Source organism: Paenibacillus sp. ACRRX, assembly GCF_022346885.1.
Lineage (GTDB): Bacteria > Bacillota > Bacilli > Paenibacillales > Paenibacillaceae > Paenibacillus_B.
In genome coordinates, this window is record NZ_JAKRNK010000005.1 from 173,015 (window position 1) to 230,685 (window position 57,671).

General features: G+C 46.3%; 54 protein-coding genes (2 of these 54 running past the window's edge). 10 read left to right on the top strand and 44 right to left on the bottom strand.

The window, feature by feature from the left end:
- The 5 genes from MH117_RS16410 to MH117_RS16430 form a co-directional block, all read right to left on the bottom strand.
- Positions 1–116, bottom strand: the 5' portion of a protein-coding gene (locus tag MH117_RS16410; protein ID WP_239330145.1) for a polysaccharide biosynthesis protein. 1,777 nt of this gene lie to the left of the window's left edge; the window shows 116 of its 1,893 coding nt (coding positions 1–116); its start codon is at positions 114–116; its stop codon lies off the left edge, out of view.
- A 360-nt stretch (positions 117–476) separates the two neighbouring features.
- Positions 477–1,172, bottom strand: a complete 696-nt coding sequence (locus MH117_RS16415) for a CpsD/CapB family tyrosine-protein kinase (protein WP_239330148.1) — start codon at positions 1,170–1,172, stop codon at positions 477–479.
- The gene (locus MH117_RS16420; RefSeq protein WP_239330151.1) at positions 1,153–1,920 is read right to left on the bottom strand and encodes a YveK family protein; all 768 of its coding nucleotides are present in this window, start codon (positions 1,918–1,920) and stop codon (positions 1,153–1,155) included. Before MH117_RS16420 ends, MH117_RS16415 begins: the two co-directional genes overlap by 20 nt.
- A gap of 50 nt (positions 1,921–1,970) precedes the next feature.
- Complete coding sequence (locus tag MH117_RS16425) at positions 1,971–2,693, bottom strand: tyrosine-protein phosphatase (RefSeq protein WP_239330154.1); 723 nt, start codon at positions 2,691–2,693, stop codon at positions 1,971–1,973.
- Positions 2,694–2,783: 90 nt separating this feature from the next.
- Positions 2,784–3,245: a hypothetical protein gene (locus MH117_RS16430; RefSeq protein ID WP_239330157.1), complete on the bottom strand. Its 462-nt coding sequence runs from the start codon at positions 3,243–3,245 to the stop codon at positions 2,784–2,786.
- Positions 3,246–3,573: 328 nt separating this feature from the next.
- On the opposite strand from MH117_RS16430, the gene MH117_RS16435 reads away from it, so the two are divergent.
- A complete protein-coding gene (locus MH117_RS16435; protein ID WP_239330160.1) occupies positions 3,574–3,942 on the top strand; it encodes a helix-turn-helix domain-containing protein in 369 nt (122 codons plus the stop codon).
- A gap of 144 nt (positions 3,943–4,086) precedes the next feature.
- Here the strand turns inward: MH117_RS16435 and MH117_RS16440 are convergent, their stop codons facing one another.
- From MH117_RS16440 to MH117_RS16455, 4 genes are all read right to left on the bottom strand, one after another.
- Positions 4,087–4,263 (bottom strand): hypothetical protein, encoded by a 177-nt coding sequence (locus MH117_RS16440; RefSeq protein ID WP_239330162.1) that lies wholly within the window; start codon positions 4,261–4,263, stop codon positions 4,087–4,089.
- 164 nt (positions 4,264–4,427) lie between these two features.
- Positions 4,428–5,729 carry an MFS transporter gene (locus tag MH117_RS16445; protein ID WP_239330197.1) on the bottom strand — a complete coding sequence of 434 codons (1,302 nt, stop codon included), beginning with the start codon at positions 5,727–5,729 and terminating at the stop codon, positions 4,428–4,430.
- Between the two features lie 227 nt (positions 5,730–5,956).
- Positions 5,957–10,555, bottom strand: coding sequence for a glutamate synthase large subunit (gltB, locus tag MH117_RS16450; protein ID WP_239330200.1), 4,599 nt, complete (start codon positions 10,553–10,555; stop codon positions 5,957–5,959).
- 543 nt (positions 10,556–11,098) lie between these two features.
- Positions 11,099–13,309, bottom strand: coding sequence for a bacterial surface protein (locus tag MH117_RS16455; RefSeq protein ID WP_239330202.1), 2,211 nt, complete (start codon positions 13,307–13,309; stop codon positions 11,099–11,101).
- 276 nt (positions 13,310–13,585) lie between these two features.
- Between MH117_RS16455 and MH117_RS16460 the strand changes: the two genes are divergently transcribed.
- Positions 13,586–14,236 carry a lipoprotein BA_5634 family protein gene (locus tag MH117_RS16460; RefSeq protein ID WP_239330204.1) on the top strand — a complete coding sequence of 217 codons (651 nt, stop codon included), beginning with the start codon at positions 13,586–13,588 and terminating at the stop codon, positions 14,234–14,236.
- Positions 14,237–14,368: 132 nt separating this feature from the next.
- On the opposite strand, the gene MH117_RS16465 is transcribed toward MH117_RS16460, so the two are convergent.
- The 3 genes from MH117_RS16465 to MH117_RS16475 form a co-directional block, all read right to left on the bottom strand.
- Complete coding sequence (locus MH117_RS16465) at positions 14,369–15,490, bottom strand: acyltransferase (RefSeq protein WP_239330206.1); 1,122 nt, start codon at positions 15,488–15,490, stop codon at positions 14,369–14,371.
- Between the two features lie 241 nt (positions 15,491–15,731).
- Complete coding sequence (locus MH117_RS16470; RefSeq protein WP_239330209.1) at positions 15,732–17,747, bottom strand: YhgE/Pip domain-containing protein; 2,016 nt, start codon at positions 17,745–17,747, stop codon at positions 15,732–15,734.
- A 199-nt stretch (positions 17,748–17,946) separates the two neighbouring features.
- Positions 17,947–18,522 carry a TetR/AcrR family transcriptional regulator gene (locus MH117_RS16475; protein ID WP_239330212.1) on the bottom strand — a complete coding sequence of 192 codons (576 nt, stop codon included), beginning with the start codon at positions 18,520–18,522 and terminating at the stop codon, positions 17,947–17,949.
- A gap of 232 nt (positions 18,523–18,754) precedes the next feature.
- Between MH117_RS16475 and MH117_RS16480 the strand changes: the two genes are divergently transcribed.
- Both MH117_RS16480 and MH117_RS16485 read left to right on the top strand, forming a co-directional pair.
- The gene (locus MH117_RS16480; RefSeq protein ID WP_239330215.1) at positions 18,755–19,876 is read left to right on the top strand and encodes an MGDG synthase family glycosyltransferase; all 1,122 of its coding nucleotides are present in this window, start codon (positions 18,755–18,757) and stop codon (positions 19,874–19,876) included.
- Between the two features lie 42 nt (positions 19,877–19,918).
- Positions 19,919–20,323, top strand: coding sequence for a permease (locus tag MH117_RS16485; RefSeq protein WP_239330218.1), 405 nt, complete (start codon positions 19,919–19,921; stop codon positions 20,321–20,323).
- A 142-nt stretch (positions 20,324–20,465) separates the two neighbouring features.
- On the opposite strand, the gene MH117_RS16490 is transcribed toward MH117_RS16485, so the two are convergent.
- The 4 genes from MH117_RS16490 to MH117_RS16505 all read right to left on the bottom strand — a co-directional run bounded on the left by MH117_RS16490 (position 20,466) and on the right by MH117_RS16505 (position 25,270).
- Positions 20,466–22,097 (bottom strand): extracellular solute-binding protein, encoded by a 1,632-nt coding sequence (locus tag MH117_RS16490; protein ID WP_239330221.1) that lies wholly within the window; start codon positions 22,095–22,097, stop codon positions 20,466–20,468.
- 87 nt (positions 22,098–22,184) lie between these two features.
- Positions 22,185–23,069 (bottom strand): carbohydrate ABC transporter permease, encoded by an 885-nt coding sequence (locus tag MH117_RS16495; protein WP_239330224.1) that lies wholly within the window; start codon positions 23,067–23,069, stop codon positions 22,185–22,187.
- A 12-nt stretch (positions 23,070–23,081) separates the two neighbouring features.
- A complete protein-coding gene (locus MH117_RS16500) occupies positions 23,082–24,047 on the bottom strand; it encodes an ABC transporter permease (RefSeq protein WP_239330227.1) in 966 nt (321 codons plus the stop codon).
- 47 nt (positions 24,048–24,094) lie between these two features.
- Positions 24,095–25,270: a Gfo/Idh/MocA family protein gene (locus MH117_RS16505; protein WP_239330230.1), complete on the bottom strand. Its 1,176-nt coding sequence runs from the start codon at positions 25,268–25,270 to the stop codon at positions 24,095–24,097.
- A gap of 695 nt (positions 25,271–25,965) precedes the next feature.
- Between MH117_RS16505 and MH117_RS16510 the strand changes: the two genes are divergently transcribed.
- The gene (locus tag MH117_RS16510; RefSeq protein ID WP_239330233.1) at positions 25,966–26,886 is read left to right on the top strand and encodes an NAD-dependent epimerase/dehydratase family protein; all 921 of its coding nucleotides are present in this window, start codon (positions 25,966–25,968) and stop codon (positions 26,884–26,886) included.
- Between the two features lie 386 nt (positions 26,887–27,272).
- Here MH117_RS16510 and MH117_RS16515 read toward each other — a convergent pair whose 3' ends face one another.
- Positions 27,273–28,451, bottom strand: coding sequence for a glycine C-acetyltransferase (locus MH117_RS16515; protein ID WP_239330236.1), 1,179 nt, complete (start codon positions 28,449–28,451; stop codon positions 27,273–27,275).
- Between the two features lie 349 nt (positions 28,452–28,800).
- Positions 28,801–29,859 (bottom strand): L-threonine 3-dehydrogenase, encoded by a 1,059-nt coding sequence (gene tdh / locus MH117_RS16520; RefSeq protein ID WP_239330239.1) that lies wholly within the window; start codon positions 29,857–29,859, stop codon positions 28,801–28,803.
- A gap of 186 nt (positions 29,860–30,045) precedes the next feature.
- Between tdh and MH117_RS16525 the strand changes: the two genes are divergently transcribed.
- Positions 30,046–30,615 carry a helix-turn-helix domain-containing protein gene (locus MH117_RS16525; protein WP_239330241.1) on the top strand — a complete coding sequence of 190 codons (570 nt, stop codon included), beginning with the start codon at positions 30,046–30,048 and terminating at the stop codon, positions 30,613–30,615.
- Positions 30,616–30,654: 39 nt separating this feature from the next.
- On the opposite strand, the gene MH117_RS16530 is transcribed toward MH117_RS16525, so the two are convergent.
- From MH117_RS16530 to MH117_RS16635, 23 genes are all read right to left on the bottom strand, one after another.
- Complete coding sequence (locus tag MH117_RS16530) at positions 30,655–31,704, bottom strand: LacI family DNA-binding transcriptional regulator (protein ID WP_239330243.1); 1,050 nt, start codon at positions 31,702–31,704, stop codon at positions 30,655–30,657.
- Between the two features lie 204 nt (positions 31,705–31,908).
- Positions 31,909–32,850, bottom strand: a complete 942-nt coding sequence (locus MH117_RS16535) for a C40 family peptidase (RefSeq protein ID WP_239330245.1) — start codon at positions 32,848–32,850, stop codon at positions 31,909–31,911.
- Positions 32,851–33,351: 501 nt separating this feature from the next.
- Entirely contained in the window at positions 33,352–34,251 is a 900-nt protein-coding gene (locus MH117_RS16540) for a cation diffusion facilitator family transporter (protein ID WP_343224464.1), read from the bottom strand.
- A gap of 626 nt (positions 34,252–34,877) precedes the next feature.
- Positions 34,878–35,573 (bottom strand): N-acetylmuramoyl-L-alanine amidase, encoded by a 696-nt coding sequence (locus MH117_RS16545; protein WP_275444686.1) that lies wholly within the window; start codon positions 35,571–35,573, stop codon positions 34,878–34,880.
- Entirely contained in the window at positions 35,563–35,805 is a 243-nt protein-coding gene (locus MH117_RS16550; RefSeq protein ID WP_239330247.1) for a hypothetical protein, read from the bottom strand. The genes MH117_RS16545 and MH117_RS16550 overlap by 11 nt, the downstream gene beginning before the upstream one ends.
- A gap of 3 nt (positions 35,806–35,808) precedes the next feature.
- A complete protein-coding gene (locus MH117_RS16555; protein WP_239330249.1) occupies positions 35,809–36,063 on the bottom strand; it encodes a hemolysin XhlA family protein in 255 nt (84 codons plus the stop codon).
- An 87-nt stretch (positions 36,064–36,150) separates the two neighbouring features.
- Positions 36,151–36,309 carry a hypothetical protein gene (locus tag MH117_RS16560; protein ID WP_239330251.1) on the bottom strand — a complete coding sequence of 53 codons (159 nt, stop codon included), beginning with the start codon at positions 36,307–36,309 and terminating at the stop codon, positions 36,151–36,153.
- Between the two features lie 29 nt (positions 36,310–36,338).
- On the bottom strand, positions 36,339–36,458 hold the full coding sequence (locus tag MH117_RS26560) for a CD1375 family protein (RefSeq protein WP_275444687.1): 120 nt from the start codon (positions 36,456–36,458) through the stop codon (positions 36,339–36,341).
- Between the two features lie 7 nt (positions 36,459–36,465).
- Complete coding sequence (locus MH117_RS16565) at positions 36,466–36,900, bottom strand: hypothetical protein (RefSeq protein ID WP_239330253.1); 435 nt, start codon at positions 36,898–36,900, stop codon at positions 36,466–36,468.
- A gap of 12 nt (positions 36,901–36,912) precedes the next feature.
- Entirely contained in the window at positions 36,913–37,935 is a 1,023-nt protein-coding gene (locus tag MH117_RS16570; protein ID WP_239330255.1) for a Kelch repeat-containing protein, read from the bottom strand.
- Complete coding sequence (locus tag MH117_RS16575) at positions 37,907–39,070, bottom strand: hypothetical protein (protein ID WP_239330258.1); 1,164 nt, start codon at positions 39,068–39,070, stop codon at positions 37,907–37,909. Before MH117_RS16575 ends, MH117_RS16570 begins: the two co-directional genes overlap by 29 nt.
- Positions 39,071–39,132: 62 nt before the next feature.
- Positions 39,133–39,774, bottom strand: a complete 642-nt coding sequence (locus tag MH117_RS16580) for a hypothetical protein (protein WP_239330260.1) — start codon at positions 39,772–39,774, stop codon at positions 39,133–39,135.
- Positions 39,767–40,951, bottom strand: coding sequence for a baseplate J/gp47 family protein (locus tag MH117_RS16585; RefSeq protein ID WP_239330262.1), 1,185 nt, complete (start codon positions 40,949–40,951; stop codon positions 39,767–39,769). The genes MH117_RS16580 and MH117_RS16585 overlap by 8 nt, the downstream gene beginning before the upstream one ends.
- Positions 40,914–41,291, bottom strand: coding sequence for a DUF2634 domain-containing protein (locus MH117_RS16590; protein ID WP_239330263.1), 378 nt, complete (start codon positions 41,289–41,291; stop codon positions 40,914–40,916). Before MH117_RS16590 ends, MH117_RS16585 begins: the two co-directional genes overlap by 38 nt.
- Positions 41,288–41,560 (bottom strand): hypothetical protein, encoded by a 273-nt coding sequence (locus MH117_RS16595; protein WP_239330265.1) that lies wholly within the window; start codon positions 41,558–41,560, stop codon positions 41,288–41,290. Before MH117_RS16595 ends, MH117_RS16590 begins: the two co-directional genes overlap by 4 nt.
- Before the next feature lie 53 nt (positions 41,561–41,613).
- Positions 41,614–42,411, bottom strand: a complete 798-nt coding sequence (locus tag MH117_RS16600) for a phage protein (protein ID WP_239330267.1) — start codon at positions 42,409–42,411, stop codon at positions 41,614–41,616.
- The gene (locus MH117_RS16605) at positions 42,395–42,715 is read right to left on the bottom strand and encodes a phage baseplate plug family protein (RefSeq protein WP_239330269.1); all 321 of its coding nucleotides are present in this window, start codon (positions 42,713–42,715) and stop codon (positions 42,395–42,397) included. The genes MH117_RS16600 and MH117_RS16605 overlap by 17 nt, the downstream gene beginning before the upstream one ends.
- Positions 42,716–42,768: 53 nt before the next feature.
- On the bottom strand, positions 42,769–43,521 hold the full coding sequence (locus MH117_RS26720) for a LysM peptidoglycan-binding domain-containing protein (RefSeq protein WP_343224467.1): 753 nt from the start codon (positions 43,519–43,521) through the stop codon (positions 42,769–42,771).
- An 85-nt stretch (positions 43,522–43,606) separates the two neighbouring features.
- Positions 43,607–45,475 carry a hypothetical protein gene (locus tag MH117_RS16615; RefSeq protein ID WP_239330273.1) on the bottom strand — a complete coding sequence of 623 codons (1,869 nt, stop codon included), beginning with the start codon at positions 45,473–45,475 and terminating at the stop codon, positions 43,607–43,609.
- 163 nt (positions 45,476–45,638) lie between these two features.
- Positions 45,639–45,923, bottom strand: coding sequence for a hypothetical protein (locus MH117_RS16620; RefSeq protein ID WP_028545746.1), 285 nt, complete (start codon positions 45,921–45,923; stop codon positions 45,639–45,641).
- Between the two features lie 33 nt (positions 45,924–45,956).
- Positions 45,957–46,358: a phage structural protein gene (locus MH117_RS16625; protein ID WP_239330276.1), complete on the bottom strand. Its 402-nt coding sequence runs from the start codon at positions 46,356–46,358 to the stop codon at positions 45,957–45,959.
- 64 nt (positions 46,359–46,422) lie between these two features.
- Positions 46,423–47,421, bottom strand: coding sequence for a DUF3383 family protein (locus MH117_RS16630; protein WP_239330279.1), 999 nt, complete (start codon positions 47,419–47,421; stop codon positions 46,423–46,425).
- Positions 47,421–47,894 carry a phage neck terminator protein gene (locus MH117_RS16635; RefSeq protein WP_239330282.1) on the bottom strand — a complete coding sequence of 158 codons (474 nt, stop codon included), beginning with the start codon at positions 47,892–47,894 and terminating at the stop codon, positions 47,421–47,423. The genes MH117_RS16630 and MH117_RS16635 overlap by 1 nt, the downstream gene beginning before the upstream one ends.
- A gap of 274 nt (positions 47,895–48,168) precedes the next feature.
- Here MH117_RS16635 and MH117_RS16640 point away from each other — a divergent pair, with 274 nt between their 5' ends.
- Positions 48,169–48,639 (top strand): ArpU family phage packaging/lysis transcriptional regulator, encoded by a 471-nt coding sequence (locus MH117_RS16640; RefSeq protein ID WP_239330285.1) that lies wholly within the window; start codon positions 48,169–48,171, stop codon positions 48,637–48,639.
- A gap of 192 nt (positions 48,640–48,831) precedes the next feature.
- Here MH117_RS16640 and MH117_RS16645 read toward each other — a convergent pair whose 3' ends face one another.
- Positions 48,832–50,460 (bottom strand): ABC-F family ATP-binding cassette domain-containing protein, encoded by a 1,629-nt coding sequence (locus MH117_RS16645; protein WP_239330288.1) that lies wholly within the window; start codon positions 50,458–50,460, stop codon positions 48,832–48,834.
- A 461-nt stretch (positions 50,461–50,921) separates the two neighbouring features.
- On the opposite strand from MH117_RS16645, the gene rsgA reads away from it, so the two are divergent.
- Together rsgA and MH117_RS16655 are read left to right on the top strand one after the other, a co-directional pair.
- Positions 50,922–52,235 (top strand): ribosome small subunit-dependent GTPase A, encoded by a 1,314-nt coding sequence (rsgA, locus tag MH117_RS16650; protein ID WP_239330291.1) that lies wholly within the window; start codon positions 50,922–50,924, stop codon positions 52,233–52,235.
- Between the two features lie 193 nt (positions 52,236–52,428).
- Positions 52,429–53,274, top strand: a complete 846-nt coding sequence (locus MH117_RS16655) for a stalk domain-containing protein (RefSeq protein ID WP_239330293.1) — start codon at positions 52,429–52,431, stop codon at positions 53,272–53,274.
- Positions 53,275–53,455: 181 nt separating this feature from the next.
- Here MH117_RS16655 and MH117_RS16660 read toward each other — a convergent pair whose 3' ends face one another.
- Positions 53,456–54,430 carry an MBL fold metallo-hydrolase gene (locus MH117_RS16660; RefSeq protein ID WP_239330295.1) on the bottom strand — a complete coding sequence of 325 codons (975 nt, stop codon included), beginning with the start codon at positions 54,428–54,430 and terminating at the stop codon, positions 53,456–53,458.
- Between the two features lie 491 nt (positions 54,431–54,921).
- Between MH117_RS16660 and MH117_RS16665 the strand changes: the two genes are divergently transcribed.
- The gene (locus tag MH117_RS16665) at positions 54,922–56,058 is read left to right on the top strand and encodes a virulence factor (RefSeq protein ID WP_239330297.1); all 1,137 of its coding nucleotides are present in this window, start codon (positions 54,922–54,924) and stop codon (positions 56,056–56,058) included.
- Between the two features lie 46 nt (positions 56,059–56,104).
- On the opposite strand, the gene MH117_RS16670 is transcribed toward MH117_RS16665, so the two are convergent.
- Positions 56,105–57,671: the 3' portion of a methyl-accepting chemotaxis protein gene (locus MH117_RS16670; protein WP_239330299.1), read on the bottom strand. It continues 407 nt past the right edge of the window; 1,567 of the gene's 1,974 nt are visible here — the last part of the coding sequence; its start codon lies off the right edge, out of view; the stop codon is at positions 56,105–56,107.

Genomic DNA, 57,671 nt, shown 5'->3' on the forward strand with positions numbered 1-57,671 from the left:
CGGTATTCGATCATCCATGTCGAACCGTATTTTAAATAGTAGGCGAGAATTGTGCTCATACCCGCCAATAATGCATCTAAACACATGAGAACGGCTATTCGCTTATAGGTTTGCATCTCATCTTTCCTCTCCTTACTATTAAAACGTACAGCTATGCCGCGTTAAGACACCTGTAGCACATGCCTTGCGGCATAACTCTACTTTTAATAAAAAAACGTTCGGGCATCTAACCCGTCCTCACACCGCACCCTTGACGAAAACGTCTAAGGCTCACCATTACCCACAGCGCGGCCGAGTATCTCCGATGATAAAGGTACGGGAGATATCACCTGTCTTCTACCGGTATCCCACCAGATGAAGACTGCGTTATTTACTTTTTATCCTCTACTCGTCCATACTTCAGCTCACTACGATTCAGTAACAAGCAACAACAATATCTCGATCCTCGTCAAATGATGGACATTCAAATTCGTTCACTATCTCGATTGGCTGTAATATTGATTCCAACTGCGATTCCATCGTTCTTCTGCCCCATTTAGAACCGCCCCGAGAATGTTGGCATTTACACGCTCCAATTGTGTACGTGTCTGATTCAGCATCTTGGCTGTCGTCCTACCGGACTGCACCACGATTAGTACTCCTTCGCAGCGCGAAGCGATCAGCTTGGCATCGTTAAACAACAGTACAGGCGGTGCGTCAAACAATACGATGTCGTACGCTGCTTTTGCTTCCTCTATTAATAGATCAAAGGACTCAGAGGCAAGCATTTTGCCTGGATCGTCCAACGCTTTGCCTGCGCTTAACAGCGTAAGGTTACGAACCGAAGTCTCTTCCCCCGCTTCACTTGGATGTGTCCGTTGCATGAGTACTTGTGACAACCCTTTACTGTTGCCCGTATCAAATACATCATGGAGCTTGGGTTTACGCAGATCACCATCAACAAGCAGTACACGTTTGCCTTCAATGGCAAAGGCTATTGCCAAGTTGCATAACGTGGTCGTCTTTCCCTCACCTGGCCGTGCAGACATCATGCCAATTACGCTTGGCGACCACACTTCATCGTCACGCTGCATGTATTGGAGTTGTGTACATAACGAACGATACATCTCTCCTATAGGGGATAAGGGCTGGTACTCCATCGTGCGGGCGAATTTACTGCTGTGTCGTGACATACGTCTCTTTCCCGCCCTTCACTTGATTGGTGTTGACGCGCACGGACTTGCCCACCATCTTCAAATGCTTGCCGCGCATTTTTGGGATATAGGCTAATGTATTTAGCCCTGATGCTTCTGCAATATCTTCCTCGCTGTAAATGCCCTCATCAAAGAAATAAATGACAAAAGCAAGTGCAAATCCAAGCACAAGCGACAACATGGCAGCCACAATGATGTTCATCATCTTGTTAGGCTTAACAGGTGCTGGCAGAACTGTAGCATCTGCCGCTGTCAGAAGAGTTACGTTGTCCACTTTCATGAGCTGAGGGATTTTCTTCACGAACAATCCCGTTACTGTGTTAGCAATTTTGGCTGCAAGCGCGTAGGAAGAATCCTCTACCGTTATCGTTACAACTTGCGTTTCATTCATGGAAGATACTTTAATCATGGATACCAATTTGTCGAGTGTATAAGGAATATCTGGATTGTTTTGAATGACATCGTCCAGTATCCAGTTCGTGCGGATTAATTCCTTATAGGTTTGGATCAATTTAATGTTGGCGTTAAGATCGTTGATGTTAATACTGCCTACACCCTCAACATCTTGTGTCTTATTGACAATAAATTTGGTAGATGCCTCATATACAGGTTTCAGGACAAAATAGCTGTAATAAACGGAAAATCCTATCCCTAACATCAGCACACAACTGATCAACCATTTACGCTTCCATAGGATCCGGATCATATGTTTAAGGTCTAATTCCACGATGCTTCTTTGCCTCCTTTTGATTAGGTATTACCTTTGTCGAGCCGGATCTAGATTAACCAAGTAACAAGCTCGCGCTTTATCAGCTTTTCTGCGTTCTGCTGCATCATCATCGCGTATGCAGCAGAAATATGTTGTTCCACAGCAGCGTAGCCTTCTCGTAAATTAAAGGAGCGTCGCTGTAAACAATGCGCGTCGGAAGCTAGGAAATGTGCACATCGCTGTCGAATTAATTCATATGCGGTGCGCATCGTTTTTCTTCCATAACCGCCTAACAGAGACATCGATGTAATTTGATACATTACTCCTTGTTCCATAAGAGCTATTGCTACATTGGGATTGTCCATTATGATCCGATGACGTTCAGGATGGGCGACAACGATACGCCACTGCCGCTCCTTCATCCACTCCATAAACTGCGGAAAGTAATCCGGAATATGATCGTTCGGCCATTCCACTAACAAGTATTGGCTCTCCCCAAGCGGCTGAATGTGGCCCATTTGATACTCCAAGTCATAATCGGAGGTTAGTCTGAACTCTTGTCCCGGCAATACATTTACGTGAATTCCGTGCTTATCAAAGAGCTCATTTAAACGTATGACCTGAGCCTTTATCTGCTCAGCACCATTTCGATAGTTAACGGAATGGTGCGGGGTGGCAATGAGCGTACGGATACCTTGGCGTGCAGCCTCGTGCCCCAACCGCAAGGCATCAGCTGCATGTTTTGGCCCGTCGTCCATTCCCGGGAGCACATGGCAATGAATATCAATCATCTATGCAGCACGTCCTATCCTGTGTAGCAGATCGTATAAAATGAAGTGCGAGATTGCTCGAAATGATGTAAGATATGAAGCATAACCATGTTATGACGTATGAAAACGAGTTCTGCTTGTTGATAATGCAATTGTGGATAGCGAGCGGTACATGTGGTGTATCTTTTTTTGCTGCGGCATCATGTTGATTAATTTTTCATTTAATAAGCGAAGCAGCAATCGTTTCTCATTGTGATTAAGCTGCCATCGAACCGAGTATTCGTACATTCCCTCGGTTAATTGGCTCCATACTGGACAACCATCTATGGACAGACATACATCTTGAAGTTCAAATTCAAATCGTAGCGAGTAATCCGTCTCTTCTTGAAGCGGCAAATTCAAATTGGACAGCATTCGAAGTCCCCCAGGACTAATTGCCGTGATCAACACTTTGCTTGTCTTGACAGCCTCTATTCGATGTTGGTTAATGTGTGAGATAGACATGGAGGCGATAATCGGATTATGAAGAGCGATGCGAAGACTCATGGTGTAAGGAGGATTGTTGGCACCCATATTATGAACCCCTGTAAATGCCTCTATAGGCAGTATATGAATTTACGAATGACTAATGCTTATTTTGCCACTTGTGCAGCATGAATTTTCTAGGAATCAACCACCACGATACTATTTGTTTCGACAATACTTTTTTTCACTCTTTGTGATACAATATGTAACCTCCGACTCCTTTAATTTACGATACAAAAAGTATCGTGTCAATCGTTTTTTGTGTTACTTATGTGAATACTTACTAATAATACGCTTTCATAGATACATTCTGTTACTTTGATGTTTGTTAAGAGCGCACCATCTGATTTAAGGTGTTTGAAGGAGGCTGTTACTCATGAGTACAGGTAATCGCATTGCAGAGCTTAGGGAAGCTAAAGGATGGACTCAGGAAGATCTTGCAGCCAAATTAGGGATTACTCGCGCCGCATTGTCCCATTATGAGAAAAATCGACGTAAACCTGATTTTGAGACATTAACTTTGTTGGCGGATTGCTTTGAGGTGTCCATTGACTTTTTGGTAGGTAGAACCCTCATTCCAGATATGATCCTGTCTGAACCTGTTCGTGCCTTTGCAGATCAACTAGAATTGTCCGATGAGGATATGCTGCAACAATTTCATTTAACAATTGATGGTCATCAATTAACCGAAGAAGAAGCCAAGCGATTTATTGCCTTTGTGCGTGCTGAGCGATTGATGCGTTAGGCATGACTGGAAATGTTATCGATTCAACTTCAGAAAATAACCGCCTGGCTGGCGCTATGGCTGCAGCACAAATAAACCGTGAAGGGCTTGCAGCCCCTCACGGTTTCTCATTGTCCTTCGTAAATTGTTACTGTCCACCCATCTTTAGTCTTTTCGATGTTTCTCCAAAATCGCCTTAATATGATCAGGAGCTTCTTCTATCGAAATGCCCAACTGATCCATGACTTGAATAATATCCAGTGTAATATGGGAACGAAGCTCATCTGGAGATTGAGCCTCCTTATGCTCGCTGAGGATATTGGCCCGTTTCTTATCTTCCATCTTTATTATTACCCCACTTCACGTTATTTGTACACATTTGTGAGATTTGTCATGGATGCGTGAGACTTACCTTATTATATCGTATCTTTATGAGGTAATCTGTCGGACGATGGAGATACTTACTAGGACTTCAAATTCTATTTTTGTCGAAACTAACATCAATTTTATGAATAGTTGTCATAATATTGGTTTTTTTCCGCTCTAACGTTACTTTTTTGTAAATAGGCATGCAACAGGAAACTGACTGTTGCCACTACAGCAATCGCAGCGGACACGCTCATCACAGCATGGAGTCCCCCGCTGTCATAAGCCGCACCTAAAGCAACTGGTCCTATCATTCTGCCTATGGAACTGATCCCACCTGCAACCCCCATGTAAAACGGAGCATTTCGACCAGCCCTCGCTGCCAGAAAGGCAGGGACAGCGGGTGATACAAGCATTTCCCCCAACGTGGCAATAATCATGGCTATAATAAAGCCGTTATAAGTCGGGAGAAGCAATATAACAACGTAAGCCAGGCCATAAAGCACTGCACTCCATGTTAGCTGTGAAGTGACCGGTTGGGCGATTGTGCGCTTCATCCACGATGTTATCGGTTGCCCCACAAAAATAAGAATACCATTTAACGTCCACAGCCAGCTGTACATCTTCATTTCCATACCTTGATCGGTTATGTGAGGGGCAACACCGCTCCCCCACAAGCTGTTCGCCATCCATATCATCATCGATCCTACAGATAGGAACAAATACAAGCGAACATTTCGTAATTGATCCCAAATCGTCAAGTCTGGAATCGCACCTTTATCAGGCATATGATCCAATTGGGTTCTTGCTCCCTTAACTGACGGAGTAGAGCTTGCCTTCACCACCGGGGCTGCCTCTTCCTTCATATGCTGCAAGAAGTAATAAAAAAAGACCGCAAATGCTGCCGACGTGCCTGCATTTAGAATGAAAGTCAAATTAAATGAGATGTCAGCCAAAATTCCGCTTAAAGCCGTTCCTAGGGCCACACCAATATTATTGGCCACGTAAACCACATTAAACAGCTCGTCCCGCCGATCTGCCCAGCGGAACCCAATGAAAGATTGAATAGCTGGCTGCGATAGATTGCCTGTGAATCCGATAACAAACATCGTCGCAATGTATCCCCACCAACTGGAGTAAGCGGTTACGACTAAGGAGGCTTGAAATACCGACGTTACAGCCAGAGCTCCTATTAATAACTTTCTGACACCAAACTTGTAATAAAGGGACCCTCCGGCAAATTGTCCTAGAACGCTGCCTAGCATTTGCATCATAATAACAAAGCCAGCTTCTGCTAACGAGCGATTAAGGACTTGATGCACAAAAATAGTCGTTAGAGGCCACATGAGGGCGGCACCTGTCGAATTAATCATACTGGCCCAAATAAATACGTTCATCTCACGTGTATAGCTGCGAAACATACCCACTGGAGAATACTTCATATCTGTGATCACCGTCTGTCCGTTTGAAATGAAGCATATGTAACACAAAGAACCTCATCCCCAGGTTCGATATATGCTTGTATCGGCTAACTCTCAAAAAATCAACCATTACAAGTATATATCGTAGCCTAGGGTTAAGGTTCGTTCAAGGAATATTTTCGCAGTCTCTTCAGAACAGTTCATATGACAGAGACAACAATATCTACAATGTGGTCAAATTAACATTCTTAATTGCCACCAACTCGACTTAGCTCTCGCATATTGGCTTCAAATGCGGCCAATATCGCATCATCACCAACTAAGCCTTTTGCTTCAACCTTTGCAATCTGTTCCAGCATCCGCTTGTAATCCTTCGGTATGACACGTACGAACTGAGACAGCTTCGTCTCCCAATCCGCCAATATTCGGCTTCCGACAGCACTCTCCGTATGTTGAACGTGCTTCTCAATCATTTGCTTCAAATAAGCCTGTTCCTGCTTATCTTCGACGCGCTCCAGGAGCACCATCTCCAGATTGCAGCGATTCACAAATGAATTGTCCGTATCCAAAATATAAGCTACACCACCCGACATTCCCGCTGCGAAGTTGCGGCCGGTCTGCCCCAACACAATAACTCGCCCGCCGGTCATGTATTCACAACCATGGTCGCCCACACCTTCAACAACCGTCTGCACACCTGAGTTTCGGACGGCAAAGCGCTCGCCTGCTATACCTCGAATAAAGGCTTCCCCGCTTGTTGCACCATAGAATGCCGTATTCCCGATTATGACGTTGTCCTCTGCGGCGAAAGTTGCCTTCGCAGACGGCTTCACAATAAGCTTCCCGCCGGACAGTCCTTTGCCGACATAGTCGTTGCTGTCCCCCTCCACCGTCAACGTCATGCCACGCGGCACAAAGGCACCAAAGCTCTGGCCTGCCGACCCGACAAAGTTAAAGCGAATCGTATCCTCAGGCAAGCCGGCTGCTCCGTACTTTCGTGTGACTTCGCTTCCGAGAATCGTGCCAGTGGCGCGGTTGACGTTCGTAATTGGGAAGCTGCCTTCGACAACGATGCCGCTCTCAAGCGCAGCCTGCGCTGCAGGAACGAGCTTCTGAATATCCAGTGTCTCTTCCAGCAGATGATTCTGCTCACGAACTTTAATCCGAGCGGAACCTTCCGGCAGCTCCGGCTGGTGCAGAAGCGAGGACAAGTCCACATGCTTCGCTTTCCAATGGTCAACCGCTTCTTTTACATTCAAGCAGCCTGTCTGACCAATCATGTCATCCATCGAGCGGAAGCCCAACTCCGCCATAATCTCGCGCAGTTCCTCTGCTACAAATGTCATAAAGTTCACAACGTGCTGCGGATCACCTTTAAAGTTCTTGCGCAGCTCTGGATTCTGCGTGGCTACGCCTACCGGACATGTATCCAACTGGCATACACGCATCATAATACATCCAACTACAACGAGCGGCGCAGTGGAGAAGCCGTATTCTTCAGCACCTAACAGCGCTGCAATCGCCAGATCACGACCCGTCATCATCTTGCCATCTGTCTCCAACTTCACGCGGTCACGCAAGTTGTTCAGAATGAGCGTCTGATGGGTCTCGGCAAGGCCAAGCTCCCAAGGCAAGCCCGCATGGCGAATGGAGCCTTGCGGTGATGCACCCGTCCCGCCATCATATCCGCTGACGAGGATAATGTCAGCGCGGCCTTTCGCAACGCCGGCTGCAATCGTGCCGACTCCGACCTCGGACACAAGCTTAACGTTAATCGACGCACGGGGATTGGCGTTCTTTAAATCATAGATCAGCTCTGCCAAGTCCTCGATCGAATAAATATCATGATGCGGCGGAGGCGAAATTAAGCCTACACCTGGCGTAGAGCCACGCACTTCCGCAACCCAAGGATATACTTTTCGTCCTGGGAGCTGTCCGCCTTCTCCGGGCTTCGCCCCCTGCGCCATTTTTATCTGAATCTCTTCTGCATTCACCAAGTAATTCGAGGTTACACCGAATCGACCCGATGCCACCTGCTTGATTGCGCTGCGGCGCCAGTCGCCATTCGCGTCCTTCACGAATCGTGCTGGATCTTCGCCGCCCTCACCCGAATTCGACTTACCGCCGATTCGATTCATCGCGATGGCTAAACTCTCATGCGCTTCCTTCGAGATGGAGCCAAATGACATTGCTCCCGTCTTGAAACGTTTGAAGATCGAGGAAACACTTTCCACCTCATCAAGCGGAACAGCCGGGCCGATCGGCTTCATCTCTAACAACGAGCGCAGATTGTTGTTATGATTATACTCGCCTAATACGAGATTAGAGTACTTCTTATAAAGCTTATAGTCACCTTTACGGCAAGCTTCTTGCAGCGTATGGATCGTCTGTGGGTTAAACAGATGCTCCTCGCCGTTCTTACGCCATTGGTAATCTCCACCTGAATCGAGTTCTTTATCACGGCCCTCTTGGTCCGAGAATGCACGATTATGGTAGCTGAGTGCCTCAGCGGTAACTTCCTCTAGGCCAATGCCGCCGATTCGCGATGGCGTCCACGTAAAGTACTCATCTACGAACTCCGGCTTCAGGCCAATTGCTTCGAAAATCTGAGCGCCACGATATGATTGAACGGTTGAGATTCCCATCTTCGATAGAATCTTCACGACCCCTTTAGTTGCTGCCTTAATATAGTTCTTCACAGCCTTCTCATGGGAGATGCCGCGCAACAAGCCTTGGCGAATCATATCATCCAACGTCTCGAATGCCAGATAAGGGTTCACTGCACTTACCCCATAACCGAGCAGCAATGCATAATGATGGACTTCGCGCGGTTCGCCTGATTCCAGCATCAGGCTGACCTTCGTACGTGTCCCTTGCCGGATCAAGTGATGATGCAGGCTCGACACAGCAAGTAATGCTGGAATGGCGGCATTCTCAGCATCAATGCCACGGTCAGACAAAATAATAATGTTATGTCCCTTGCCAATAACACGATCCGCTGCTTCGCACATCATCTTAATTGCGGCACGCAATCCTTCTGCTCCAGCAGATGCCGTGAACAAAATAGGAATCGTGATGGATTTAAAGCCAGGTCTGCGAATATGCCGCAGCTTTGCAAACTCCTCATTTGCAAGCACAGGCGTCGCAAGCTTAATGTGACGGCAGCTCTCCGGCTCTGGATGAAGCAAGTTGCGCTCCGGCCCAATCGTTGTGCCAGTCGCTGTCACGATCTCTTCACGAATCGCATCGATAGGCGGATTCGTAACTTGAGCAAATAATTGCTTAAAGTAGTTGTACAAACGTTGAGGACGGTCCGACAGCACAGCGAGCGGCGCATCGTACCCCATGGAACCGATCGGCTCCATGCCGCTCATCGCCATCGGTTCCAGTGTCTTGCGCAAGTCTTCGAACGTGAAGCCAAATGCCTGCTGACGCTGCTGTACATTCTCATGCTTCGGCTCGATTACCTCAGGTGCTTCGGGAAGATCCTCCAGACCAACGAGATGCTCATCGAGCCACTGCTGATATGGGTTCTCCGCTACGATCTGCGCCTTGACTTCCTCATCTGATATAATACGGCCTTCCGCCGTGTCGACAAGTAAAATACGTCCTGGACGCAGACGATCCTTATATAAGATACGTTCTGGTGCGATATCCAGTACGCCCACTTCCGAACTGAGTACGATCAGATCATCCTTTGTTACATAATAACGTGATGGACGTAAGCCATTTCGGTCAAGTATAGCGCCTATTTGTATGCCGTCCGTAAAAGCCATAGCCGCCGGTCCGTCCCAAGGCTCCATCATCGTGCTGTGGTACTCGTAAAATGCTCGCTTGGCCGGATCCATACTCTCATGGTTGGACCATGGCTCAGGTACCATCATCATGGCTACATGTGGCAGCGGTCGCCCTGACAAATACAAAAATTCAAACGTGTTATCAAACATTGCCGTATCCGATCCATCCGGGTTAATAACCGGCTTGATCTTCGCCAGTTCCTCTCCAAATATGTCAGACTGGCATAACGTCTCACGTGCGTGCATCCAGTTTACATTGCCGCGCAGCGTATTGATCTCACCGTTATGAATCATAAAACGGTATGGATGGGCACGCTCCCAGCTAGGGAACGTATTGGTGCTGAAGCGAGAGTGAACAAGCGCAATAGCCGATTCAAATGCTGGCTGCTGTAGATCAAGATAGAAGTGCCCTACTTGTTCTGTCGTCAACATCCCTTTGTATACGATCTTGCGGCAAGACATAGAGGGAATGTAGAAGGTGTCCGCTCCAGCTTCGCCAGTATAACGAATGGCCTGCTCTGCCCGCTTGCGAATTAAATAAAGCTTACGCTCAAATGCGAGATCTTCCTGAATGTCCGCACTGCGGCCGATAAACACCTGACGCACATAAGGTTTAACAGACTTTGCAGATTGTCCCAATGTTTCATCATTTGTAGGTACCGTACGATATCCGAGAAAAAGTTGTCCTTCCTCTTCCACGATACGACGCATCGCTGCCTCGTGACGTTCACGCAGCTCTGTATCTTGCGACATAAAGAGCATGCCCACACCGTAACGACCAGCTTCTGGCAGGTCCACATCATGAGCCTTCATCTCCTGTACAAAGAAACGGTGCGGAATCTGCAGCATAATGCCTGCTCCATCCCCCGTATTCGGCTCACTGCCTTGACCTCCGCGATGCTCCATACTGACCAACACGGTCAACGCTTGACGAACGATATCGTGGGACTTCTGTCCTTTGATATGAGCGACGAATCCCATACCGCAAGCGTCTTTCTCATACTGCGGGTCGTATAATCCTTGCTTCGTAGGTATACCGTATTGTTTCATTGGGAAGCAACCTTTCTATATGTTATTTAATTCAGGTATGTCCGATATTTATAATTATTCATTTTAGTTATTATATCATTTTAGCACCGTACCTATTTGGTGGCAATTTATTATTTTTATGGAGCCGATAACTTTTCTTTTTATTACGAGTTTCCAATAACAGCAATATTCGCTAAAATTCATAAGAAGCCCCGTCCACAAAGGGATATTCAAGTTTGTCCTCCCTATTGTGGGCTTGCATTTTTCGCATACTTCTATAAGTTAATACAGCACACCAACAAAGAAAACGCATTCATGAATAATTGTATAATTATACGTATTTATGAATAAAATTTTGTGTAGAAAGCTACAAATATTCATCCGATAAGTCTAAATGATTCCTCTCTACTCCTCCTACCCAGAACAATCTGTACATCACAAAAAACGCAGCCTCCATAAGGAGGGCTGCGTTAATAGTTGGGGTCAAAACCCCTCTTATCGTTGAATCTATTATCTTTCTACTACGACTATTAAAAATTCTTGCCTATACGAAATATAGAGTTCCTATTTCACACTTACACGTACGGATGTTGACTTTCCATCAAATGTGATTTTGATGGATGCACTGCCTTTAGCAGCTCCAACTACAGTACCACGCTCCACTTTAACCTTGGTGCTGCTAGGCACCCATGTCGCTTGTGGTGTGACATCAACTACTTCACCTGTGTCATAGATCGCGCTAACTTTCCAGGAAGCACTTTGGCCTACTGTCAGTTTGATCGAGGTAGGTGTTGCTTCAAGCTTCACGAGGCGCGGCTTCACATGAACCGGCACTTCCAGCTTATTGCCTTGGAATTCGCCAACTAGCTTCGTGCTGCCAATAACGATACCTTTAACACTGGAGCCACGAACAGTGGCTACCTTTTCATTTTCTGACTTCCATTCGATACGCGAAGTTAGGGTAATCGATTTGCCGTTGCGCTGCTTACCTATTACTTTGACAGATTGGGACTTGTTTGCAGTTAAGTATACAATCTCTGGTGCGATCTCAAACGCTACGATTTCCTCTTCGATCGTGCCTTTTAAGGAAATCTTTACGTTAGAGAACGTTCCGTTAAGTGTCACTTTGCTTGCAACAAGACCTTTCATCTTCCCTTCACGAACGAGCAGGTTAGGGGAACTGGACTCCCATTTAATCTCTTGGGATACATCCTTCTCTTCACCATCTGTATAAACTACCGTTACCGTTGGCGAAGGTACTTCTCGACCCGTCACCAAAGCAAGTTCTTCCGTATTCGCGCGCAGCAGCAGTGCTTTGCGATTTACTACCGTTTTCATCGTTAACGTGTAGCCATGAACATTAGCCGTTACTTGTGTCTCGCCTGTGCTGACACCTACTAATTTGTCATCGTCTACTTTAGCGATGGCTGGGTTCGCGGAAGTCCAATTTACAACCTCGCTAATATCAATCTTATCGCCACTGAATGTAATGCCCTGTACTTTAGGGAACGGCTTGGATTCATCTACGAACAATTCTTCCTTGCGCTCCTTGATGCCGTTTGCATCCGGCTTTACCGCTTCCGTCCATTCGATACTTTGAATAGATGGATATACCGTAATCTCAACAGACTTCGTTAAGCCTTTATAGCTTGCTGTAATCGTTGTCGTACCCGCACTTTTAAATGAAACGAGCCCTTTTTCCACCGTAGCGGCCATCACATTGCTGGAAGTCCATTCTGCGTCAACCGTAACTTCCTCTTGACCACCTTGATTGTTTAATACAAATGTTTTCACTTGAATCGGGTTATCGCCTAACATGGCATGCTGCTTCTTGTCTGGTGTCATTCGCATCGCCAAATGGGAGGTGCGAACTACCGCTGTCACAGATGCTGTGCGACCCAAGTAAGAGGCTGTAATCGAAGCCGTGCCGACATTAACAGGCTTAACGACCCCTTTTTTCACTTCAATAATGTTAGCATCACTAGTCGTCCACTCGGCATTCTCAGTAACAACATCAACACTGCCATCCGGCTTCTTAGCCGTCAAGACCAGCGCTTGCTCTGTTCCACCGTAAGTGAACTCCAACAATTGATTAGGAGCAATCTTAAGCTCATCGTACGGAATACCTACGGTCAACTTGATCTTCTTCTCGATCCCTTTATGCTTAACCGTAATGTCTGCGTTACCTTTAGCTTTTAACTTAATGCTGCCTTTGGATACCTCTGCAACTTCTGTATTCGAAGAAGACCAGGCTGCATCTGCCGTCACATCGTTTTCCACGGAAGATCCTTTATCGAAAGCATACACTTTCCAATTGGGCTTCATACCAAGCATAACGTTCAGCTCAGATGCCACTTCTTGTCCTGAATCTGCATTACGTACATAAATTTTGTCATACAGAAACTCCGACGTAACTGTCTTCTTAATGACAAACCCCTGGTATTTAGCTGTAACTTCCACGCTGCCCTTGCCTACGCCTTTCACCCAACCTGCATCCACTGTTGCGATGGTAGAGTTCTGTGAAGACCATTCCGCAAGCCCAGTTACGTCTCGTAGTTCAGTTGAACTGTCTTTTTGAATTGTGGCCAGTACTTTTAATTGAATCGATTGTCCTTCCACAACAACGGATACCGGATTAATAGATGATTCGAATTGCAGGCCGATGACTTTCTCTGCCGCTGCATGAATTGTCGTATTAAACGGCAGCATACCTACCATAAGCGCAAGAACCAGTAGCCCTGCAAACCAAGATGTCGACTTATGTCTAACGTTCACCCTATCTTCCCCTTCCTTGTTCCAGTTACTATTAATGAAGCAACACAGTATATATTTATATAACGGTCATCGCAACCCGATTATTTATGTTCTATCGACAATTTCCATTAAATATGTTCAAAATGGGACTATCTAACTATCCCCCTTCCTTCTCTTACTAAATTGAAAGCTAGCTGTCACGCATACCGATGGCTGCTGTAACCGTATTTTCGTACACTAAGGACATCAAGTTATTCGGATAAAAACGATATAGGAACCAGAAAGGTGGATATCATAATGAGATCACGTAAACATCCCTTCACAGTCGGAATTGGAGCTGCGCTTTTGATGCTGACAAACACAATTAAACGCTCCGCATATTCAAGCGCTCCCGCAGACAGTATCGTATTGACAGGTACGCAGCAGCAGAACAAAAACGCTGTTCACTCCATGCAGAAGCACGTTGTATCACAACGAACTTTTAAAGCAACACGAATTGTAAATGGACAGCAAGCTTGCCTGGTCTTGTCCCATTCCACTTTTCGCGAGCTCACTACCCATGGCATCTTGCAGCAAGTAACGGAAAGAGGCTTGCAAAATGTGACTGCAAACCTGTCATTGGATTGTACGATCACTTACAGATTTGGACGCAGTCCCAATCAGGAAGAACTTTCCCTCTTGGGCGATAATCATGTGAAGCCTCAATATGGCGGTTTTATCGTTGTTGGGCAAGGAAATCCTTATTATAGCAGCCTGATCGTGACGGATACGATATCTGCTGAACACAGCCTCTCAGGAGAAGCGATTCAAATAGCGGTGATCACATGCAGCAAGGATCCCAAAACATTGGTTTCCGACATTCTGCAAGCCGGCAGCGATATTCAACTGGTTCGCTCACGCCGTGTTTCCGCTGGTTATCCTATAAGAAAAGCGTCCTATCACAGTTAATGTGAGCGGGCGCTTTTATCATTTTACCTTCTATATAATACATATCTCTTTTGACATCTTATTATTACATCTGAGCAGCAGCACAATCTGGCCTAACTGTGCCAAAAACAACTTCAACTACTCTCACAAGATTTATTTACCCAGAAACATCTGCACGGCTTTATTAGACGGATGCTGTACGGACAATCTCGTCCCCAGCTCATACACCCCGGCGCATGCCACCATCGTTAACAGATACGTCGCAAATAGCATTCCATATGAGTTGTACCAATAAGAGCCTATAGCTTTTAAGCCTTCCAAAATAAGTACATGTGCCAGAAATATAAAAAACGCATACTTCCCCAGCCTCACAAACACTTTCATCCATGCTGCTTCAGCAGCAACCAAAGCTAATTTCCAGAACCATAGGATGGAACAACAGGCATACACCAGCACGCTCACCCGGTAGAAATGCAAAGAATTGCCGAGGTCAGAAGAAGCTGCAAAAGAAAAATGGACATCGATAATGGTAATGCCAAGCGACACCATATAGATGAAGGTAAAAACAGCAATGGAGCTTCTGCGGATAAACTGTGTTACCTTGTCCAAATGCATGCCGACAGCCATCCCTGCTATAAAATACAACATCATCCCCATAAAAGTAGGCACGATCATAATCTCCCATCCCTTTGCGATAGCAGCAGGAAGATAACGGAATGAAGTCATATAGTTAAATTGGTAAGCCACATAATATAGCAACTGCAGCAGCGCAATTATAATGGTGAACTTCACGGGATTCCATTGTAAACCTTTCCACCATAAAGGAGCGAGTATAATCAATTGTAGAAGCAAGGGGATAAAGTAGAGTTGATGAAACATGCCTTTGCCAAGCAACAGTGTAACTACAAGGTCCTTAACGCCCCATGGCCCTTGAATAAACCAGGCCATCACAAGCCCAAGGACAGTCCAAAACAAATAAGGCAGCACAAGAGCGGGTACTCTTTTTGACAACATCGTTTTATACTGCAAAGTCTTTCCTTGGAGACGGAACGTGAGTAAGAGGCCAGAAATAAATAAAAAGACTGGAACTGAAAAACGCGCCCATGCATTCAACCATACGAGCGGAAATGCACCCGCCTGCATCTCTCCTGCCCACTCGGCATGGTCTGAATACTGAGCCGCAATTCCCATCGACAATACATGGATAAGCACAACACCGACGATAGCAATCCCCCGCATCGCTTCGAGGTCCCATCGTTTATTAGCTTGAGACACCTGTAGTCCTCCCTTAATTAATAGCTTCCCGGTATCGCAGCGCTGTTAAATTTCGATTACACACGAATTCGCCACCCAATTGGAAATTCCTTCTTACTCCATCCTCATTATGAACTTTTCAACCTGTTGCCTAAGTTTTAAGAAGCCAGTCCCAAGCCATCAATGTGAACACTTTACAATAAAATAACCTCCTGACCGCGGATCAACCGACAGTTCAGGAGGTTATATGAGTTAAGTGCTATTAAGCTGACAGAGAAGCACTGCCTGCTTCCGCTCTGCTTTTACGAGCACGAGAGATAAAGAATCCAAGTGTCAATGCAGCAAATGCCGCCATGTAGATTGCAAGCACTCCTGTTTGGCTCCACATATGATCGAAGTCGCCACTTGAGATGACTGCTTTGAATCCATTAACTGTATATGTCATTGGCAACCATGGACCAATTGCTTGCATTGCAGATGGTGTAAGCTCCATCGGGAACGTACCTCCGCAAGATACCAATTGAAGAATTAGCAAGACGATCGCAATGAAACGTCCTGGGTTGTCAAACACCGTAACGAGTGATTGGATAATCAGCATAAATGTCATACTTGTGAAAATACTAAACGTGATAAACAAGCCGACGCTCTTCACTTCTAAGCCGAGTCCAGAAAGCATAATCCAGTCTGCAAGCAGCGCTTGGATAACACCTACAGAGATAAACAACATCGTTTTACTGAAGAAGCGGCTCCAGCCGTTAGCAAGCGGATCTGGAGATTCTACCAATGGAAGCACAATTGTCAAAATAAGTGCTCCTACAAACAAGCCCAGTGACAAGAAGTAAGGTGCAAATCCTGTACCATAGTTCGGAACTTCGTTTACAGCCGACTCTACGACTTTAACAGGCTCCGCGTACATCTTGATACGTGCATCAGATGACTTCACGGAAGATGCCTCATCTGCAGCGTCTGTCAATTTGGTAGCCAGCTCATCAGAGCCATCGTTTAACTTTTTAACGCCATCTTGCAATTTGCCAGTACCTTCATCTAACAGCTTCGCGCCGTTAGCCAATTGGCCAATTGCTTTCGTCGCTTCACCTACGCCACTTTGCAGCTTGGATGTACCTGCTGCAAGCTGATCTGCACCTGCTGCAAGCTTCTTGCCGCCTACAGCTGCTTCACCCAGCTTCGTACCAAATTGATTCATGCCGGCCACCAATTGACCTTGGCCTGCCTTCAATTGACCTGCACCAGCGACAAGCTGCTGCTGGCCTTGGTTAAGCTGCTCTGCTCCTTGCAGTACCGCCTGGCTTGCGCCAAGCAGCTGCTTCACGCCAGGATCTTGTGCGAGTGCAGGGTTCGCTTTTACGAGCATTTGCAAACCACCAGCAAGCGCCTTGGCACCTTCCGTCAACTTCGCGCTACCTTGAGCGGAAGCATTCAAGCCTTGCTCCAGACCCGCTGCGCCCTGCTGTGCTTTGGCTGCACCTTGTTCCAATTGCTTGTGCGCCGCTGACAATTGACCCAAGCCGCCACTTAATGTAGTTGCGCCTTGTTTCAAGTCTCCTGCGCCTTTATTTAACTGTCCGATCCCTCCGCTAAGAGGTGCTGTACCTTGCTTCAATTGAAGCGCACCGTCAGCGAGCTTCGCCATGTTTGTTTTTAATTCTTTCGTACCATCAGCAAGCTCTTTCGTTCCATCATGAAGCTTAGTCGCTCCATCGCCGGCTTTTTGCAAGCCATCAGCTACTTTTTCGACTTGCTCAAACATCAATGTTGTGTAAGCCTCAGTTATCGTCTTGGATATTTCAGCATTCACTTGTTTCACTGCCGTACCGCCAATCTGAGCGGCCAAGAAGTTGTGACCTTCATTCGTGCGGAACAACAGTTCTGCAGCTTTAGGCTCATCTTCAAGCAGTGTAGTTGCCTGTTTAGAGAAATTACTTGGAATCGTAATCGTCATATAATAACGATCGGCCTTCAGACCTTCTTCTGCTTCCTTTTCATCAACAAACTGGAAGTCAAAGTCTTTACGCTTCTTCAATTCATCGCTAAGCTCTTTACCAGCTTCAAACGTCTTTCCCTCAAATGTAGTGCCCTGATCTGCGTTAACGATAGCAACTGGTAGATCCTGAAGCTTCGCATAAGGGTCCCAGAACGTTCCCAAAAATAATCCACTGTACATCAGCGGTACCATAATGACCGCGATAACCGGGATTAGCAGCTTCGGATTCCGAAACACGCGGCCCCATTCAGCAGCAAATAATCGTGTACCTTTCATTACATCTCACCTCTATATTTATTTTGCATTTTCCACTCCAATGTGATGAAATGCATAGATAACTCACTTGAGAACTCCCTGACTGTAAAGCCCAATTGGTCATTGAGGGTATAATAAAACGCCGCGTCATGTAAGTAGAAATGGCTCTTCTCTCTTTGCATTCCCACTTGTTAGCCGTGACGTTTAGAGCAGCACTGAATCAGGACACCGATATACCTTTTACAAAGTAATTCAAAAAGTGTTCTTTAATTGTCTCTTTATCTAGAGGCTCATACAGCTTGCTCCATTCCGTCGTCAGCGACTTGTACAACTGAACCAAGACAAAGCTCATAATCTTGGTATCACCTGGCGCGATGTCGCCTTTATCCATTGCCAGGAGCAGCTGCCGTTCGACGTAGCGAAGAAGTTCACCCTCAATGCGATTCAACGCTTCTTTAGCCATTGGCGTACCGAAGTCACGCAGTTCTTGCGACAGCTTCAGTGCCAACTCATGGCGGCTGCGGAATTCAAGCGCCCGATCAAGTACGCGGTACAAGTTATCAAAGAAGGAGCTATCTTCCTTAATCTCACCGTCTGCGATATCTTTCATCTCATGGATGACTTGCATTATGATCTCGTCAAACAACTCTTCTTTATTCGTGAAGAACGTGTAGATCGTACCTTTACCAACCTTAGCAATCTTGGCTACTTGATCCATCGTAGTCGCCTTATATCCAAACAGCGCGAATGACTGAGTGGCTGCTTCTACTATTTGCTTCCGTCGATCCACTGACATTTCATAACTCCTTTCTTTTATCTATTTTTTGGTGAACTCTGGAGACCGTCCGACCAACTGACCGTTTCGTTTATTTGGTCACTCGTTATCATGAAAACTACTTTATCACATTGAAAATCGTTTTTCAATACCTTTTTCAAAATTTTCATCACTTTCATTTATACAAACATCCATTCGATTGGTTGATGCTTCATTTTACAATTCAGGTTATAATGGTTAACGGGTGAGAAACATGCGAAAAAAAAGAATCCTTCTCCTATCTGAAGGTTTCGGTACGGGCCATACTCAAGCAGCCACTGCTTTATCAGTCGGAATCAAACAACTAGCCCCTGACGTCCAGGCTCGCGTCATCGAACTCGGCAGGTTTCTGAATCCAACCGTTGGTCCGCTAATTTTTGCAGCGTATCGCAAGACGGTAAGCTCGCAGCCAAAGTTAGTCGGAATGCTGTATCGCAAGAAATATAAGAAGTCATTAAATCGACTTACACAGCTTGCCTTGCATCGAATTTTTTATACGCAAGCTTCCAATGTCGTCAACCAGCTTCGTCCTGATGCTATCGTATGCACACATCCATTTCCGAATATCGTCGTGTCCCGCTTAAAGCGTGCCGGACTTGATATTCCGCTCTACACGTTAATTACGGATTACGATGCACACGGCACTTGGCTGGACCCAGCGGTCGATACTTACCTTGTATCTGCCGAAGAAGTTCGAACTAAGCTGCTGAACCGCGGAGTTGCTCCCGAACGCATACTCGTGTCCGGCATTCCCGTCCATCCTAAGTTCTGGAATAATCTCTCGCCAAACGATGCCCGCGCCCAACTGGGTTTGCAGCACCTACCCACAGTAATGATTATGGGTGGAGGCTGGGGGTTGTCCATGGATGACGAGTACTTAACGTATATGACCAAGTGGCGTGATCACATTCAACTGCTGTTCTGTATGGGCAGCAATCAGAAGATGATTCAGCGTATGAAGCAAGATCCAAATTTTCAACATCCAAACATACATATTTATGGGTATACCCATGAAATCTCTACGATTATGGATGCATCAGACTTGCTTGTGACAAAGCCGGGCGGCATGACCTGCACGGAAGGGATGATGAAGGGCATTCCGATGCTGTTCTATTCCCCGCTTCCAGGGCAAGAAGAAGAGAATTGTGATTATTTTATAGACAGAGGCTACGGCGAACGATTAACGGACAAAATGACAATGAAAAAGTGGCTGGATCAATTAACAGAAGAGCCTGATGTGATTAGTGAACTGAGGCAAACTCGCCAACTATCCAAGGATGAGCTTATACGTTGCCCACGCGAGGTACTCAGCTTACTACAACTCGAAGAAGCATGACAATAACGGCCTTATATACATCATAAAGGAGAGATATTTCCTATGTTATTTAGACCGATTGGTGCCGTCGGTTACGTGTTTATCGTGCTGGCTATGCTGACCAAGATATATAAGTGGACAGACAGCCTGCTTGTCGCAGGTCTCTTGGCATTTGCCGGTCTGATTTGCTTTGGCTTAGCCGAGAATGGCTTCGGTAAACGTCACTGGCTTGTCAAGTATACAGATTACGCTCCGCTAGTCGTGTTTGGCTTTGCCTTTGCCTTGCAGATGTCGCAGCAATCCTCATCTGCTGCACTGGTGCCGGCCTTGTGTATTATTCCATTCAGCGCGCTCAGCGCATATGTGTCGAATCTCTTGGCCCGCAAGAAGAAGTATCGTACGCTGCGCCGTATCGAGGAGATGCTGCCTGACCCGCCTGGTCCGGACGATGCCAATCGGCGATATTAGCCATACAGCAAAGGATACCCTGCGTACTACTGATGCAGGGTATCCTTTGTTTTGTATCGTCGAGGACTACAACTGTTACAACACTTGAAAATAAAATAAAACGTCCTCCCGATAACAGGAGAACGCTTTAAGCAAGTCATATCTATTTTTCACCCTTATAACGGTCATATGCGGCTTGATACAATTCCAGATATCGCTTGACGTTCATCTGGTCAATCTGCTTCACATAAGCTTCCCATTGGTCAAAGCCAGCGGCGCCAGAAGCAAACTTGTCGCGCATCTCATCGATGTAGGTTTGGATATCGGTTTGAATCGTTGTCAGCTCTTCTTGTTCCTCCGGCGTAAAGTTAAAGCTTGGCCATACATCTTCCATTTTGATCGCATACGGTTCGGCAGCTTCTGCATTTTTCATAGAGGAAGGCAGGCCTTCTGCTCCCTTAAAGAACTTCTGCTTCACAATACCAGGATAATAACCTCCAGGCCAAGTTAAGTACTGACTCACCGCTTGATCCAGATTCAAGCCGTCCGGATTTTTCTGAATGACATCCAAATACTCATACTCTCCGCTGGCATTTACTTTGTACGTGATCCCCTCAAAGCCCATAAAGAACATTTTAGCTCCTTCATCCCCATAAAAATGGTCGATCCAACGCATAGCAGCCTCCGGATTCTTCGCCTTGTCCGTCAGCACAAACATCCCCAGATTACCGAGCGGCGAGCCCATGTTCGTCAGCATTCGATCTCCCTTAGGCCCTGTTAGAACAGGCATGCCTACATACCCCGCCTGATTGTAAATCGCTTTCGGATCTACCCCGTCCAGAAATCCGTACACCCCCGCACTTGCTTTAGATGTAATATCAGTATCTTTCATCGTAAACGTTTCTTTATCCAGCAAGCCATCCTTATACAGCTTCGCGACATACTGCATCATGTCTTTGTACGCATCGGTAGTTGGAACAAACCGCAGCTTGCCTGTGGACGGCTCCAAATCAACGTTTTTGTTGGCAATCCCATTCTGGTTCAATCCGAAGGCCCCACGCAGGAAGTCCATCATAATCCAGACACCTTCAGAGCCCCATGGAATCTCATCCTGCTTCCCGTTTTTGTTCGGGTCCTTTTCTTTAAATGCTTTCAGGACAGTATACAATTCTTCTAATGTTGTAGGCGCTTTCAAACCAAGGTTGTCCAACCACTCCTGTTTCATCCATGGCGTACCATAAAACAGGGATTTGAATTCTGGATCAAATACTGTAGGCAAGCCGTATATGCTGCCATCCGGCATCGTCATCCCCTTCTTCACAATCGGATACTGCTCCATGATCTGCTTGAAGTTAGGGGCATATTGATCAATCAAGTCATTTAATTTTAAAAAGGTGCCTTGGCTTCCATACTTGATCAGATCTGTCTTCGGCAGCGCAGAAGCAAAAAATAACTCCGGATAATCACCACCAGCCAGCTTAATGTTACGTTTCTCCTTCAAGCTGTCAAACTGAACGGTCTCCCATTCAACATGAATGTTAGACATTTTTTCATACTTCTGCCACAGCATAAGCTTGGCCCAATCCGCAGAAGCATACAATTTTCCGGCGAACGCTGTCATGTTTATTTTCTCTTTAGCGACCGGCATCCCCTCTTTATTCATTAGCGCAAGCCGTTCGTTGGCTTTGTCCGGATCAGCAGCTCCTTCTCCCCCGCTGCCTCCACACGCTGTAACAAGCATTGCAAAGCTGAGCAGCACACTAAGCGTAACCGTATACCTTTTTGTTGGACGCATCATTCATTCCCCCTTGGTTATCTGTAGCTCCTTACACATCACAGGCAGTGCTGACTAAGGCTCGATCACTTCCCAACGTGAATGACGTTACCCCTTTAACGCTCCAATCATGATTCCTTTGACAAAATAGCGCTGCAAGAACGGATACAAGATCAACATCGGCAGATTCGCCACCACTAGCACCGCATATTTTAATCCCTCTACACTCATCTTCATCCGTACGGCAGATTCGGACGTCAACTTAATAAACTCACCGGAATCGCTCTGGATCAGTATTTCACGCAGGATGAGCTGCAGCGGGAATTTATCCTTGCTCGTCAAGTAAATTAAGGCGTTAAAGTATGAATTCCAATGACCAACCGCATAAAACAGTATCATCACCGCTATAATCGGCATCGATAACGGCAGTACGATTCGAAATAATGTCTGAAAATGATTGCAGCCATCGATCATCGCTGACTCCTGCAGTTCACCTGGTATCGACTGTTGAAAGAACGTACGCATAATAATGATGTTCCAGACAGATACGGCATTCGGAATGACCATGACCCATAACGAATCCAGCATGTTTAAATTTTTGATAAGCAAATAGGTTGGAATTAGTCCGCCGCCAAAAAACATCGTAAACACAATCATGCCTGTAATCATGCCTCGCCCCGCAAAATCCTTACGTGATAGTGGATAAGCGGCGCACACGGTCATCACTAGGTTAATGGCCGTACCAATGAGCGTGTACAAAATCGTATTACCATAACCAAGCAGAATGTCTTTATTTTGAAATATTTTGGTGTAGGCCTCCAGATTAAATCCTTTCGGAATCAGCCATACATCCCCACGAAGCACATGTTCAGGATCACTAATCGAAGCGCTTAATACAAACAGGAGTGGATACAGTACAATGACGGTCAGGATCGTCAACAATACATAGTTAATGATGTTAAATATGCGGTCGCCAAGCGAGCGATCTATCATGTTCTGTTCCTCCTACCATAAGCTTGTCTCATTCACACGTCGTGCAATGTAATTCACGAGTATTAAGAGCGCAAAGTTAACAACAGCGTTAAACAATCCGACCGCTGCCGAGAAGCTGTATTGCGCATCCAAAATCCCGGTACGATATACATAAGTGGAGATAATGTCCGAACTGCTCATGTTTAATGAATTTTGCATCAGGAATACTTTTTCAAAGCCAACCGACATCACACTTCCCAAGTTCAAAATAAGCAGAATAACGATCGTTGGCGCAATCGTAGGTAAATTAATATGCCAAATGCGCTGCAGCTTGCTGGCGCCGTCTATCGTCGCAGCCTCATGGAGCTGTTGATCCACACCCGACAGCGACGCCAAGTAGATGATCGAGCTCCATCCCATTGTCTGCCAAACATCTGACAAAACATATAGCGTCTTAAACCATGCGGGCGAGGTCATAAAGGTGATTGGCTCACCGCCGAAAGCCACAATCATATGGTTGATGATGCCTGTGCTCGGGTTTAGAAAAATAAACAACATCCCTACAATAACGACCACAGAGAGAAAATGCGGTGCATAGGTAATCGTCTGCACAAGCTTTTTAAAGCCCTCTGCCTTTACCTCATTGAGCATGAGTGCCAGTATAATCGGAATGGGAAAGCTCAAGGCCAGTGTATAAAGACTGATCAGAATGGTGTTGCTTAGGAGTCGTTCGAAATAAAAACTGTTAAAGAATCGTTCAAAATGCTTAAAGCCGACCCATGGGCTATCCCAGATCCCTTTATTAGCTATAAAGTCTTTAAACGCAATTTGGATGCCATACATCGGCAAGTAATGAAACACGATGTAATACACAACGACAGGAAGAATAAGCAGGTAAAGCTGCCAATTCTTTGTAAATGCACGCCGGGTCAGCTCCGATCTACTGTGCTTTCTGAGCAGCAGAGCGGATGTCTCCAATGTGGAATCCGATGACTTCATTGCTTCTCCCTCCTCTGGTGGGACGTACGTGTCGAGTAATCATCCGTTTAGCCATTCCCCACTGCTGAGACAGCCAGATTCGGGAGGGATGATACAGTCACTACTCCTCCGCCTTTACGGATCGATTCAGTGGCTGCACAGCCGACCGCAACGCTCATTCGCCCTGCAAGCGGAGTAGCTACAGGCTCCTTGCCGTCCAGAATCATATCCACGAAGTCTTTACAAATGATCGGATCAGCGCCGCCATGTGTTCCCTTTGCTTCCTTCACTTCATATACACGGTCAGCTAATTCACGTTCTGTATTTGAGCGACGTGTGTAAACGTATACTTTGTTTTCCAGTTCGTTATTTTCCAAGCGTCCCTCTGTCCCGATAAACGTATAGTTGCGCTGATAATCAGGTGTAAAATGACATTGCAGGTACGAAGCTTTGATCCCGCCTTCCAGCTCCATGATCACCATATTATTGTCCTCTACATTCACCTCTTGACGGAAGGCACATTCGATTAAGCGCCCAGGACTCACTTCTGTACAAGTGTCACGCTCCTCACACTTCGGACAAGTCAAATCGTTCGGCTTATCACCGCCATAGAAATCAAGGCCGCCAAATGCACTGACCTTTGTTGCATAACGCCCTGTAATCCAATGAATGATATCGATATCGTGAGAGCCCTTTTGCAGCAGCAGTCCTGTACTATTCTTGGAATTGGCGTGCCAGTCATGGAAGTAGAAGTAGCCTCCCCAACCTACAAAGTGCCTTACCCATACCGCTTTAATTTCACCAATAGCTCCAGAGTCTACAATCTCTTTCATCGTACGGTACATGTTCATGTAACGCATATTAAAGCCCACCATCAGATGCTTGCCAGATTCCTGCCACACATTCAAAATGTTATCGCAGCCAGCAACCGTAATCGCCAACGGCTTCTCGCAGAAAACATGTTTGCCAGCCTTCAGTGCTGCGATTGCATGCTCTTCATGGCAGAAGTCCGGTGACGTGACTGCGATGGCATCGATATCGTCGCGTGCGATCAATTCCCGATAATCCGTCGTTACGAATGCATCTGGGTTAATATCTTCCTTGAACTCCTGCAGCCGTTCGGGGTAAATATCAGCTGCCCCTACCACGATAGAGCGCCCCTCCGGCTGATGCCAATATTTCGCGATTGTGCCTCTGCCTCTTGCACCAATCACACCAATTCTGACTTGTTTGCCTGCTGTCATTTCCTCATTCTCCTCTCGAACTCTCTGTCTCTTTGCCTAATAAACGAATTAAAGCAACAAAGCATAAGTCTAAATATAAAGCGCTTACAAATAATAGCAGCGAAATGGTGACCCGTAGAAATTGTAATCCCTATACACAACACCAGATTAGACAACGCTATTGCAAATGTCCTCAGATCATATTAATGCTCACAATGGAGCGTCCACTGGCGATATACAATAGTTTATTCTAGGGTGCGTAGTTGCTTAATCCTGACTCATTCGCTAATAAAGATGTCGTAGGCGCTTGGTGCAAAATGATCTTGATGTGGGAGTGATGTGCAAATTCTAAATTGAGTTTGGGTATAATATTGGAGTTTGGGTCATGATGTGCGCTCAATCAGTAATTGGTAAAAGTTTCTTACTCTGCTTGTCGTCATTATATTATGCGAAAGTTTACGCCGTCAACACGTTTTTTGGATTAAAATAAAAAAATTCAAACTTTATGATTTGGGGCAAATGTAGTTACTTTTTTGCACAAAATTATGCTATCATCTTCGTCGCCATAAGCAGTACGCACTTCCCGCAGCTCCTCCAATCCCACCTCGTAATTCCACTTGCTCAGACAGGAATAACTTGTCTTACAGCGAATTAACAATTATGGGTGTACATCAAGCGGTAACCAGCATAATGAAATGCTCAGGAGGAGATTGATCATGACTAAAGTATTAGTATTGGGCGGAACTCGCTTCTTTGGCAAGAAGCTCGTCCAATTGCTGCTTGAGGATGGGACGGACGTTACGCTAGTAACCCGTGGACAAACCGTGGATACATTTGGCGATCAAGTGAAACGCCTTCAGTTGGATCGTACAGATCAAGCGGCGTTGGCCGCCGCTGTTGGCGAGAGCGAGTGGGATGTCGTGTACGATAACATTTGTTTCTTTCCCCAGGATGCTCTTAGTGCCTGCGAGATATTTGCCGGCAAAGTGAAGCGATACATTTTCACCTCCACCATGGCCGTATATGAATTCGGAGATCAGATGCACCCGGAAGACGATTTTAATCCTTACACGTATCCGATTCCGGTAAAGCTTCCTGCTGAACCTTCCTATGCGGAGGGGAAACAGTTAGCCGAGGCGGTTCTGTTCCAACAAGCACCGTTTCCAGTCTGTGCCGTTCGCTTTCCCATTGTGCTTGGTACAGATGACTATACAGAGCGGCTGTTGTTCCATGTTGAGCGTGTACAGCAAGAACTCCCCATCGGGATTCCGAATCTGGACGCAGTAATGGGCTTTATCACTTCCGACGAGGCGGCTCGCTTCTTATTCTGGCTGAAGAATCAGCATTTCGAAGGCCCTGTGAACGCTCGCTCCGATGGGGAGTTGTCCATCGGTCAAATTATGAAGCTGATTGAAGCCGAGGTGGGCACAAAAGCGCTCATTGAGAAGCCATCGGCAGCAGACGACACTCTGAAGCAGGCGGACGGCTCTGCGTCCCCGTTCGGAATCACGGCCAGTTGGCGGATGGACACAAGTAAAGCAGTGCAGCACGGGTTTGAGTTTGACAAAGTTACGGAGTGGTATCCGAGGTTGATCAAGGAATTGGCATTGGCATCAGAATCAAAAGCAGCTGATTGAATTCTATAAATCCTTAAAAGAAGACGGTCCCTTCAATAAAGGGACCGTCTTCTAGGTTTAATCTCAACGCCATCTTAACCTGTAACAGGGTAATTAACTTACTCTAATTTCGTACAATTCGTAATCATTACCACCGAATTTGGTTACCTCGAATCTGAAATTTATATAAATGCTGCTAAATGCACCCCAGTCTTTTGGCGAATAATAATATTGGTTTACTTGGCTGGCAGACTGCTCGAAACATTTCACTAGTGATCATAGCAGCTTCAGACAACCATGTACGAAATAAATAAACATCACTACTACAAAAAGCTCAGCTTCACATTCTATAAAAAAGGTTATTAGAATGCTCTACTCGCACTCTAATAACCTATATCATCAGCTATCTAAATCAATCCAAACTCTCGTCCTACCCGCTCCAGCACATCAGCCGCAAACTTCAAATCTTCCTCCGTATGCTGTGCCGTTACAATGAGGCGTACACGCCCTTTGTCCATCGCCACTGTCGGATAGACGATACCTTGTGCACACAGACCTTCTTCCAGCAGCCGCTTCGAGAACGCAAGCGCTCGCGCCGACTCGCCCACAATAATGGGAATGATCGGCGTCTCACTGTCGCCCGTATTAAATCCTAACTGCTGCAGCTTCGTCCGGAAGCTAGTTGCATTCGACCACAGAAGTTCCGTCAACTCAGGCTCTCCTTGCAGCACTTCAATAGCTGCAATACACGATGCCGCAACTGAAGGCGGCAGCGATGTACTGAACAGAAATGCACGCGCACTGTTCACCATCAAGTCCTTTGCAACTTGGGCAGTTGCTACATAACCGCCTACAGAACCAACGGCCTTGGACAACGTACCAATTTGGAAGTGTACACGTCCCTTTAAGCCAAAGTGGTCGGTAGAGCCTTTGCCATGCTTGCCAAGCACGCCGCTCGCGTGCGCATCATCCACATATACGAGCGCATCGTAGCGCTCGGCCAGCTCTACGATGGCTGGCAGCGGCGCAATGTCGCCGTCCATGCTGAACACACCGTCCGTCACAACGATCTTCTGACGGAACGATCCACATTCTTTCAGCACCGCTTCGAGCTGATTCATGTCCTTATGGGCAAAAATACGCCGATTCGCTTTGGTTAAACGAATGCCGTCAATGATGCTTGCGTGATTCAGCTCGTCGCTAATCACAACATCGTCTGCTCCCAGAATCGTGCCAAGCACACCTTGATTGGTCGTAAACCCAGATTGAAACACAAGCGCAGCTTCCGTCCCTTTAAATGCAGCAAGCTTCTGTTCAAGCTCATCATGTATGGCCAGTGTCCCGGTAATGGTCCGAACCGAACCCGCACCTACACCATATTTCTCCGTCGCTTCAATAGCAGCTTGTTTCAGCTTAGGATGATGAGTCAGTCCCAAATAGTTGTTAGAAGACATCTGCAGCACCCGTTTGCCGCCTGCTAATGTCATCCATGCATCTGATCCGTCTTCCCAGACGGTCAACGGACGATAACGTCCCGCTTCTTTAAGCTCCTGTAGTTGCTGCGCAATGATATCAAAACCTGCCATACTTATGACCTCCCTACTCATTTATCATACTCAACTCACAACCATCTGTTGGTTATACCAAACTATTGTGTTCTACCTTCATCTCAATACTTCAAGATTAATACCCATATTTTCATAAAATATAGATGTGTATACACCTGCGCACCTATAACTCATTCCACACGTGTACACTATAACCTCTTGTACGATATGACAAATTAACAGCAAAGCCAGCTATAATAGCCTTAGCTCAAGTACATTGCCGTCATTTAATAGAACCTGGCCTCCAACTGCCACTCGTGCACTTTATGACACAAATAGCCTTCTGACTGCTGTACCGTCCAACTGTCATGTGCATGTTTACGTACAATTAAGATGATGTCCGGTCGTGCCAGAACACAATCTTACCGCAATTCCCAGAAGCCATTAGGGCAAACGCCTCTTCGTACTGATCCAATGTAAAGTGATGTGTCACCAGCGGAGACAAATCAATTCTGCCGCGCTCCAGCAGACCTTTTAGTTGATACCACGTATCATACATCCGGCGCCCCGTAATGCCGTGAATGTGAAGTCCCTTAAAAATAATGTCCTGCGCTAAATCAAACGGCACTTCCTTTGTAGGAATGCCTAATAAGGAAACACGTGCTGCTTGTGAAGCCGCTTTCAGAGAATCCCTGATCGCATCAGGATGTCCGGACATCTCCAGCACTACTTCCGCACCTTCACCGTCAGTCGCTTCCATAATGACATCAACCAGTGACTCTTCGCGGCTGTTGATTACAACATCAGCTCCCATTGTTTTGGCCATCGCAAGTCGATAAGGATTAATATCGACCGCAAATATCGTGCCGCTGCCGCAAGCCTTTGCTACTGCAATTGCCATCAGTCCGATTGGACCAACGCCAACCACCGCAACGCTTTTCCCTACAACATCACCGCTAAGTACCGTTTGTACGGCGTTGCCGAGCGGATCTTGAAGACATGCAATCTCTAATGGTAGGTTAGGATCGTTATGGATCACATTGCTGGCACGCACGATTGCATATTCCGCAAAGCATCCTGGAATCGTTATGCCGAAGCTTTTCGTATTTTTGCATACATGGGCATTGCCTGTACGACAAGGCTTACATTGACCACATACGACATGTCCTTCACCAGATACATAGTCGCCTATCTTCACATTAGTTACTTCATCCCCGATTGCTTCCACAATACCTGCAAATTCGTGTCCAAATACGTTAGGAGTTACCACAGTTTTTGAAGCCCACTCGTCCCATTTATATATATGAACGTCCGTCCCGCAGATAGACGAGGTCTTTACACGCACGAGCACATCGTGAGGTCCGCAAGTCGGAATGGGTACTTCTTTTAACACGGCACCGGGCTTGCGCTCATCTTTCACTAATCCGATCATCGTTCCACTTAACATTTGATTGCCCCTCTCCGCTTTTTTTCATAAAATAGAGTACATAACGATTTACCGATCCATCCTAAATACATCAAATTTCATCTTGTATATTATATTACACATTTGTACGTTATATTGCACATGTATTTTTGTAGGATGTTGGATGGCTTTTCGTGTACGCGCGGAAGAGACAGAGAGGGGACAACCATGCAAGAACAAATTCACCAGAAGATCGGTAAGAACTTGCAAGAAATTCGCAAATCTCGTGGGCTAAGCCTCGATGCCGTAGCGGAGCTAAGCGGTGTAAGCAAAGGAATGCTCGGTCAGATTGAGCGCGGGGAATCGAATCCAACCATTTCAGTTCTATGGAAAATTGTAAACGGCCTTCGTATCTCCTTTGCCACCTTAATGGAAGATTCTGCGCCGCAGGTTACGATCGTGAAGATGGAAGACACCACCCCGCTGATTGAAGAAGACGGCGCTTATCGCGCTTATCCCATCTTTCCTTTCGAGCAGGACCGCGGATTTGAAGTATACAGCGTCGTCATTGAGCCAGGCAATTCGCATACGTCTGAAGCACACTATGAAGGCGTTGAGGAATTTATCATGGTGATGGAAGGCGAACTGCGAGTAGAGGTTGGCGGTGAGACATATACGCTGCAGCCAAGCTTGGCCATTCGTTTCTCCGCGGATCAGCCTCATACGTATTATAATGATACGGATAAGACGATTCGTTACACCACACTTATTCATTACCCTTCTTCTAATAAGCGGTAAAGTATCTATGTTGATAAAGGAAGGAGCGACCCAGTTAGACTAGGTCGCTCCTTCTGTTATAGTTGAAGCACGCTTGATCAGTGTAAATGGCAGCAGCATTCGAAATGGAAACGGATAGGGATTATCCAAACCATCCAGCAGTACTTTAGCCGCTGCATACCCCATCTCGTATTTGGGGATATGAACGGAAGACAGGGGCGGCGAGCTGAATCTGGCAAATTCAATATCGTCAATGCCGATAAAGGCGATATCCTTTGGAATGGACAACCCCTCTTCGGTAACGGCACGCATCGCAGCAATTCCCATCATATCACTCGCGCAGAACATGGCTGTAGGTTGGTCCTTTGTCCGTACAAGCCGTTTCATCTCTGCGTAGCTTCGATCCGCATCCCATTCTGCATCGATCGTCCAGGCTGGATTCACTTCGAGTCCCTCTTCCTCCAGTGCAAGCCGATACCCACGGTATCTCTTCTCTCGCTCCAACTGTCCCAGCAAACCTGCTCCGCCAATAAAGCCAATACTACGATGCCCAAGCTCGATTAAATGCCGAACCGCTATACGTGCGGCGTTCATCCGATCATATGAAATAACGGGTATGCCCGGGTCTGCAACATCAATACCAACGATGTTAGGCACCCGTTCCTTTAACCACTTGTATTGTGATGCTTCCATTCCCTCCACACAAATAATTCCGCTGAGATTACGAGACTTCAGCAGCGAATCAAACAAAGACTCGCTTTTTAATTCGGCTTGTGTATGAAGGAAAGACAAAGACATACCCGCTTCCAGCAGCTTGGCTTCTATTCCTTGAATAATAGGCGAAAAGTACGGATGATTATATTTGTTGTCAGGAAGCGAAAGAATGCATCCCACCGCATGAGCGGATGTTATCGGCTGAGACTGCTGCGGGCGCGAGCTCTTCTTATGCTTAGCTGCATGTGGCGCACGGTATTGAAGCGCTTTGGCCGCTTTCCATATTTTCTGCTTCGTCTCCTCGCTGATACGTCTGCTGTCATCCTGATTTATGACACGTGAAACCGTTGATATTGAGACTCCTACCTGCTCTGCGATATCTTTAAGTGTGGCCATGCTCTCCTCCCCAAGAAGTGCGACGTATAGGCTGCGAACAGTATATGGTAAATTATATCGGCCCTGCCCCGTAAAGGAAAGAGGGCTTTTACGTTTTAGTGTTGGAGATTATAAAAAGAACCGCTCTGCATCATGACCAAGATTACAGAGCGGTTCCCTTTATATAACTTTAAGCTATAAATAATATGATGAATAAGTGCCATTTTACTTCACTACGCTGCCACCATACAAGAAACGATGTTCCCACGAGTTACCGACTACACTATCTGTACGTACCCCGCCAGAAGCTTTTGAGTATGTATGCAATACTTTGCCGTTACCCATGTAAATACCCACGTGCGTAATACGCTCTGTGTTCTTGTTTACATTTTTATAAGCTGACTGCTTCGAGCCGCGGTATGTGCCAAAGAACATCAGGTCACCGCGTTTCAGGGAGCTTATGCTCTTCTTAACTGTTGAATTTGATTTTACATAGGCGCCCTGTTTGCGTGAATCTGCTGGCAGTGTGATCCCGATAGCTTGTTTGAACGCATGTCTCACAAAATCAGAACAATCAAATGTCCGTGTACTGTTCCGATCAGACCCATATTCGTAAGGTGTGCCTAAATATTTTAACCCCGTACTAATGACTTTTTCTACTTTGGAGCTTGCTGACAATGCAGAGGACCCTGATTCCTTATCATCCGGAACTACTGCCTGTCCGCCGACTTTTATGTATTTGCTGCTAGAACTTAAGTATCCAACCTTGCCTTTCTCGTCGCGGACTTGATACCAACTGCTGTTCGGCCGACTCAAGATCGTAACCTTCTCGCCTTGCTTCACCAAACGGATGATCTTACCGGATGTGGATGCCTTCTCTCGCATATTAACGGACGCTAGGATTACTCCAGTCGAAGAGGTAGCAGTCGCAGCTGTTCGTGATGCGGTAGCATTTTGTGCATTGTATTCATTAATGACGGCTTCAAGTTCTTCCATGTCAGGATCACTTTCATCCATTAGAAAATTATCTGTATCCGATAACGCTGGCGATGTAATCATAAAGTCCGGTTCGGAGGGAGCGGCCTCCACCCCTACAGCCGGCAACAGCATTTGCGACGCCATCGTCATCATCATCATACCTAAGAGTAGTTTTTTCATTTTCTTCATGAGTAGCCTCCTTGTTGTCCTTGATCCCACTTTCAGAATCACTTCGTATTCGTATGTCGCGGGCAGGTTCATGTGTGAGTCGATGTTCACATGTTCAAATTGTAAACTTCTAGGTTAGTACTATACAGTTTTCATAAATTGTATCTCGATTCCATACAATATCTTCACTATAACAGTTCATTTTGTCGAATTATATCGGACTATCCGCTTAAAAATGACTAAAATGTAACCTTTAATTAGTTCTTAAGAACTATAAAATAACATTTTATTATACTAAACAAGAATTTATTGGGTATAATTATTTATATTTTTGAACATATGACCATTTAGATATTGAGTAATATCCAACATAAATTTCTCTAACCTATAAGATTTCCTGCTGACGCTTGAATAGAACCTTTACTATTACACACTTCTATTTCTAACAAAAATAAAAAAACCAGAATCAACAGCGTAATTTCTGCCGCGATTCTGGTTTAATTTAGTTATGCCAAGTATTCATCATATATGCTGAAGCTTCTCCGGCTGCGGTTCATCCATTGGCTCCACATGGACCTGCACACTCGTAATATTGTGTTTCTTCAGCATCCGTCTTTCCACATCGTCACAGATCTCATGGCTCTCAATGAGTGTTAATCCCGGATCAACCTGTACGACAACATCGACAAGCACATGATTGCCATGCAGCCGGGCCTTAACGTCTCGGATTACACGTACACCTTGTGTCTTCTCAATCGTCGTACGCAGGGTTTGGAGCTGATTCTCATCGAATCCATCCGTCAACGCATGTGTTGCATTTCTGAATATTTCCCAAGCTGTCTTTAAAATAAGAAAACTGACCGTAAGTGCAGCCAACGGATCAAGCCATGGCAAACCAAACTGAGAGCCAAAGATTCCGACTGCGGCACCGATACTGACCATCGCGTCAGAGCGGTTATCTTGCGCAGCAGCCATTAAGGCTTGGTTGTTAATTCTCTTTGCTAGTCTGTAATTGTACATATATACAAAGAACATGACCACCGCGCAGCCCAAGGCCACCCATGCCGTAATCAAGCCTGGCGTCTCAGAACGTCCTTCTATCAGTGACATCAAGGTAGAATACAGCACCTGCAATCCTACCGTGGCCATAATAAAAGAAGCGATCAGCGCAGATACCGTCTCTGCTCTAAAATGACCATATGGATGATCGTGATCAGGCGGCTTCTGCGAAATCCGCAGTCCAATAAGCACCGCAACTGACGCAACGATGTCGGTTAAGTTGTTCCAGCCGTCCGCTTGAAGCGCAGCCGAATGAAAGGAGAACCCGAAGCCAAGCTTCGTTAATGATAGCGCGATGTAAGCTACAATACTGAGCCACGCCCCTCTTTCTCCTTGCTTCATTTCTGCGTACACGTCCACCACGTTGTGCCCCTCCCTGCTATTCCATTCCGGCAACAGAAGTTTCCGATACATTCATGTTAACAAATCAAATATGAGTGGGTCTAGAGAAACAGTGTTGAACCCTTTTAAAGGTGTTGCAGCCCTTTTGTTTTGTTGGATCGGCTAATAAAAGTTGAAACAGCGCAACTTGAACGCACACACATCGTTCCATCTCCATATATAGGATGTACAAGTTAAAGGATAAATATGTATGTATAATTTGACCATACACTGGAATATAACGCATTAAATCCCCGTCTTGCTACCCTTTTGCAGCAAGACGGCTATTATGGCACACTTTTAAAGTGGAATAACAATTGGTTCGCCAAAAGAGGGGATAAACACAGGAGGAATAATATGCAAAACGCTGCAGGATTCTCAATAATTGATCGGTATGGAGATACACCAACATAGCATTGTAGTTTTATTACTGCATGCGCGCACTATCACTTCATGACTTCTTCATTTCACCACACGTGCCAGATCCTATTTACCAAATTCAAAAGCAAGACTACATAAGAGCAGCGTTCGTACAATAGAAAATTGGAATAACGCACTTTGATCTCATTGCTGAAGCTGCCCGCGCATATAGGTATGATTTAAAAGTATCATTTTGCAAAAATAAGAGCAGCTTGCTTGCTGCTATTGTCCCATTCCACCTTGGCTTTGACTTCATGAGCCAATGCCCTTGCCGGAACGTAGACTTGTCCATCGACGAGTAGACCGTTCAGCATGACCGGTGTCTTATTGTCACTGCATACAACTTTGACCTTAACCGCCTCTGCGCCTGCATCTTTCAGCTTCGGCTGGCCGCTGTTATTCGTTTGCTCCGATTGACGCTGGATTAATTGCACAAATGTCTGCCAATGCGGAAGCAGGCGGGATGGACAGGCTTTGCCGCTCCAATGCTTGTGCGGGACAACATTTTGCAGCGGAATGTCGTGTTTTATCATCAAGCTGGCGATAAGTTCCGCCGCGCTGCGCCAGGCCAGCATCTCATTCATCCCGTCGTACATGCAAATTTCGATGCCGATAGACAGTGCATTGCCCGGACCAGCGCCATCTCCGGCATGCCAGCCTTGTTCAAGATCTTGCAAATGCTGATAGATCGCCTGATCGTCAACCGTATAGTGCCAGCTCTTGCTTATACCGCCGCTGCCATTAAGTTGAAAACGAGCGTGTGCTTCCGCTGTCGCACCTCTCGCTGTATTGTCGGTATTATGGACCGTAATGTAACGGGGCTGCATGCCTCGGTTTGGTTTATTTGGGGCTCCTGCGGGAAGGAGCATCGATTTAATGTTCATAGGTATCCCCTTTCTTTTTCGTAAATTGATAAGCGCCGGTCGCAGACAGTCCAATGACGGAGATCAGCACCAGCTTCTCCTGAATGAATGTAGGAACCAGCACAAATACGGCTGCTACCAGCAGAGCCGTCACATGTGTCCATTTGTCAGCGAGGCCGAAGCCTCGAGCTACGCCGACGTAGGCGGCCACAAGCGCCGCAAGTGTCAGAATGTCGTTAGAGATCACTTCCATTAGTTATGGCCTCCCATCCATGGCAAGTTTGATTAGTCCCATAATGACTGCTCCGACAACGGTCGTAGCAAGCCAAAAGATCGTCTTGTCGATGCGATCAAGACGGTGATGTGCCGAGCGCGTGGATTCGAGCGCTTTATGGGCCGCTTCCTTGGCGTCGTCCGCCACTTCGCGAACGTCCGTCATCGAGTCGAGCTTCGTCTCGACGCGTACGACACGCTCACGAATCTCGGAGAGCATGCGAGTCTGTGTATCCATCCGTGATTCCCCCTTTCAAAAGTAAAGCCCTCGACATGGGCCGAGGGCTTTCTGGCGTAATCCTTATCAAATACGGATAATATGCTATTATTCTTCCAAAGATTGATTACTATGTTCTTTCTCCAATTGATCAAAGACTAGCAATGCTACATTTACCTGCTTTCGCTCCTCTAATAATCGGTACAAAGAAGCATCAATTGCATTTAATTGAAATTGTAAATTTTCCTTTTCCTTTGTATAAGTCATAAAACCACCTCATTAGCTCTATAATTGTGCTACTTTTTCTCATGAATTATCAAATTTACAGCATCCTGTAACTCTTCTGGCACACTTTCGATGTCACGACGTCCTGCTAGTATTAGTTCTGCATATATATAAACCATATTTTCTATCATTTGATGCTCACTCCTTTGTCGATAGCTGACTTAATTCCTTTTTCAAAGCAAGCATTTCTTCGTACACACCTGCTAAGGCAGACATGGTATTCAGGTTTTTCTGTTCCAACTTAAAGATATGATCTTCAGGTTTCTTTGCAAATTGTGTAAAAATAAGGTCATCAATAATAGCGGCTTTATGAAGTTCAATGCTTTTAATAACATTCTCAGTTGTAATTTTTTGATACCCTTGAACAAAAGGAAGATAAGGTTGAACGAATGTACGATTATCAACATCCAAGATGTAATATCTTGCATCTTTCTGCCCATCAAAAGGATTATCAATTAAGTGGCCTGCATAACGTTCCTCAAATTTATGAACACTATAATTGCTAGAAAGTTCACTTACAAATTTATCTAGTTCAGTTTCACTGCACATAAGTTCTATACTTTTATAGATCATATTTTCATCCCCTTACATCGTTAATTCATACAAGGTTTGTGTAATATTTCCAGTCCCTTGCTGAATTCCTCCAACAACATATCCTTTTCCATTAAGACTAGCCCCTTTTGCATAATACACATTGGACGGGCAAGTAGGTCCTAGTATCCAAGCATTTGTAGCAGGGTCATAACAAAAAGTTTTACTGCTAGTTGAATTTTGAATTACATACATTTTTGAATTTAACACCCAGTGTGGGGATTGGGAGACTTGCTCTGGCAAATCCGCAGCTTGTGTCCAAGCGTTAGTATCAGGGTTATATACATGACATTGATTAGTCAGCTGACCAAGCGATATTTCGCCACCTATAACATAAAACTTATTATTGATAAACCCTCCAGCTGCCCAAGCTCTTTGCATAGGCATACTTGTAAGACTCGTAGCATAGTCTACACTGTCCTGCCATTTGTAAAAACTGTTATAGTAGCTCCCCCCATTCCATCCACCTGCCATATAAATAGTATTTCCATCACCTGCATGAGCGGCACATGGTCCTTGCGCATCAGTAATATGGTTCTTAGAAAACCATTTATTGCTGTTTGTATCATACATAACGTGCGTATAATAATGATCTGTACCCGAGCCAACATGAATGTATTGGCCTCTTGCCGCAACCCAACCATCTGTTTTTTTGTACAAACAATCAGCTAAATATGTCCAAGTATTTGTATTAGGGTCCCATCTCTCATTCGTATAGGTTCCACTGCCACTGTAATCATTGTTGTATCTACCGCCTATATAATATAAATAACCATTTACACCAACTGCTTGACCTTGTTTTCTGGCATATTGAAAATTAGACTTTTGAGTCCAGTAAGCGGCTGACCATATACCTACCCATATGCCACCTATTTTCGTAAAAATACGCTTAGCCTGCTGCCAAGCTCCACCCACTTTTGCATAAACCAATTTGCCAGCTTTCCATGTGCCAGATTCCTTAACACTGATAGGCATTAGATCCCCCTCCTTAATATTGAATCCAAATTTCGCCCTCATTCCCCTCATGATTAGCAGGAGCACGGTTGGAAATATGGGTTGCACGAAGGGGGGAGCCGAACAAAAGTGCAGTATTTTGCCTTGTAAGAATTAAAGGTCTGTGAATCATATTTTCATTATTATCGTAAGACCAAATGGAAAAATCCGAACCGTTGTTGAGACCACTTTCATTTCCCGCTAGACCAATACCCCATCGTAAGCGGGTATTATTTCTTAGCTGATAATGAAGTAATCCTCCATCATTTGATCCAGCATTTGAATAAACAGACCCCTGATTATCAACAAAAAATTTCCAACTATCTCCTGAATTCATTCTTATAGCTGAACTTATATTAAGGTAACCATCTTTAGAAATACTCAGCCTATTTTGGTTCCCTACCAAAAATGTCACATCATGATTAGAAGCCGTGCCAATGAGTAAACCAGGAGCACCTCCAGTAAATCCTTGATCATGCACCTCAAAGCGGCCATCTACTACGTCTGTTCTTACTTTGATCTGAGCATTACCCGTAGAATAGATATCAAGTACTTTAGACCAGCCCTCAAGATTGTTTGGGTTTAATTGATTCCCTAGCATCGCATGCCCTTGATTATCTATGGCAAACATTCTTGTACCAGCACCATAGTTCCCATTGTAGATTCGCAAGGTTGGGCGACCACCTACATCATCCGACACCATGTGAAAATTAGCTAACGCTGGTGAACCAATTCCTAGCTGAATGCCGCTTCTATTCACGTTCATACGTCCATTTAACTGCAAGTCCACAGCTGTAAGAGCATCAGCACTATCACGTCCATTTATTTTCCAAGTCTTATTATTCGCATCATAGAAAGATTGCAATTTACCAATCCCATACTCTGCTCCATAAGAGTTCACTTCAAAATATCCTTGTGTGACACTAATCCCTTTAGCCTTTAGCTCATTATCCACAATAACCTTTCCAGTTAATGTGTCCCCGTTCTTATTAACTGCCTTTTCCTGCAGCTCCTGCAACGCTTCATACGTCGAATTCATCTGCCAGTTGAGCCAAGCCGCAGGGGGCTTATCCTGAACCTTCCAACCTTCATCCAACTTACTTTGCGGGGGCTTAACCCCCTTGGCTTTCCATTCGGGAAGTTCCTTTTCATATGCCATAAATGATCACCTCTAATTTCATTTCGTGTGCGAATCTAACATACTCAGTGAAGCTGCTAACTTCACATAGGCAGCTCATAATCATTCCCTGGTACATACAAATCGCCAAGTGTGCCGCCGAGGGTCATCGCTTCATCGGCGAGGCCATATTCGCTGGACGACTCCAGTGTGTCTGGCAAAGAAGCCAATGCAAACGTTCCGGTCAGTTCAACCTGGCCAACACGAACACCTGCTGCGACAAGACGCTCAACAAGCGACACAAACTGGCCAGGGCTCAAGCCGACGCTGTTCAGCTTCTCATAAGGCACTTCGTTGACATGAATCGCGGCAGGCTCTGGCTCCAACGGATCATTGTAGCGCTCTGAAAGACGAAACTCCTCAGGTTTCGTGTTCAACGCCAAAGCCAACACCTCGATAACAGAGTCCAGATTGCCGCTGGCATTCATACGTGCGAGCTTGGAACGAAGCAGCATACGGTAAACCTCATCTGTCGCTTGTCCACGAGGTTGACCCAAATTGCCGCCGATCATATCAAGTGCGGCGCCTTCTGCATTCTCGATGCTCTTCCACGAAGAGATGCGCACAATTGTCTCACTTAGCTCGTTCATCTGCATCAGCCAAACATCAACAAGTTTGGAGAAATGGCTTCCTTCTCTAGATACCAAATCCGGCAGCATCCCCATCACTTGCTCCAGCTTAAACATGACTCACCGCCACCTTAATCCGATCCGGGGCCACTCTTGATACGTGATAGAGCGGAACATCCACATTACCAGACACATAGTCACGATCACCCAACTTCACCTTCAAGTCCATAACTTCCTCGACCCCAGGCACATTCTGAACAGCTGTCAAAAGACGGCTAAATACGATACGCGAGCCTTGAGCCAGGCCCGTATAATCCTGCTGATCAGCACCAACGCCGCCAACATATTGGGCTAGGGCAGTAATAATCTCTTCTTGTCCTCTTGAAGAGAATGCAGTATTGGCAGACACAGACACCTCAACATGAACGTCCAACATCTTCATGCGGCTGAACTGTACCTTATGGCCGTGGCCACTAATATCTTTCACTTCAAAACTTTCCTTGCCATCTGTACCGATGCCCGCCGCCTTTTTGTCAAAGATCGCTTTGGCTATCTGATCGGACTGACCACCATATACATAAGCACGGATAGACTTAGGCGGGATTCCTTGTTCGTCTGTTTGCATCGTATCGTTGACTTGCACCGCGGCAGACTTCACATCTGGTAACTGCAGCAGCGCAGAGACGATCGCATCAATCGTGGCGGCATGGCTGCCATCACGTGCCGCCCGCAACCGATCACGAAATTCCACGTCATTTTCCTGTTCACGACCGTCCTCAGTTTCCCGAAGATTGGTTATACCCGTAATTTCTTTCAATGGGCTAAATGCCTCAACGATTGATCCGGCAGGAACATTTCCCATAATGCCAGGTATAACGGCACTGATTGCAACAGCTCCTTTACCATTCTCATTCAAGGTGCACACCGCGGTGGTTATAAACCATATCCCCGATTTCGTTCCTATTCGATAACCAGGTTGTACGAGATAGCCAGGCAACCCTTTCAGTTCCACCATGCCATGTGCAGGCTGCTCCAGCTTGCGGCGTAAACCGTAAAACACCGCTAATGCATCCAATTGGACACCAGTTGCATATTGAATATAGGATTCATGGTAAACTTGCTCCACATCTTCCCACAGCACCGACAAATGCCATGCAAACACTTGAAGCATCATACCAAGCGGAGACGACTCCGATGTATTCATATCTTGTCCGAGCCTTTTTCCAAGCTCGTTGACCATCTCTTCGTAAATCTCGTTATAGGTCTTGCGTTTCAATCCCGCTGCTGTCAGCATATCGAAGTGTGACCTCCTCTCCGTCCGTGCCTGTTAGGGTCAGCTGAACTATAAGCTGACGGGTTACTCCATCCCATTCCAACTCCATGTCATCCACCGATTGAATACGCGGCTCTTCTGCTAGACATAACATGATCGCTTCACGAATTCCCTCTTCACTAACTTGCTTTCCAAGCACCTTCTCATGATCAAGTCCCATCTCAGGGGCAAAAAAATACTCGCCTAAGCGAGTTCCCATTCTGATTCGCACGGATTGTGCAAGCTCATCACGTCCATCAATCCAAGCTACTTGCCCATCTGACAGTTGAATATCTCCATCAAGCAGCTGCCAAGTTCTCATCCAGCCGCCACCTTTCCAACAATAATACCCCCACCACTGTGTGGTTCAGTAAATACAACCAATACACGGTTCCCATTCTCAAGCATCACATCAGATGAAAGCTCTAGCATGGGCAGTTGATAGCGAATCGCCCCACTTTCACCCTCCAATTCCACATCTGCACTGCCTGCTTCCAAGTTAAGGATTGTCCCTATTTGTGCGCCCGCTGTGCCAGACAGCTTGTGCTCCATCCAGGCATCCAACGCTCCAACCGCTCGATTGGCACCCATATCGCTCCTCCTTCCTCGACTATGAAACGGTTATCTATACTATTTAAAACAAACTAGGATTCCTTCACTAAATCCACATCCGTAACAAATTGCTCTGCCGAGATTGTGTGTCTACCTTGTCTTACTTGGTACACCCCATGATAATCCACGCTTTCCAGCCAGACGAGTGCGCCAGCATACAGGCGATGGTTCAATAACGAAGTTGCCCGAACCCCCTTTATATCTCCATCTTCAAATGTTTGTGGACTGTCAAGCAAGCCGCTGTTCGCAGCTAAACGAATAGCGGTTCGGTTGGCAGCAGACCCGTTCGGTGCTTGAAAATGCAGCTTGCCCTGCCTTGTGTAAGTCATAATTCCACAAGCCGCAGCGGCTCGGCGAATGGCCGCTACAGGATCCCCTTTTACAATAAAGCCCTTGGCATACGTATAATCAGATGGCAACGATATTTCTCCATGAGGAATCTGCGCTTGATTTAGGAGATCGCGAATAATTTCACTTGCTTTTATACCTTTGCGATAAGACTGCACCACATGATAGACAGATACGGTTAAATCGTCTTTCACTTGAATGGTCGTAATTTGATCCATCTGCTCGCGCTTCGTTCGAATTTCAACGACATTACCTTGAAGTACCGTTCCCAGACTACGACCGTATCCCGCATTAACAATGACTCGCATGCCATTACGAAGACTAGCCCGTGTATGCTTCGATAAATTGTACAATTCAATGGTAGATTCGTTGGCCTCTTTATCATCATCAAAGTCAACCACAACGCGCATTGTCAGGTCTTGGTACGTAAATTTGTACCCCCCAACAAGCACTTCACATTGGCGATTATATAAATATTCCATCGTCTTCTCCCAAATGAATGTGCACGGATCGCCCAAGCGTATCCCACGTCACATGCTCATTCAGATTATCTCCATAAGGCACAATCTCTTCCAAGGGAAACAAGGGTGTCTCTATGGCCTCAAATAAAGGCACGCCCCATACCAGCTTTACTCCTAGTGCAAGCGCATTTTCTCCTACTAGCAAATCCACTGTGAAATAATCATGTTTATGGTTGTATCGAATTTCAAACGTATACGTACGACCACCTAAGTCCATCTCAAACGAGTAAGGAACCAACTCCTTATCAATGACAACAATTGCCATACACATTCCTCCTTCCCTAGAAGTGGCTTTACCATCATATAAGTACCTGTCATTTATAGAACACGGATCACCATTCCAGACTTGAGTATGGTATGGCCGTTAATGTTAGGGTTCAATCCTCTTAATATATCGGGGCTTGTACCATACCTAGAAGCTATTGAATTCCAACTTTCACCATATACTACCTTGTGAGTTCTTACCGCATGCTTCAAATTCGGATTCATAGCTTTTTGTTTAGCGCTCGCCTTTTGCCCGATGGACAAGATCATGCCTACTGGAGGTGGAACGTGAGCATCTAAATGTGAGTTCCAGCTACGAAGCTGATAGGGGCTTGTGCCGTAGTAAGCCGCAATTTGCTCCCATGTCTGTCCTCTACGCACCGTATGTGAAAGCGGTTTGGGACGATACGTCGCATTTTTTTGCCCCACACGACTTTTGGGCTTAACGGCCACCTTCCGTTTGGCTGGTAGCTTCTTGTAGCTTATCGTAACTACATTGATTTGTTTGAGCGTCATGGAAAAGCTCATCCCGTTAGAGATGGAATTGTCATGTGCCGTTCTTAAGCTTGTAATCGCACAATTTAATAGCAAATTACGACCTGAATATTGAAGCAGCGTGCCTGCGTTCATTGCTTTAACTAAACGATGCCGGTATTGATCTGCTTTAGGTCCAATCAATAGCCCTTCGAGATGGAGACTAACCGTATCTTTCTGGATGTGATCTGTTATCGTTCCACCTTTTTCAACGTTATGGGTACTCACCTGCACAGCATACTCCGGCTCTTCTGACGTTACAAATAAATCGATTCCACCTAAACGGCTTAACTTTTGTGCTGATTTTTGTGGTGGTTTTGGCTTTGAAACTGCCTTTGACTTTGGAACTGACTCTTGCTTAATGAGAAGTCACCCCTCCCGGCCCTGTCTGCGGCTTAGGCATCTTGCTTGCAATACTTCGTTCGAAAGAGCGGAATGAAGCATCAAACTGCTCGCGCGCAATCCGCTTAATTTCATCGATCATTCGCATATCAACATACCCGTTCACATTCAGATTCATCACCACGTTGCTATTCGCATTTACATCCATTGTGCCTGTCCGCCCTGGTATCGCTAGCGGTACATTCAACGTCGGCGAAGTTGATACAGGAATTCCTGTGCCAGTCATATCAGAGTAGGGGCGATAGGAAGTACCTGCAGTCGTTGAGACTTGAGGCCCTATGCCTGCTTGGAGTGTTACAGGCGCACGTGATGCGTCCGCCATTGGTAAAGTAGCTCCAGGCCTGCGAATGTTATTCGGTAACGTGGCAGGAAGCGTTGTAGGTAGAGTCGGCTTTTGAAGTTCGTCCTTTCCTTGATCCTCGTCTTTCGGGAGCAAAAACTTCTCAGCCGCCCATAAACCAGCATCAAGCGCCAACCCTCCCAAAAAACCGGCCGGTGTAAGCCGCAGCAGTTTGGTTGCTTTACTAACCGCTTTAGCGCCTTTAAGCAACTTGCCGAACCACCCTACTTTTTTGGCAGCTGAAGCTGTTCTTGTTGCGGCGGATGCCGATTGAGCAGAAGCTCTAATCGCGTTCGCAGTTGTAGGAGCTGCTGCTTGCTGAGCTGCCCCTGCTGTTACATCAGCCGCCCCGCGCATCGACTGTACCGCCTGGACCATATCAATAGAAGATTGAGCAACAGTTGCGACATTGGTTATCGTTGTAGATGGCTGACTGCTTCCATCGTCAGGCTGCTGCCCTTCTTTACTGCTCCCGCTAAATAAGGCATATCCTGCTCCAATCGCTCCGGCTGCACCTGCAATGCCTAAAGCTGCTCTGCCTTTCCGGCTTTTCGGCAGCATGTGGGATAATCTCCACGCTGGTCCGTGCCTGTCTGTTCTTGTGCGCGATGCGGAGCCATTCTCACCCTGCGCTGCACGTCCTAACTCCTGTCTACCCGTACCAGTGCTAGGCTCAGGAGGCGGTGCGGAAGATCCACCCAAAGATGAACGCCTTCTTGAGTTCCGCTGATTCGCCCCTGTATTGCGTCGATTATGTCTGCTTCTGCCCCCGTTATCCGACCTTCTCCTTGACTCCTGCGTAGGCTCTGAATCTTGACGTCCTTGACGACCACGGGCACGGCGCGAACCTCTACGCCTCGAATCACTTTGGTTATCAGGGGAACCTCCTCCATTCCCGCCTGTTCTATCACTAGCAGGAGCACAACAGCTACAAGTGCAACTTCCATTGCTGTCACTATTGTTATTGCCGGATTCCCCCCCTTTACCTTGAAACCATTTACGATACTCATCAATAGAAGTTTTAATTTTCAGAGGGCCTTCAAACAGAGCTACAACTGTATCCCCCAAATCCTTAAAAGGCTTCAAAACTTCATTACTGCTAATTATGGTCTTGCCAAAATCAGATTTCTGGAAATTCTCCGCCCATGGCAGCAGCTTCGTTTTATCGTCTGTAGCCTTGGTGGCAGCCGCACCTTGTGCAATCGCTGCACCAGACTTTAAAGCAAACAATTGCCTCATGGCAGCACCCTGGTGAACCATAGCCACCTGAACTCGGTCCAACGCCAATTCCAACTGAGTTGTATTCAGGATTGGCTGTAGGGCATAAGCACCTGCTGCTGACTTCATTTTCATGCTGGAGTACAATAAACTGGACTGACTACGAATCGTACTTGTCAGTACATTCAACGTCAATTCAAGCTCATCTATTTTTCCGTTCATCGTGCGGAGCTCACGATGCGTATTTTTAACAATCCGATCATCCATTGTTTATTTCCCTCCTTTCCCGTATATCCATTCCATCGCCGCCGCAGCCTCGCACAGTTCCTCAATGCTCATGCTGCACGCCTCTGTATATGAAACGCCGCCCCGGTTGTTCAAGACGACCTGCCAGAACAGCTGCCGGAGCGGATTCAGGGTGATGGAATGCCTATACGTCGGATGATTCGGATTCCAAGGGTGTATCTACCATCCCCAGGAATCGTGCACATTCCAGCCATAACGGAGTCAAAAGATCAGATTTATCTTCAAGCCCCTCCCAATGGAGACGCGGAGATACGATGACGTGCTGAAGGAAGAAATCCATCGATGCTTCGAGTTTCCAGCCGCCATCGGCTTTTAGCGCGACATCATACAGTCGCATTAGAGCACGCGCTCCTGGATGCTGTAGCACCAGTTCCTCTCCATCAATCGTGACGATCTTCTGCTTGCTCATTTACATTCACCCTTTCTTCTTATGTTCAAGGTATTACACCGTATGTGTATATTTCAGCAATTGAATTTCAAATTCACGATCTTCCAGCTCAGAGCCATATGCAGCCGCTGGGAGCTTTTTCATGATAGCTTGCTCACTGCCAATACGTTCGCGCGGTTCATTATGGGATACTACCCAAATGTCAAATATTTTCTTCTCACGAGCAAGTTGATGAAGCAAAGTCAATTGCGGAGAAGTTGACATCAAGGTTAATTTGATGGTACCCAGCGGATTGTTCTTATGTGCAATCGCAACCTCGCCGTGTGCGCCAACATGGGCAACTGACATTTCTTCATCCTTTTCGCACGACACAAATGTGTTCTCACCGAACCCCGTAATATAATTGCCATTGACGATAACCGACACATTCTTTGCATCATAAATACCAATATTCATTAATAAACACCATCCTCTTATTAGCTAATTTCAACCCTCAATGACTTTTGCCGTTATACCGGACTTAGAAACGAATAACCCCTTTGACCAGCACTTGATGAACTGCGCCGGCAATCTCAAACCAGAACGAACCGCCTTTATAATTGCGATTAGCGCGATCTCCCGGCTCCACCTGATCCCGCAGCAGGAACGAAGTGCCAAACAATGGCTCGCCGCTTTCATCCTCCGCAATAATCCCCATCCGGAATGCCTCATGCAGTACGTTAACCACTGCACTTTCGATCTGGGCAATACCTGCATTCGTATACGGAATCTTATCCGATTGATTGAGCAAGTTTTGAACCTGTGCTTCCATGCGAGCACGCACATAATCACGAGACATAATGACGTCGATATACTCGCCGGATACGGTCTTTCCTTCGGATGTTCGTGCTTCACCTTGTTTATTCACATACGTAATGGCACCATTATCATGAATCTCCATTAACTGAGTAGATGTCAGCTTTAATGGAGAAATTCCCGTACACGTTTTGAACTTCCACGTAACAGAACCAACATCCGCAGAACCCACGGAACCCACCAATGCCGCATCTGGATAAGCAGCAGCATCCGTGTGGTAAAATACGGCCGTACGCGTGTATCCCTTGGCTTTAAGCGCCTGAAGCTTGGTCTTGTCAGCGATACGAGTGACATACAAGCGGTAGTCTTCTTTCTCCAACTCTTCGGCTAGTGCCTCTACTACAGTCGCACTGTTGTCCGCTGAAAGCAGATAGTACCAGCTGTTATCCAGCACTGCCCGCAGGCGTACAGCAGGCTCCTCCGTCTCATCATGAGCAGCAATCGCAATGCGTTTGGGCGAGTGGTCTCCCTGACCAAACAACGCCTGTGCCATCTTATATTCGGTTGTTGTCTCTGCAAATTCGGCTTTTACAGAGTCCAGATCGCCAAATTCTTTATAAGCGAACCCGCCAGTTTTTTTGCCGAGAATAAGCGGTGTCGCCAAAGACAACCGTCCTGTCGGCTTCTGTAAATCGATGGTTACTTGCACGTCTTGTACTGTCATTAATCATCCACTCCCTTTTCTTCTTTTGAAGTCAGTTCAATCTTGTCAATCGACGTAAAAGAACGCACGAAACGATCTTTCATCCGTAGCCTTACTTGAAGTCCAAGCCCGGCATTGGGGTCTGTCTTCCATTGTGCGGGGCTGATTCGAACCATTGAGACCGATAACCTCGCCAGATGCTCTAGTCCCTCGGTCCACAACCAGCCCAGCATATCCCGACATCTTTCTACCATTTCCATGCGGTCGTCACCGCAGATGAGCAGCAGCCATTCCATCTCTACAAGCTTCTCGACATCTCCAGTTCCCGTGTCTAGAGCATGCGGGCTGCAATCGATATAGGGCTCTGTCACATCGTAGACGAGTAATGGCAGTGTGTTATTCGTACGCAGCGAATCCATGCTAACTAAAGGCAGCTTAAGGGCTTCTCCCATAGGCACAATCCATTGCTGGACGATATTGCGGTACGCAATCAATGCACATCACCTCCTTTGTTAACATCGCAGTCTACCAAATCAGCCTCTCTCACCTATCGAAACAAGCTGGATAAGAGATGATTTCCCTGTGCTCACGATGTCCACGTTAATAGTATAAAACAGCGAACACATGTTTGGTTTATTCCTTTTTACTATTTTCTTTTTGATTTCTTTTTAATATTTATAAGAACATTTGTTCTCTTTTTGTGGTATAATAAAGATACCTGCCCACGGTGTTCCATAGTTCGGATGGAAATGAAGGAGGACTTGCCTGATGATGATATCAACTTATTTTATGGAGATGCCAGAAGAGGAGCGGCTGGATGCCAAACAAGCCAAGGCACGGATTGAACAGGTGTTTTCCAAGTACAGAATGTGCAAGGTGATGAAGTTTACCATGCGTGAAGCTCGCATTACGGCAAATTATGAAGCGAGGGAGAACGGAGCTACGAATCGGATTGGCGATCCTACATCTGCAATCGCCATTCACAATATGGACAAGGCGAACGAATGCCTCGCCTTCTGCGGGCTGATCGAATCCATCGTCGATGAGTTGGAAGCGGATGAGCAGTTGCTTATCCGAGAACGATATATGAAGGCGGCACGAATGACTGACACGAAAGTATACAGTTTCTGCTTTGACCCGCCAATCAGTGCAGTCACCTATGGCCAGATCCGCAAGCGTGCCTTTGTTAAGCTGCTCCATGCCTTTCAATACGCACTGAACACTTCACGACCTACATAGATTTCCGTGTGTACTGTTGGTCATCCCACCTGTATCTGATTAAGCAAACGCACAACAAGGGGACTTCCCAATAGAAGTCCCCTTGCTGCTATTCATACACCTGTACCAGCTCACTTTTTCGTGACCTGCATGCTATAAAGAAGCCCAGACTGTCCTTAACAGACAATCCGGGCTTCTCCATTTATATTAACTTTATTTCTCTTCTGCTGGGTACAGCTTCTCACGCAGACCTTTAATCTCATCGCTCTCCAAGTACTCGTCAAACGTAGTAACACGATCAATGACACCATTTGGTGTAATCTCGATGATCCGGTTAGCTACCGTCTGTACGAACTGATGGTCATGCGACGTAAACAGCATCGTGCCGTCAAAGTCGATCAGACCATTGTTAAGCGCTGTAATGGATTCGAGGTCCAAATGGTTCGTTGGCTCATCAAGCAGCAGCACGTTGGCACCCGTCATCATCATCTTAGACAGCATGCAGCGCACTTTCTCGCCCCCGGACAATACGCTGGCTTTCTTCAGTGCTTCTTCACCAGAGAACAACATACGTCCCAAGAAACCACGCAGGAACGTCTCGTCCTGATCCTTCGAATATTGACGCAGCCAATCTACCAGATTGTCTTCCACGCCATCGAAGTATGCAGAGTTGTCTTTAGGGAAATACGCTTGAGAAGTCGTAACCCCCCATGTGAATTCGCCTGCTTCTGGCTCCACTTCCCCCATTAGAACCTGGAACAGCGTCGTTTTCGCCAGACCGTTTGGTCCAACAAGCGCGATCTTATCCCCTTTGTTTACAACAAGATGCAAGTTCTCAAACACTTTCTCACCGTCAACCGACTTCGTTAATCCTTCGATGGTCAGGAGCTGCTTGCCTGCTTCACGTTCGGACTTGAAGTTGATAAACGGATACTTGCGGCTGGACGGACGAATATCGTCCAACGTAATCTTGTCGAGCATTTTCTTACGAGCCGTCGCCTGCTTCGATTTCGAAGCATTGGCGCTGAAGCGTTGAATAAACGCTTGAAGATCTTTAATCTTCTCTTCCTTCTTCTTGTTCGCGTCGCGTACCAGCTTCGTAGCCAATTGACTCGACTCGTACCAGAAGTCGTAGTTACCCGCATACAATTGAATCTTGCCAAAATCAATATCCGCAATATTTGTACACACTTTGTTCAGGAAGTGACGGTCATGAGATACTACAATAACGGTACCTTCATAGTCCATCAAGAAGTTCTCCAGCCAGTTAATGGACTCCAAGTCCAAGTGGTTGGTAGGCTCATCGAGCAGCAAAATATTCGGGCTGCCGAACAACGCTTGCGCAAGCAAGACACGAACCTTCTCGTTGCCATCAAGCTCAGACATCAACTTCTCATGAAGCTCTCTTGGAATGCCGAGGCCGATTAGCATTGCTGCAGCATCCGACTCAGCTTCCCAACCGTTCAGCTCCGCAAATTCGCCTTCCAGCTCACCTGCGCGCATGCCGTCTTCTTCTGTGAAGTCCGTCTTCGCATAGAGGGCGTCCTTCTCTTTCATAATGTTATACAAGCGTTGGTGACCCATAACAACTGTCTCCAACACTTTGTTTTCGTCATATTCGTAATGGTTCTGTTTCAACACCGACATACGGTCGCCAGGTGTAATATGAACTTCCCCGCTATTGGCTTCAATTTCACCAGACAATATTTTCAAAAATGTTGACTTGCCCGCCCCGTTCGCGCCTATCAGACCGTAGCAGTTGCCCGGAGTGAACTTAATGTTAACGTCCTCGAACAGCGCGCGCTTGCCGTAGCGGAGCGTGACGCCTGTTGTACTAATCATGGCATTCCCGTCCTTTGTAACAATTATAGGTTTCCAAGCGATTATTATAACATACCTGTGGAAAATATGCATGCGCGGACAACGGAATGCATTGTAAATTTCGGTTTCCAAGGTCAGGAAGTTTGGATATAATAATGGCATGAAGTGAAAACCTCAAGTGATTCCATTTCATAACTTACTATGAACCTGAAGAAAGCGAGGGATGTTATATGGTGAAAGTATCCATTGTATGTGACGTTCGGGAGGTAGGGTTCATCCGTTAGCCGTTCATTCGGCGTTCCTGCAATAACTGATCCATCCAGCACCTGTGTGGAAAGGTGTGAACCCCGTCTGCTCCCGAACTTGTTCACTGTCGCTTAGTCGTCCGTGTCACTGCAAGTTCACAATCGAGGAGAAGACGTTAACTCATATAGAGCTATTTGCTCGCTGACGTCTTCCTACCTAATAGGGAGAAAACAGACTTGAACAATAATCCATTTAATAAGACAAATGACGATAGCACATCATCATTACGTGCACATATCATCGATAATAAGCTTGAATCAGCATCTATTATGGAACATAAACATACAGATGCTCCTGAACTGGTTGCAATGGAGGCTGCTTACACCGTTGACGATGGTCTGTCAGAGCCTATTTCTCCAAGCTGGACCAGCTTGAGCTCACTAGGCTGGGACGAGTCGTGGTCAGAAGTATGGACCACGTGGCTCGCAGAGCTGAACGAAGCGGCTATGCGCCGCTTCGGGGATTCGCTTGTGCCAGCGCGGGTTGCGCTTGCGCACAAGCATTTGTACCGGGTGTACGGCGAAGCTGGCGAATGGCTCGCGGAGCCGTCAGGCCAAGCGCGCGCGGCTATGCTTATGCCGAGCGATTGGCCAGCAGTGGGCGACTGGGTGGCCGTCGCCCCCCGCCCTGCTGAAGGGCGGGCCACGATTGCCGGCGTGCTGCCGCGGCGCGGCGTGTTCGCCCGCAAGGTGGCCGGCGGTCGGAAGGACGCGCAAGTGATCGCGTCCAATGTTGACATCGCGCTGCTGGTCACCGCGATGACGGTAGATTTTGAGCCGCGCCGCTTGGAGCGGTACGCGGCTCTAGCCTACGATAGCGGTGCTTTGCCGCTTGTCGTGCTGACGAAGGCCGATGCCGTCGCTGATCCGACTCAAGCAGCGGACTACGTCGCTCAAGCGATGAATGCCGTACCTGGCGCGCAAGTGTACACCGTCTCCTCCTTAACAAATGAAGGAATCGAAGAACTACGAGCAGCACTTCCCTCTGGGAGCACGGTAGTGCTGGTAGGCTCTTCCGGTGTCGGCAAGTCTACGCTTTCGAATGCCTTGTCCGGGACACAGCATATGCTTACCCAAGACATCCGCGAGGGTGATGGCAAAGGACGCCACACCACTACACACCGCGAGCTGCTGCCGCTTTCACATGGTGCCTGGCTGATTGATACGCCTGGCATGCGTGAGGTTGGTCTCGTCACATTGGAAGGCAATGACGGCCACGGTCTGTCTGATGCCTTCGAAGATGTCGAGGGCTTCGCTGCCGAATGCCGCTTCACCGACTGCGAACACCAACGAGAGCCAGGCTGCGCGGTGCAGCAAGCCCTCGCAAGCGGCGAGCTTGAGGCAGCCAGATTAACCGCCTACCGCAAGCTGCAGCGTGAGTTCGCCTTCATGAAGCGATCAGAAGATGCCCGTGCGCTGCGGGAGTACAAAAGCACAAACAAGCAGTCTGCCCGGAATTATAAGGCAGCGATGCGGCAAAAAAAACGTTAATCTATTAAAATATTACCAATGAAACCGTTATAAAAGCTTCATAATGGAGCTTTTATAACGGTTTTCCTCTGTCATTGTTATGTACTATTTAGTATAATGTGAAAAGATTCCCTTTACATAATTCTGGAGTGCTTGGTAATTTGGTTCAATTTCAAAACACTCCTACTAAATCACAAAGGAGCATAAGGAAAACATGAAAAAGAAAAAAAGTGTGTTAGCGATCGTTACTATGCTATCGCTAACGGTAGCAGTTGGCTCGTTGGCCTACGCGGATTCCGTTGTACGTAAAGTCACAGCTTACCAGAATGGTGAGATCCAGCTGCGGGTCAATGGCGACATTATTAACACGGGCAACACGAGTCCTCTAGTTTATAACGGTAATACATACGTCCCTGCTATTTATTTAGCCAAAGCATTAGGCGCTTCAACCAAATGGGACGGAAATGCTAAAGAAGTAGTAATCACTGGGGGGAATAGTCAGCAAACAGAAGACTCGGCGACACTACCAACAAAGGATAACTCTGATATCGATAGCACAGTAAAACCCGATAAAAACATAGACTCGTCTAGTAAAGCAGTAACCTCTTTTCCAGCCTACTCCGCTAGTACAAGCCCAGACAAAATGTTTAAAGAACATAAAGGTCAGGCGGTACATTTATTCAACTTATACGGAAAAGCATTAAGAACCGGTGATCTTTCTGCATTAAAGAAATTTTATTTCGATAATATCAAAGATCATAATATTGAATATAAAATAAACTACGCAGAGTCTGACTTTAAAAATGCCAAAGAACTTATTGAGAAATTACGCTCTGTGCATGGCCAAAAAGTCATGGATGAGTTCGCAACAGATTTAGATGAGAAAGTTAAAAATTGGGATCTGATGGATGGAGCTAAAGGCTCACAGATGGATAATAATCTGTACTTGGAATATAGCATATTTATTCAAAGCAAAGATTTTTATGATGGGGTTCATTTCGAGCTCAAAATGTATAACCATGGCGGGAAGTGGGTACTTACTGGCATAAGCCTAGGCTAGATACTTCTGCGCAATACAAGATTCTCAACTCTGAACACATGACATGGTAGAGTGAATTAAGTATGGTATACGCATGACGCAGTCGTTATATTTCAAACGGCTGTGTCATGCACTGGTTAATGAAATAATCGTTTACTCTCCTACGACTTTAATCACTTTTCAAAAGCTTTATATTTTAGACTTATGTTCCCTTCTGCAGACAAAAAGCTGTCTTCAGGTCACAAGTCTCTCCCAAGGCCATGAGGCGAATTTGCTCAGCATCAATCCCAAGACGATCCCGCTCAGCCAGCAGCCGATCAATCGCTTCCTTTGGCGTATCGTCTGCCAGCTTAAAGGCCCCGTAATGCATCGGCAGCATTAACTTAGCTTTCACATCGATAAAAGCCTGCAACGCTTCTTCAGGAGTAACATGCTGCGCTCCCATAAACCATTCAGGCTCGTATGCACCAATTGGCAGCATGGCTATATCTATGGCAAAGCGCTCACCAATCTCACTAAAACCGCGGAAATAACCACTGTCGCCTGCAAAGTAAATCGTTTCTTTCACTTCATCACACTTGGCATCCACATGTTCAAACACATAACCGCCCCAATGTGATCGGTTCGTGTCCGTCAACGTCCGTCGTGTCCAATGCTGCGCTGGCACAAATGTAATGCGAACATCACCTATAGTTGCTGACTCCCACCATTTTAACTGAATCGTGTTCGGGAATCCTTTTCGTTTCATCTTTGAACGCAGCCCAGACGGTACAATGACAAGCGTGTTGTCATTGGCAAGCTGCCTTAATGACTTTAGATGCAAGTGGTCATAGTGCGAGTGTGAGATCAGAATCACATCAATCGGTGGCATCTGTTCAATCGGTATTCCCGGCTCAGTCAGACGCTTCTGCATCGCCATCGTTGACGCCCAGATGGGGTCAGTTGCCATATTTAAACTTCCCATCTGCAACAGGAAGGTCGAATGGCCAATCCAGGTAGCCGTAGTGTCCGTCCGATTTGTCATCAAACGCTGCATATCTGGCTCAACATGCGGCACCGCAAAGGAGTAGTCCTTGTGCTGCAAGCGCACTTTCCGTTCCGTCCGCCAACGCTGGAACTGCTTCCACGTCTTTTCTGTCATAATATCGTCCATATTGCGATATTGTTGTCGCTGCATATAAGCCCACCTCATCATATACCAAATAACTGGACCAAATGACATCCTTACTTCTGCTCTCGATGATACATTTTATTGATTAATAACCCTAAACCACACTGCATAAACCCCTACTCGTCTATTCAAACAGGGGTATGTTCTATTTTTTGGTGCTTTTTTTTGTCGTATGTTATTCTTGCTGTTTTCCTAATCTGAATCTGCTTTTCTCAGTTACTTCCCCTACAGCCTCTTATTCCCCATATAACCTATGACAGCTAACTTTATATTTAAGTTCTTCTCTAACCCGTGCAGCTTGCCTCTTCAGTGCCTTTTCTTACGCCATCATAACATCAATGACTTGCCCACACCAACAGCAGTCATTTTCACTTATGTTACCAGCATTGTCATGCCCCTCTACTCTGTTTGCCCACCCTATGCTTGGATGATTCATTGAGCGGTAACGTCGAATCATGTAAAATGGAAATACCTGCTTCACTAAAGGAGGAAATGAGATGCAGCTATTACGCATAGAACCAACCCCAAGTCCGAACTCGATGAAGCTTCACTTGGATACTAACTTGCCTGACGGAGTAAGACGAACATACACTCTGCAGCATAAACATAATGCTCCGGCGCTCATTCAGCAATTACTGGAAATCGATGGCGTAAAGAGCATTTTTCATACCGCTGACTTTATCGCGCTTGATCGCAAACCCCATGCAGATTGGGCCGGTATACTAGCCCACGTGCAGCAAGTATTCGGCTGGTCCAAGGATGCTGCGCAAGTCGAATTGGATGAGAATGCTGCATACAGCTTTGGAGAAGCACAAGTATATGTGCAATATTTCCGTGCCATTCCGATGCAGATTCGAGTACAAGGCGATGGTAAGGAAGAACGAATTGGTCTGTCCGCTCGATTTTTGAATGCCGTGCACGAAGTGGCCAGCGCCACTCTGATCAAAGAACGCAAGCTCAGCGATTATGGTATTCGTTACGGCGAGTTGGCTGACATTGCAAGAGAAGTGGAACAAGAGTTGGAAGCAACTTATTCAGACGATCGTCTGAAGTCACTAGTGGAGCAAGCAGTCGCTAAGAAATCTGAGGAAACTCCATTTGTGGAGGAGCGTACAACATGGGATGAAGCTACGATCCATCGTATGCTGACAGATGCGGATTGGCGAACACGTTACGCCGCACTAGATCAACTACAAGCTACCGAGGAACATCTCCCATTGCTAGGTCAACTGCTTCATGACCCGCAAAGTCAGATTAGACGGCTCGTTGTTATATATCTGGGCGCTATTAATACGCCCGCTGTACTGCCGCATCTGTTCAAAGCTCTGACGGACAGCTCTGTCAGCGTTCGTCGAACAGCAGGGGATACCTTGTCCGATATCGGCGATCCTTCCGCGATGGAGCCGATGAAAATAGCGCTCCAAGATAGCAACAAGTTGGTCCGCTGGCGCGCCGCCCGCTTCCTCTACGAGGTCGGTGACGAACAGTCGATAGCGGCCCTTACAGCTGCGCTGGATGATACCGAATTCGAAGTCGCACTTCAGGCACGCATGGCGCTTGAACGTATTCAATCGGGTGAGGAAGCTGCTGGAACGGTATGGCAGCAGATGGCACGCTCGCGACAAGACGAATAATAAAGGCCCTATCTCATATCTTATCACATGAGATAGGGCCTATTTTTTAAAGCTTGTATGAAGTGGCGATTTGCTGCAACTGCTCAGCGATACTTGCCAAATGATTCGCGGAGGAGGCAACATCCTCCATTGCAGCGTTTTGCTGCTCACTCACCGCTGCGACCGTTTCCATTTCTGCAGCGACACCATTGGTCATCTCAATTGATTCGTTAAACGATGTCATCATCGTCTGATTAGCATCAGTCAAATGCTCGCTAATGTCAGCTAAATGTTTCATATGCGTATTCATGGACTGGACAGCGGCAAACATCTCCGATAAACGTCCCGTAACAGATCTGGTCAGTTCCTGTCCGACTGCGATGGACTCCGCTCCATCCTCCATAGCGCGAGACACAGACACCGTGCGCTGACCAATCTCTTCAATGATACTTGTAATCTGATCAGTCGCTCCACCTGTCTGCTCCGCCAGTTTTCGAACTTCACTGGCTACAACTGCAAAACCTCTGCCATGTTCGCCAGCACGTGCCGCTTCAATGGCCGCATTAAGGGCGAGCAAATGTGTCTGCTGTGCCAGATGCTGAATAAACACCACAATTTGCTGAATTTGAACCGATTGCTCGTTCAGCAAATGAACTTCTTGAAGCGAATGTTCGGATCGCTCTTGGATAGCCTTCATCTGCGTGTTCACTTCTTCTATTGAACGCTGGCCTTCCACTGACCATTCATTAATATGAATGACATCTGTTGTTGCGGTATTGACCAACTGAACGACACGCTCAAGTTCTGCTTCCGCATGCTGGGCCATCTGATGAACATGAGCAAGCTGTTCTCCTGTGGCGTTTGAACGAGAATTAACTTCTTGTAGAGAAGCCGACACTTGCTGAATCGAGGCTACATTCTCTTCCGAATTGGCAGACAACTGCTCTGCAGAAGCAGCAACAGTATCAGACGCCTCTCTTAATTGCATCATCATTTCAGACAATGATTCAGCCATCGTGTTCACGTTCTGCTCCATAAGCCCTACTTCATCCGTACGATTCTTTCCTATATCAAGACGTGTGGACAAGTCCTTCTCTGCAATGCTGCCGCTTAAGCGCTGCACCCTTACTATAGGCTTAATCACGTAGCGGGTAACCGCAAGCGAGCACAACCCGATGCATAAAAGAAGAATGACTACAAACACAGACGCTCTCACATAAATCACATTCGCATATTTCGTAATATCCTGTTCAGGGACCACGGACACGATATTTAATCTTAATGGATTATCCTTGTTAAAAGACACAAATGCGCCTTCTTCTCCCTGTGTCAGGTCAAAAGTACCACCATTTGAGGCAAGCATAGCTGCATACTGTTCACCTTCCAGCTTGTCTCCAGCCTTCATTCTAGGATAAGCAATGACCTGATTGTTTAAGTCCAGCAGTCCAATATAACCGCTCTCCGCCACTTTAAATTGGCTAACCATCTCAGCAAGACTATGAATACGAATATCCAGCGCAATAACATCGTCAGCCGTTCCTACTTTTTTGGAAAACGTAATGACCATGTCCTTTGTCATGTAATCCTGATAAGGTTCTGATATATATAATTTACCGGGCTTCAAAAGGGCCTCT

What these genes read in the sequence shown, in the direction of transcription:
- MH117_RS16415 (WP_239330148.1), bottom strand. Translation starts at nt 1,172, where the DNA reads ATGTCACGACACAGCAGTAAATTCGCCCGCACGATGGAGTACCAGCCC.
- MH117_RS16425 (WP_239330154.1), bottom strand. Translation starts at nt 2,693, where the DNA reads ATGATTGATATTCATTGCCATGTGCTCCCGGGAATGGACGACGGGCCA.
- MH117_RS16430 (WP_239330157.1), bottom strand. Translation starts at nt 3,245, where the DNA reads ATGGGTGCCAACAATCCTCCTTACACCATGAGTCTTCGCATCGCTCTT.
- MH117_RS16435 (WP_239330160.1), top strand. Translation starts at nt 3,574, where the DNA reads ATGAGTACAGGTAATCGCATTGCAGAGCTTAGGGAAGCTAAAGGATGG.
- MH117_RS16440 (WP_239330162.1), bottom strand. Translation starts at nt 4,263, where the DNA reads ATGGAAGATAAGAAACGGGCCAATATCCTCAGCGAGCATAAGGAGGCT.
- MH117_RS16445 (WP_239330197.1), bottom strand. Translation starts at nt 5,729, where the DNA reads ATGAAGTATTCTCCAGTGGGTATGTTTCGCAGCTATACACGTGAGATG.
- gltB (WP_239330200.1), bottom strand. Translation starts at nt 10,555, where the DNA reads ATGAAACAATACGGTATACCTACGAAGCAAGGATTATACGACCCGCAG.
- MH117_RS16460 (WP_239330204.1), top strand. Translation starts at nt 13,586, where the DNA reads ATGAGATCACGTAAACATCCCTTCACAGTCGGAATTGGAGCTGCGCTT.
- MH117_RS16470 (WP_239330209.1), bottom strand. Translation starts at nt 17,747, where the DNA reads ATGAAAGGTACACGATTATTTGCTGCTGAATGGGGCCGCGTGTTTCGG.
- MH117_RS16475 (WP_239330212.1), bottom strand. Translation starts at nt 18,522, where the DNA reads ATGTCAGTGGATCGACGGAAGCAAATAGTAGAAGCAGCCACTCAGTCA.
- MH117_RS16480 (WP_239330215.1), top strand. Translation starts at nt 18,755, where the DNA reads ATGCGAAAAAAAAGAATCCTTCTCCTATCTGAAGGTTTCGGTACGGGC.
- MH117_RS16485 (WP_239330218.1), top strand. Translation starts at nt 19,919, where the DNA reads ATGTTATTTAGACCGATTGGTGCCGTCGGTTACGTGTTTATCGTGCTG.
- MH117_RS16490 (WP_239330221.1), bottom strand. Translation starts at nt 22,097, where the DNA reads ATGCGTCCAACAAAAAGGTATACGGTTACGCTTAGTGTGCTGCTCAGC.
- MH117_RS16495 (WP_239330224.1), bottom strand. Translation starts at nt 23,069, where the DNA reads ATGATAGATCGCTCGCTTGGCGACCGCATATTTAACATCATTAACTAT.
- MH117_RS16500 (WP_239330227.1), bottom strand. Translation starts at nt 24,047, where the DNA reads ATGAAGTCATCGGATTCCACATTGGAGACATCCGCTCTGCTGCTCAGA.
- MH117_RS16505 (WP_239330230.1), bottom strand. Translation starts at nt 25,270, where the DNA reads ATGACAGCAGGCAAACAAGTCAGAATTGGTGTGATTGGTGCAAGAGGC.
- MH117_RS16510 (WP_239330233.1), top strand. Translation starts at nt 25,966, where the DNA reads ATGACTAAAGTATTAGTATTGGGCGGAACTCGCTTCTTTGGCAAGAAG.
- MH117_RS16515 (WP_239330236.1), bottom strand. Translation starts at nt 28,451, where the DNA reads ATGGCAGGTTTTGATATCATTGCGCAGCAACTACAGGAGCTTAAAGAA.
- tdh (WP_239330239.1), bottom strand. Translation starts at nt 29,859, where the DNA reads ATGTTAAGTGGAACGATGATCGGATTAGTGAAAGATGAGCGCAAGCCC.
- MH117_RS16525 (WP_239330241.1), top strand. Translation starts at nt 30,046, where the DNA reads ATGCAAGAACAAATTCACCAGAAGATCGGTAAGAACTTGCAAGAAATT.
- MH117_RS16530 (WP_239330243.1), bottom strand. Translation starts at nt 31,704, where the DNA reads ATGGCCACACTTAAAGATATCGCAGAGCAGGTAGGAGTCTCAATATCA.
- MH117_RS16535 (WP_239330245.1), bottom strand. Translation starts at nt 32,850, where the DNA reads ATGAAGAAAATGAAAAAACTACTCTTAGGTATGATGATGATGACGATG.
- MH117_RS16545 (WP_275444686.1), bottom strand. Translation starts at nt 35,573, where the DNA reads ATGAACATTAAATCGATGCTCCTTCCCGCAGGAGCCCCAAATAAACCA.
- MH117_RS16550 (WP_239330247.1), bottom strand. Translation starts at nt 35,805, where the DNA reads ATGGAAGTGATCTCTAACGACATTCTGACACTTGCGGCGCTTGTGGCC.
- MH117_RS16555 (WP_239330249.1), bottom strand. Translation starts at nt 36,063, where the DNA reads ATGGATACACAGACTCGCATGCTCTCCGAGATTCGTGAGCGTGTCGTA.
- MH117_RS16560 (WP_239330251.1), bottom strand. Translation starts at nt 36,309, where the DNA reads ATGACTTATACAAAGGAAAAGGAAAATTTACAATTTCAATTAAATGCA.
- MH117_RS26560 (WP_275444687.1), bottom strand. Translation starts at nt 36,458, where the DNA reads ATGATAGAAAATATGGTTTATATATATGCAGAACTAATACTAGCAGGA.
- MH117_RS16565 (WP_239330253.1), bottom strand. Translation starts at nt 36,900, where the DNA reads ATGATCTATAAAAGTATAGAACTTATGTGCAGTGAAACTGAACTAGAT.
- MH117_RS16570 (WP_239330255.1), bottom strand. Translation starts at nt 37,935, where the DNA reads ATGAGGGCGAAATTTGGATTCAATATTAAGGAGGGGGATCTAATGCCT.
- MH117_RS16575 (WP_239330258.1), bottom strand. Translation starts at nt 39,070, where the DNA reads ATGGCATATGAAAAGGAACTTCCCGAATGGAAAGCCAAGGGGGTTAAG.
- MH117_RS16580 (WP_239330260.1), bottom strand. Translation starts at nt 39,774, where the DNA reads ATGTTTAAGCTGGAGCAAGTGATGGGGATGCTGCCGGATTTGGTATCT.
- MH117_RS16585 (WP_239330262.1), bottom strand. Translation starts at nt 40,951, where the DNA reads ATGCTGACAGCAGCGGGATTGAAACGCAAGACCTATAACGAGATTTAC.
- MH117_RS16590 (WP_239330263.1), bottom strand. Translation starts at nt 41,291, where the DNA reads ATGAGAACTTGGCAGCTGCTTGATGGAGATATTCAACTGTCAGATGGG.
- MH117_RS16595 (WP_239330265.1), bottom strand. Translation starts at nt 41,560, where the DNA reads ATGGGTGCCAATCGAGCGGTTGGAGCGTTGGATGCCTGGATGGAGCAC.
- MH117_RS16600 (WP_239330267.1), bottom strand. Translation starts at nt 42,411, where the DNA reads ATGGAATATTTATATAATCGCCAATGTGAAGTGCTTGTTGGGGGGTAC.
- MH117_RS16605 (WP_239330269.1), bottom strand. Translation starts at nt 42,715, where the DNA reads ATGGCAATTGTTGTCATTGATAAGGAGTTGGTTCCTTACTCGTTTGAG.
- MH117_RS16615 (WP_239330273.1), bottom strand. Translation starts at nt 45,475, where the DNA reads ATGGATGATCGGATTGTTAAAAATACGCATCGTGAGCTCCGCACGATG.
- MH117_RS16620 (WP_028545746.1), bottom strand. Translation starts at nt 45,923, where the DNA reads ATGAGCAAGCAGAAGATCGTCACGATTGATGGAGAGGAACTGGTGCTA.
- MH117_RS16625 (WP_239330276.1), bottom strand. Translation starts at nt 46,358, where the DNA reads ATGAATATTGGTATTTATGATGCAAAGAATGTGTCGGTTATCGTCAAT.
- MH117_RS16630 (WP_239330279.1), bottom strand. Translation starts at nt 47,421, where the DNA reads ATGACAGTACAAGACGTGCAAGTAACCATCGATTTACAGAAGCCGACA.
- MH117_RS16640 (WP_239330285.1), top strand. Translation starts at nt 48,169, where the DNA reads ATGATGATATCAACTTATTTTATGGAGATGCCAGAAGAGGAGCGGCTG.
- MH117_RS16645 (WP_239330288.1), bottom strand. Translation starts at nt 50,460, where the DNA reads ATGATTAGTACAACAGGCGTCACGCTCCGCTACGGCAAGCGCGCGCTG.
- MH117_RS16655 (WP_239330293.1), top strand. Translation starts at nt 52,429, where the DNA reads ATGAAAAAGAAAAAAAGTGTGTTAGCGATCGTTACTATGCTATCGCTA.
- MH117_RS16660 (WP_239330295.1), bottom strand. Translation starts at nt 54,430, where the DNA reads ATGCAGCGACAACAATATCGCAATATGGACGATATTATGACAGAAAAG.
- MH117_RS16665 (WP_239330297.1), top strand. Translation starts at nt 54,922, where the DNA reads ATGCAGCTATTACGCATAGAACCAACCCCAAGTCCGAACTCGATGAAG.